General features: G+C 62.4%; 53 protein-coding genes (2 of these 53 running past the window's edge). 13 read left to right on the top strand and 40 right to left on the bottom strand.

The features are described 5' to 3' along the window. Together ATY77_RS31170 and ATY77_RS31175 are read left to right on the top strand one after the other, a co-directional pair. Positions 1–920, top strand: the 3' portion of a protein-coding gene (locus tag ATY77_RS31170; RefSeq protein WP_190237721.1) for an efflux RND transporter periplasmic adaptor subunit. It extends 181 nt beyond the left edge of the window; the window shows 920 of its 1,101 coding nt (coding positions 182–1,101); the start codon falls outside the window, past its left edge; the stop codon is at positions 918–920. Next, positions 920–4,072 (top strand): efflux RND transporter permease subunit, encoded by a 3,153-nt coding sequence (locus ATY77_RS31175; RefSeq protein WP_088690281.1) that lies wholly within the window; start codon positions 920–922, stop codon positions 4,070–4,072. The genes ATY77_RS31170 and ATY77_RS31175 overlap by 1 nt, the downstream gene beginning before the upstream one ends. Before the next feature lie 239 nt (positions 4,073–4,311). On the opposite strand, the gene ATY77_RS31180 is transcribed toward ATY77_RS31175, so the two are convergent. The 10 genes from ATY77_RS31180 to ATY77_RS31225 all read right to left on the bottom strand — a co-directional run bounded on the left by ATY77_RS31180 (position 4,312) and on the right by ATY77_RS31225 (position 16,594). Beyond that, the gene (locus tag ATY77_RS31180; protein ID WP_088690282.1) at positions 4,312–5,733 is read right to left on the bottom strand and encodes a mandelate racemase; all 1,422 of its coding nucleotides are present in this window, start codon (positions 5,731–5,733) and stop codon (positions 4,312–4,314) included. Beyond that, on the bottom strand, positions 5,730–6,746 hold the full coding sequence (locus tag ATY77_RS31185; RefSeq protein WP_088690283.1) for a hydroxyacid dehydrogenase: 1,017 nt from the start codon (positions 6,744–6,746) through the stop codon (positions 5,730–5,732). Before ATY77_RS31185 ends, ATY77_RS31180 begins: the two co-directional genes overlap by 4 nt. 4 nt (positions 6,747–6,750) lie before the next feature. Next, positions 6,751–7,569, bottom strand: a complete 819-nt coding sequence (locus ATY77_RS31190; RefSeq protein ID WP_088690473.1) for a TIM barrel protein — start codon at positions 7,567–7,569, stop codon at positions 6,751–6,753. A gap of 11 nt (positions 7,570–7,580) precedes the next feature. Next, entirely contained in the window at positions 7,581–9,455 is a 1,875-nt protein-coding gene (locus ATY77_RS31195; protein WP_088690284.1) for a glycosyl hydrolase, read from the bottom strand. 47 nt (positions 9,456–9,502) lie between these two features. Further along, the gene (locus tag ATY77_RS31200) at positions 9,503–10,336 is read right to left on the bottom strand and encodes a 5-deoxy-glucuronate isomerase (protein ID WP_088690285.1); all 834 of its coding nucleotides are present in this window, start codon (positions 10,334–10,336) and stop codon (positions 9,503–9,505) included. Beyond that, complete coding sequence (locus ATY77_RS31205) at positions 10,336–11,394, bottom strand: oligopeptide/dipeptide ABC transporter ATP-binding protein (protein WP_088690286.1); 1,059 nt, start codon at positions 11,392–11,394, stop codon at positions 10,336–10,338. The genes ATY77_RS31200 and ATY77_RS31205 overlap by 1 nt, the downstream gene beginning before the upstream one ends. After that, complete coding sequence (locus ATY77_RS31210; protein ID WP_088690287.1) at positions 11,394–12,443, bottom strand: ABC transporter ATP-binding protein; 1,050 nt, start codon at positions 12,441–12,443, stop codon at positions 11,394–11,396. The genes ATY77_RS31205 and ATY77_RS31210 overlap by 1 nt, the downstream gene beginning before the upstream one ends. Continuing rightward, entirely contained in the window at positions 12,433–13,566 is a 1,134-nt protein-coding gene (locus ATY77_RS31215; RefSeq protein WP_088690288.1) for an ABC transporter permease, read from the bottom strand. The genes ATY77_RS31210 and ATY77_RS31215 overlap by 11 nt, the downstream gene beginning before the upstream one ends. A gap of 12 nt (positions 13,567–13,578) precedes the next feature. Continuing rightward, entirely contained in the window at positions 13,579–14,565 is a 987-nt protein-coding gene (locus tag ATY77_RS31220; protein ID WP_088673819.1) for an ABC transporter permease, read from the bottom strand. A gap of 103 nt (positions 14,566–14,668) precedes the next feature. Further along, positions 14,669–16,594: an ABC transporter substrate-binding protein gene (locus tag ATY77_RS31225; protein ID WP_088690289.1), complete on the bottom strand. Its 1,926-nt coding sequence runs from the start codon at positions 16,592–16,594 to the stop codon at positions 14,669–14,671. 183 nt (positions 16,595–16,777) lie between these two features. On the opposite strand from ATY77_RS31225, the gene ATY77_RS31230 reads away from it, so the two are divergent. Continuing rightward, on the top strand, positions 16,778–17,785 hold the full coding sequence (locus ATY77_RS31230) for a LacI family DNA-binding transcriptional regulator (protein ID WP_088690290.1): 1,008 nt from the start codon (positions 16,778–16,780) through the stop codon (positions 17,783–17,785). A 25-nt stretch (positions 17,786–17,810) separates the two neighbouring features. Further along, positions 17,811–19,148 carry an alpha-L-fucosidase gene (locus tag ATY77_RS31235; protein ID WP_088690291.1) on the top strand — a complete coding sequence of 446 codons (1,338 nt, stop codon included), beginning with the start codon at positions 17,811–17,813 and terminating at the stop codon, positions 19,146–19,148. Between the two features lie 140 nt (positions 19,149–19,288). Here the strand turns inward: ATY77_RS31235 and ATY77_RS31240 are convergent, their stop codons facing one another. After that, a complete protein-coding gene (locus tag ATY77_RS31240; protein ID WP_141103979.1) occupies positions 19,289–20,221 on the bottom strand; it encodes a hypothetical protein in 933 nt (310 codons plus the stop codon). 568 nt (positions 20,222–20,789) lie between these two features. After that, the gene (locus ATY77_RS31245) at positions 20,790–21,494 is read right to left on the bottom strand and encodes a GntR family transcriptional regulator (RefSeq protein ID WP_088690293.1); all 705 of its coding nucleotides are present in this window, start codon (positions 21,492–21,494) and stop codon (positions 20,790–20,792) included. Between the two features lie 127 nt (positions 21,495–21,621). On the opposite strand from ATY77_RS31245, the gene ATY77_RS31250 reads away from it, so the two are divergent. Then, complete coding sequence (locus ATY77_RS31250) at positions 21,622–22,533, top strand: dihydrodipicolinate synthase family protein (protein ID WP_088690294.1); 912 nt, start codon at positions 21,622–21,624, stop codon at positions 22,531–22,533. A 50-nt stretch (positions 22,534–22,583) separates the two neighbouring features. Here ATY77_RS31250 and ATY77_RS31255 read toward each other — a convergent pair whose 3' ends face one another. Then, the gene (locus ATY77_RS31255; RefSeq protein ID WP_088690295.1) at positions 22,584–23,642 is read right to left on the bottom strand and encodes a LacI family DNA-binding transcriptional regulator; all 1,059 of its coding nucleotides are present in this window, start codon (positions 23,640–23,642) and stop codon (positions 22,584–22,586) included. Positions 23,643–23,784: 142 nt separating this feature from the next. Between ATY77_RS31255 and ATY77_RS31260 the strand changes: the two genes are divergently transcribed. The 5 genes from ATY77_RS31260 (at position 23,785) to ugpC (ending at position 30,178) form a co-directional block, all read left to right on the top strand. Continuing rightward, positions 23,785–26,106, top strand: a complete 2,322-nt coding sequence (locus ATY77_RS31260) for an alpha-L-rhamnosidase (protein ID WP_088690296.1) — start codon at positions 23,785–23,787, stop codon at positions 26,104–26,106. Positions 26,107–26,143: 37 nt separating this feature from the next. Next, on the top strand, positions 26,144–27,427 hold the full coding sequence (locus ATY77_RS31265; RefSeq protein ID WP_088690297.1) for an extracellular solute-binding protein: 1,284 nt from the start codon (positions 26,144–26,146) through the stop codon (positions 27,425–27,427). A gap of 66 nt (positions 27,428–27,493) precedes the next feature. Next, the gene (locus ATY77_RS31270) at positions 27,494–28,372 is read left to right on the top strand and encodes a sugar ABC transporter permease (RefSeq protein ID WP_088690298.1); all 879 of its coding nucleotides are present in this window, start codon (positions 27,494–27,496) and stop codon (positions 28,370–28,372) included. Then, on the top strand, positions 28,369–29,196 hold the full coding sequence (locus ATY77_RS31275) for a carbohydrate ABC transporter permease (protein WP_088690299.1): 828 nt from the start codon (positions 28,369–28,371) through the stop codon (positions 29,194–29,196). Before ATY77_RS31270 ends, ATY77_RS31275 begins: the two co-directional genes overlap by 4 nt. Before the next feature lie 4 nt (positions 29,197–29,200). Then, complete coding sequence (ugpC, locus tag ATY77_RS31280) at positions 29,201–30,178, top strand: sn-glycerol-3-phosphate ABC transporter ATP-binding protein UgpC (RefSeq protein ID WP_088690300.1); 978 nt, start codon at positions 29,201–29,203, stop codon at positions 30,176–30,178. 260 nt (positions 30,179–30,438) lie between these two features. Here ugpC and ATY77_RS31285 read toward each other — a convergent pair whose 3' ends face one another. The 13 genes from ATY77_RS31285 to ATY77_RS31345 form a co-directional block, all read right to left on the bottom strand. Next, positions 30,439–31,893 (bottom strand): NAD-dependent succinate-semialdehyde dehydrogenase, encoded by a 1,455-nt coding sequence (locus ATY77_RS31285; protein ID WP_088690301.1) that lies wholly within the window; start codon positions 31,891–31,893, stop codon positions 30,439–30,441. A 10-nt stretch (positions 31,894–31,903) separates the two neighbouring features. Continuing rightward, the gene (locus ATY77_RS31290) at positions 31,904–32,983 is read right to left on the bottom strand and encodes an ABC transporter ATP-binding protein (protein ID WP_088690302.1); all 1,080 of its coding nucleotides are present in this window, start codon (positions 32,981–32,983) and stop codon (positions 31,904–31,906) included. Continuing rightward, a complete protein-coding gene (locus tag ATY77_RS31295) occupies positions 32,980–33,780 on the bottom strand; it encodes an ABC transporter permease (RefSeq protein WP_088690303.1) in 801 nt (266 codons plus the stop codon). The genes ATY77_RS31290 and ATY77_RS31295 overlap by 4 nt, the downstream gene beginning before the upstream one ends. A 1-nt stretch (position 33,781) precedes the next feature. Then, positions 33,782–34,654, bottom strand: a complete 873-nt coding sequence (locus ATY77_RS31300) for an ABC transporter permease (RefSeq protein WP_088690304.1) — start codon at positions 34,652–34,654, stop codon at positions 33,782–33,784. A gap of 111 nt (positions 34,655–34,765) precedes the next feature. Then, positions 34,766–35,776 (bottom strand): ABC transporter substrate-binding protein, encoded by a 1,011-nt coding sequence (locus ATY77_RS31305; RefSeq protein ID WP_088690305.1) that lies wholly within the window; start codon positions 35,774–35,776, stop codon positions 34,766–34,768. A gap of 48 nt (positions 35,777–35,824) precedes the next feature. Further along, the gene (locus tag ATY77_RS31310; RefSeq protein ID WP_088690306.1) at positions 35,825–36,148 is read right to left on the bottom strand and encodes an NIPSNAP family protein; all 324 of its coding nucleotides are present in this window, start codon (positions 36,146–36,148) and stop codon (positions 35,825–35,827) included. A 5-nt stretch (positions 36,149–36,153) separates the two neighbouring features. Further along, complete coding sequence (locus ATY77_RS31315) at positions 36,154–37,617, bottom strand: aldehyde dehydrogenase (protein WP_088690307.1); 1,464 nt, start codon at positions 37,615–37,617, stop codon at positions 36,154–36,156. A gap of 4 nt (positions 37,618–37,621) precedes the next feature. After that, positions 37,622–38,662, bottom strand: a complete 1,041-nt coding sequence (locus ATY77_RS31320; RefSeq protein WP_088690308.1) for an LLM class flavin-dependent oxidoreductase — start codon at positions 38,660–38,662, stop codon at positions 37,622–37,624. Then, the gene (locus ATY77_RS31325; protein ID WP_088690309.1) at positions 38,659–39,594 is read right to left on the bottom strand and encodes a flavin reductase family protein; all 936 of its coding nucleotides are present in this window, start codon (positions 39,592–39,594) and stop codon (positions 38,659–38,661) included. Before ATY77_RS31325 ends, ATY77_RS31320 begins: the two co-directional genes overlap by 4 nt. After that, a complete protein-coding gene (locus ATY77_RS31330) occupies positions 39,591–40,436 on the bottom strand; it encodes an alpha/beta hydrolase (protein ID WP_088690310.1) in 846 nt (281 codons plus the stop codon). Before ATY77_RS31330 ends, ATY77_RS31325 begins: the two co-directional genes overlap by 4 nt. Positions 40,437–40,449: 13 nt before the next feature. After that, positions 40,450–41,052, bottom strand: coding sequence for an amino acid synthesis family protein (locus tag ATY77_RS31335; RefSeq protein ID WP_088690311.1), 603 nt, complete (start codon positions 41,050–41,052; stop codon positions 40,450–40,452). 291 nt (positions 41,053–41,343) lie between these two features. Beyond that, complete coding sequence (locus tag ATY77_RS31340; protein ID WP_088673795.1) at positions 41,344–42,039, bottom strand: GntR family transcriptional regulator; 696 nt, start codon at positions 42,037–42,039, stop codon at positions 41,344–41,346. A 142-nt stretch (positions 42,040–42,181) separates the two neighbouring features. Beyond that, positions 42,182–43,552: an FAD/NAD(P)-binding protein gene (locus ATY77_RS31345; RefSeq protein WP_088690312.1), complete on the bottom strand. Its 1,371-nt coding sequence runs from the start codon at positions 43,550–43,552 to the stop codon at positions 42,182–42,184. A 202-nt stretch (positions 43,553–43,754) separates the two neighbouring features. Here ATY77_RS31345 and tauA point away from each other — a divergent pair, with 202 nt between their 5' ends. Genes tauA through ATY77_RS31360 form a run of 3 tightly spaced genes read left to right on the top strand, consistent with a single transcriptional unit; the run spans position 43,755 to position 46,463 of the window. After that, entirely contained in the window at positions 43,755–44,768 is a 1,014-nt protein-coding gene (gene tauA, locus ATY77_RS31350; RefSeq protein ID WP_088690313.1) for a taurine ABC transporter substrate-binding protein, read from the top strand. A gap of 55 nt (positions 44,769–44,823) precedes the next feature. After that, the gene (locus ATY77_RS31355) at positions 44,824–45,612 is read left to right on the top strand and encodes an ABC transporter ATP-binding protein (protein WP_088690314.1); all 789 of its coding nucleotides are present in this window, start codon (positions 44,824–44,826) and stop codon (positions 45,610–45,612) included. Beyond that, complete coding sequence (locus ATY77_RS31360; RefSeq protein ID WP_088690315.1) at positions 45,609–46,463, top strand: ABC transporter permease subunit; 855 nt, start codon at positions 45,609–45,611, stop codon at positions 46,461–46,463. The genes ATY77_RS31355 and ATY77_RS31360 overlap by 4 nt, the downstream gene beginning before the upstream one ends. A 117-nt stretch (positions 46,464–46,580) precedes the next feature. Here the strand turns inward: ATY77_RS31360 and ATY77_RS31365 are convergent, their stop codons facing one another. The 14 genes from ATY77_RS31365 to ATY77_RS31420 form a co-directional block, all read right to left on the bottom strand. After that, positions 46,581–46,889: a hypothetical protein gene (locus tag ATY77_RS31365; RefSeq protein ID WP_088690316.1), complete on the bottom strand. Its 309-nt coding sequence runs from the start codon at positions 46,887–46,889 to the stop codon at positions 46,581–46,583. An 11-nt stretch (positions 46,890–46,900) separates the two neighbouring features. Further along, the gene (locus ATY77_RS31370) at positions 46,901–47,482 is read right to left on the bottom strand and encodes an alpha/beta hydrolase (RefSeq protein ID WP_088690317.1); all 582 of its coding nucleotides are present in this window, start codon (positions 47,480–47,482) and stop codon (positions 46,901–46,903) included. Then, entirely contained in the window at positions 47,479–47,631 is a 153-nt protein-coding gene (locus ATY77_RS33035) for a hypothetical protein (protein ID WP_190237723.1), read from the bottom strand. The genes ATY77_RS31370 and ATY77_RS33035 overlap by 4 nt, the downstream gene beginning before the upstream one ends. A gap of 12 nt (positions 47,632–47,643) precedes the next feature. Continuing rightward, complete coding sequence (locus ATY77_RS33040) at positions 47,644–47,820, bottom strand: hypothetical protein (RefSeq protein WP_190237724.1); 177 nt, start codon at positions 47,818–47,820, stop codon at positions 47,644–47,646. A 34-nt stretch (positions 47,821–47,854) separates the two neighbouring features. Continuing rightward, positions 47,855–48,052, bottom strand: a complete 198-nt coding sequence (locus ATY77_RS33045) for a hypothetical protein (RefSeq protein ID WP_190237725.1) — start codon at positions 48,050–48,052, stop codon at positions 47,855–47,857. 3 nt (positions 48,053–48,055) lie between these two features. Further along, entirely contained in the window at positions 48,056–48,616 is a 561-nt protein-coding gene (gene msuE, locus ATY77_RS31380; protein ID WP_088690319.1) for an FMN reductase, read from the bottom strand. A 122-nt stretch (positions 48,617–48,738) separates the two neighbouring features. Continuing rightward, complete coding sequence (locus ATY77_RS31385) at positions 48,739–49,335, bottom strand: DsbA family protein (RefSeq protein WP_088690320.1); 597 nt, start codon at positions 49,333–49,335, stop codon at positions 48,739–48,741. 63 nt (positions 49,336–49,398) lie between these two features. Beyond that, positions 49,399–50,430, bottom strand: coding sequence for an LLM class flavin-dependent oxidoreductase (locus ATY77_RS31390; RefSeq protein ID WP_088690321.1), 1,032 nt, complete (start codon positions 50,428–50,430; stop codon positions 49,399–49,401). 17 nt (positions 50,431–50,447) lie between these two features. Beyond that, complete coding sequence (locus ATY77_RS31395; protein ID WP_088690322.1) at positions 50,448–51,386, bottom strand: ABC transporter substrate-binding protein; 939 nt, start codon at positions 51,384–51,386, stop codon at positions 50,448–50,450. Between the two features lie 71 nt (positions 51,387–51,457). After that, a complete protein-coding gene (locus tag ATY77_RS31400; protein ID WP_088690323.1) occupies positions 51,458–52,402 on the bottom strand; it encodes an ABC transporter substrate-binding protein in 945 nt (314 codons plus the stop codon). Between the two features lie 91 nt (positions 52,403–52,493). After that, positions 52,494–54,269 (bottom strand): amino acid ABC transporter permease/ATP-binding protein, encoded by a 1,776-nt coding sequence (locus ATY77_RS33420; protein ID WP_088690324.1) that lies wholly within the window; start codon positions 54,267–54,269, stop codon positions 52,494–52,496. A gap of 35 nt (positions 54,270–54,304) precedes the next feature. Next, positions 54,305–54,868 (bottom strand): GNAT family N-acetyltransferase, encoded by a 564-nt coding sequence (locus ATY77_RS31410; protein ID WP_088673989.1) that lies wholly within the window; start codon positions 54,866–54,868, stop codon positions 54,305–54,307. Further along, the gene (locus ATY77_RS31415) at positions 54,865–56,064 is read right to left on the bottom strand and encodes a M20 aminoacylase family protein (RefSeq protein ID WP_088690325.1); all 1,200 of its coding nucleotides are present in this window, start codon (positions 56,062–56,064) and stop codon (positions 54,865–54,867) included. Before ATY77_RS31415 ends, ATY77_RS31410 begins: the two co-directional genes overlap by 4 nt. 18 nt (positions 56,065–56,082) lie before the next feature. After that, positions 56,083–57,426 carry the 3' portion of an LLM class flavin-dependent oxidoreductase gene (locus ATY77_RS31420; RefSeq protein WP_088673987.1) on the bottom strand. 6 nt of this gene lie beyond the right edge of the window, so the window shows 1,344 of its 1,350 coding nt (coding positions 7–1,350); the start codon falls outside the window, past its right edge; it ends in the stop codon at positions 56,083–56,085.

Genomic DNA, 57,426 nt, shown 5'->3' on the forward strand with positions numbered 1-57,426 from the left:
CGAGCGGGTGGCTAAAACCGTGGCAGGAAGCGATCATCGCCTCGGAGACGAGCGGCCTGCGCATCACCGATGTGCTGGTCGATGTCGGCTCCGTGGTCACGAAGGGACAGACGCTCGTCCGGCTTTCGCAGGAGAGCGTGATGGCCGATCTGCGCAAACAGGAGGCGGCCGTCGAGAATGCCAAGGCAAGCCTTACGAAGGCCAAGGCCAATGCCGACCGGGCACGGCAGCTCCAACCCTCCGGCGCGCTCTCTGACGAGAAAATCGTCGAATATCTGGCCGACGAGCAGACGGCGACGGCAAGCCTTGCATCGGAAGAGGCCGCACTCGATAGCGAAAAGATCAAGCTCGCCCAGACGACCATCACAGCGGCCGATGACGGCGTCATCACCTCGCGTTCCGCCAATCTCGGCGCTGTCGTCTCTACGGGCACCGAGCTGTTCCGTATGGTGCGCCAGCAGCGGATCGAATGGCAGGCTGAGGTTTCCGCCCGCTATCTCCCGCGCATTTCGGAAGGTTTGAGCGTCAGGATCAACGGGCCGGACGGCCAGGCCATCGAAGGCAAGGTGAGGCTTGTCGGACCGTCGGTCAGCACCGATACCAGCCGGGCGATCGTCTATGTCACGCTTCCAGCCGACACGCGCCCGCGCACCGGGCTTTACGTGACCGGCAACATCGAACTGCAGACTTCCCCGGCGCTGACCGTTCCTGAAACGGCGATCGTGTTCCGTGACGGCATTAGCTACGTCTTCACTTCAGGCGAGGATCAGCGGGTGCAAAGGATCCGGGTGGAAACCGGCCGCCGCAACGATGGGGAGGTGGAAATCGTCTCCGGACTGGACCGCTCGTCGAAAGTAGTGAGCTCGGGCGGCGCGTTCCTGTCGGACAACGACCTCGTAAAGATTGTGGAGACGAACTGATGAACTTCTCAGCATGGTCGATCCGCAACCCCGTACCGGCAATATTGCTGTTCGTGATGCTTGCCGTCGGCGGGCTCCTGGCCTTCAAGCAGCTGCCGATCCAGAACTTCCCCGATATGGACCTTCCGACGATCAGCGTCACCGCAACGCTCGACGGCGCAGCACCGACGCAGCTCGAAACCGAGGTCGCCCGCACCATCGAGGACAGTCTCGCCGCACTCAGCTATCTCGACCATATCACCACGACCATCACCGATGGCACCGTCTCGATCAAGGTTTCCTTCGAGCTTGAGAAAGACAGCGAAACAGCCCTGAATGAAGTCCGTAATGCCGTCGACAGCGTCAAAGGCGATCTGCCGGCGCAGATGGAAAGCCCAAGCGTCACCAAGGTCACGGTACAGAGCTCCGCGCTCGTCACCTATGCCATACGCTCGACCGCGTTGAACGAGACCGAACTTTCCTGGTTCGTCGACAACGACCTGACCAAGGCGCTGCTGTCCGTGCCCGGCGTCGGGCAGGTCAACCGCATCGGCGGGATCGACCGCGAGGTTCATGTGGATCTCGACCCTGCGACCATGGCTTCGCTTGGGGTCACTGCGGCGACCGTGTCATCGCAGCTAAAGGCCGTGCAGGCGGATACGTCAGGCGGGCTTGGCGAAATCGGCGGTACCCGCCAGACCGTGCGCACGCTCGGCGCCCTGCCCTCGGTCGAAGCGCTGAAGGCGCTCAGAATTCCGCTGGCGAACGGCCAGCAGGTTCGCCTCGACGATGTCGCATCCGTCACCGACAGCTTCGCCGAGCGGTCCTCGATGGCCTATCTCGATGGCAAACCGGTGATCGCGGTCGAGATCAAGCGCTCGAACGGGTTTTCGGACAGCGGTGTCGCTGACGACGTTGACACGGCGATCAAGCAGTTCGCCTCCAAGCATTCCAACGTGCAGATCGAAGACGCCTACAGCACGATCGGACCGATCATCGAGAATTACAATGGTTCGATGCACATGCTGTACGAGGGTGCGATTCTCGCGATCGTCGTCGTCTGGCTCTTCCTGCGGGACTGGCGGGCAACGATCCTGTCGGCCGTGGCACTGCCCTTGTCTGTCATCCCGACCTTCCTCGTCATGTACCTCTGCGGCTTCAGCCTGAATATCATCACGCTGCTTGCACTGTCGCTCGTGGTCGGCATCCTCGTCGACGACGCCATCGTCGAAATCGAGAACATCGCCCGCCATCTGCAGATGGGAAAGCGGCCGATCGACGCCGCCCTCGAAGCCGCCAACGAGATCGGGCTTGCCGTCATCGCAACCACCTTCACGCTGGTCGCAGTCTTCCTGCCGACCGCCTTCATGAGCGGCATCCCGGGGCTTCTGTTCCGCCAATTCGGCATCACCACCGCCGTCGCCGTCCTCGCCTCGCTGGTCGTCGCACGCCTGCTGACGCCGATGATGGCCGCCTATTTCATGAAGGCCCATCCGACGGAGGAAAAGGACGGCCGCATCATGCGCGCCTATATGGCAGTCGTGAAAACCGCCATGAACCGCCGGAAAACGACGGTCGCCGTGACCGCCGTCTTCGTCGCGCTCTCGCTTTCCACCATTCCCTTGCTGAAATCAGGCTTCCTGCCCGCTTCCGACGACGCGCGAACCCAGATCACGCTTACCATGCAGCCGGGCGCCACGATCGAGCAGACCGACGACGCGGCCAGAAAGGCAGCCGATATCGTCGGAAAGCTCAACGATGTCACGCGTGTCTTTTCCTCCGTCGGATCCGCATCCTCGGGCGGCGGCCCCGACAGCAGCACGACGAGCGATGTCGGCTCCGCCACGATCGTCGCCGTCTTGTCGCCCATCGGCGATCGCAATCGCAAGCAGTCAGAAATCGAAAACGACATGCGCCAGGCACTCTCCATCCTCCCCGGCGTACGCGTGGAGGTCGGCAGCGGCGGCAACGGCACGAAGCTCGATATCACGCTGGCGAGCGACGATGCGAATGTCCTCGACAGCGCCAGCACGGCGCTCGAGGAACAGCTCCGCACGCTGCAGGGTATCGGCGCGGTGACGTCGACCGCGGCGAGGCAGGCGCCCGAAATCCAGATCACGCCCGATTTTGCCCGCGCAGCAGCGCTCGGCGTGACATCGAGTTCCGTCGCCGAGGCCGTACGCGTGGCGACGAATGGAGAATATTCGGCCGACCTGCCGAAGCTCAACCTGCCGCAGCGCCAGATTCCGATCGTCGTCCGCTTCAGCCCCGAGACACGCACCAATCTGGACGACATCAAGAACATGCGGGTGACGGGAACCAACGGCAATGTCGACCTCGGATCGATCGCCGATGTGAAGATCGGCGGCAGCCCTTCCGAAATCGACCGCATCGACCGGATGCGCAATGTCACCCTTTCCGTCGAACTCAACGGCCGCATCCTCGGCGACGTCAATCGCGAGGCGCAGGCCCTGCCGGCGCTCCAACACCTGCCGTCGGGCGTCACCCTCGTCGAACAGGGCGAGCTTCAGCGCAGTTCGGAGCTGTTCCAGAGCTTCGCCCTTGCCATGGCGATCGGCGTATTCTGCATCTATGCGGTTCTCGTGCTGCTCTTCCACGACTTCCTGCAGCCGCTCACCCTGCTGATGGCTCTGCCGCTCTCGCTCGGCGGCGCACTGCTGCCGCTCGTTTTGACCGGAACCAGCTTCTCGATGGCGGCCGTCATCGGCTTGCTTATGCTGATGGGCGTGGTGACCAAAAACTCCATCCTGCTCATCGAATATGCGATCATGTCGCGCCGTCAGGGCATGTCCCGGTTCGATGCCCTGGTGGACGCCTGCCACAAGCGCGCCCGGCCGATCGTCATGACCACCATTGCCATGGCGGCCGGCATGCTTCCGGTCGCGCTCAGCCTCACGGGCGGCGATTCGAGCTTCCGGCAGCCGATGGCAATCGTCGTGATCGGCGGCGTGATGATGTCGACCTTCCTCAGCCTCATCGTCATCCCGGTCATCTTCACCTTCGTCGACGACCTGGAACAGATCCTCAAGCGGTTGCTGCGCCGGATCGGGCTGGCTGCGGAAACCGCTGGAGATAAGCCGCATGCGTCCAACGATCACGCGGCGATCGCCTTCCACCCCGAGCAATCACGGCGAGGGCACGGTCAGAGATGATCTCCACTGCCCTTCCGTCAGCAGCCGGTGACGACAACCTCTTCGGTCGCGTTCCCTCCCCCACGGGAACAGACCGCGGGACGTGTTCCCCCGCAGGCGGCCTCAAGCCGCCTGCGCGTCCTGCATCCCAATCAGGAGGTATGGCTCTGTCGGAAGACATTTCAATTGGTGGAACGGGGTGATCCGGTCTCACAGTTCAACAGAACAGCACTGCTTTCTATGCTGAGTGTCGCCATGTCTCACGACAATGGCTTCATCGATCCGAAATCGGGCAGGGCGTCGCTCGCATAGCCGACGGCCCCAAGCGAAGCGATGGCGATCCGGCCGTCGCGGATCGACAGCAGCGGCCCGTCCCGCCCCTGCTCGTAGAGATCGGGATGGGCAGCGGCAAAACGCGCCTGCTCCGCCTGCGACGCGCCCTGCATGCCGGCGACATAGTGATGGCCATTACGCTCGACATGGGAGAGGCCGAGCAGCGAAACCAGCGCCAGATCCTGCTGCACGGCAAGCCCGGCCTGGCAGGTCAGATCTTCGCCAGAGAGAAACAACCCCGGCACGCCGTCCGTTCTGATGCGGATCGCCTTCATGAGCGAGCGGTAAATGCCTTTGCAGGTTTTCGAGGAGACGCCGGTATAGCCGAGCCGCCGGGCGCGGGCGAAGGCGCCGTCGCCATCATCGCTCTCATCGATCAGGAAAGGCAGCTGCGATGCCAGCGCTCCGAGCGGGGTTTCCATGGTGATCCCGCGCGAGAACGGCTGTTCGACAAAGGCGATGGCCGCACGCAGCCGCGCCAGCCGTGGCATGGCCGCGATCCGCGCCAAGAGGGCGGCAAGCGCGTCGGCGGTGGCGAACTGTTCGTTGCCGTCAACCGTCACCCGGTAGTCCGGCAGACGGTCCAGCAGGGCGGCGATCCGCGACAGCCGGTCGATATCGGCATCGGCCGCGCCCGAAAGCTTGATCTTGAACCAGCGGTTGCCATAGCGGGCAATCACTGCCTCGAGACTTTCCGGCAGGCCATCGCCGACCGGATCGACGATCTCGTCCTCGGTAATGGGGTCAAGCAGCCCGATCGTATGCCGGGCTGCAATCGAGTCAGCGGGGCGAAGGCCAGCGAGCACCGCTGACGCGGCATCCGGGTCGACATCGCCTGGCAGCATCGGGCCGCCAACGCCGACGAGATTGCTCCGCACCGCGTCGAAAAAGGAAATACCGGCAAGGCGGCAATAGGCATCGAGTGCTGCGCGGGCGATCAGCGAAGGACCGAAACCGGCGGCCAGCGGGTTTCCAGGTAGGCGGCGGGCGGTTTCCATCTCGTTCAGGCGGGCAGCGGCAAACAATGTCGCCGGCGCCGACGCTTCGAGCGATGCGTCGGCAGCGGTGCGGATCGAGCCGCGCAATTGATCGACATTCTGCGCCGGCGTCAGCGCCGGATTCTTGTCGAACCATTTCGGCACCATCAATTCGGCGGCCGCACCGACGGCGGTTTTCCCCTCCTCGTCCTCGACACGCACCCTGAGAAAGGCCTGCGGCGCTTTTTCCAGCGTCGCCGCGCCGAAGCGGAACGGCAGGCGCAGGCTGATCTCGCGCTCGAAGGCATCGATCTCGACAATTCTGATGCGTGGCGCCGTCACGGAACCTCCAATGCTTCTGTCCAAGCTCATGCCATCCGCTCCAGCATGGCGCGCGACACTTCGTGTTGGAGCGGCTCCCGGCGCAGCAGCCGACCGATCTCATCGACCATGGCCCGCCCCTGGGCGAAATGCGCCTCTTCGGTGTGGCCGGCAGCATGCGGTGAGATAGTAACATTGGCAAGCATGGGGTCGCGGAAGGGACTGTCCTGAGGCAGCGGCTCGTTGTCGAAGACATCGAGAGCCGCATCGATACGGCCGGAGCGGATCTCCGCGAGCAACGCCGCCTCATCGACCAGCTCGGCCCGCGCGGTATTGATGAACAATGCGCCGGGCCGCAGCAGCGCCAGTTCGCGGGTGCCGATCATGCGGCGCGTTTCCGGCAGAACGGGCGCATGCAGGGAAATCACGTCGCTTTGCGCTAGCGCCTCGTCCAATCCTGTTCTGGCAACGCTGAGCGCGGCGGCCTCGCTGTCGTCGAGATAGGGATCGACGACCAGGACGCGGCAGCCGAATGGAACGAGCAGGCGGATGACCGCCCGGCCGACATATCCGGCGCCGACGATGGCGACCGTTCTGGCGCCGAGCAATCTTTGCGGCACGGCGGCGCGGACGTCGAGCCATTCACCGCCGCTACGCAATCGATGATGCAGAAGGTGGATGCCGCGCATCGCGAGCAGCGCTTCGGCGACGACGAACTCGGCAACCGAGGCGGCAATTTTGGAGGCGGCATGGCTGACGCGAAGGCCGTCGTCGAACAGACGGGCGGGAACGAGCGTGCGGACGCTGCCGGCCGAATGCGCGACAAGGGCAAGCTGCGGATGGCGCTGGCGCGCGGCGGCATCGAAGGGCGGCGTGCCCCATCCGGTCAGGCAGGCCGTGGCGCCCTGCAGCAACCGGTCGGCATCGGCGGCATCGATCGTGACGCCGGCCGGCCAGCGGACGTCGCCGAGGGCGTTCAACTCAGCGGTCGCCGCATCGTCGAGCATCATGCGGCGGGTCTTTTCGGTCAAAAGGACGGCGATGACGGAAGCTTGTTCACGCATGCTTCTACTCTTTCGCTGCGGCGACGAGGCGCCTGAGATGGGCGAGATCGGCGCGGGCCTTGTCGAGCGCCTGTTCCCGGGGAAGCCGGTATTGGGAGTGCACCGAGAGCACCCCTGCAAAGCCATTCATCACCAGATGCGGGATGATTTCGTTCCAGGGAACCATGCCCTCATCGAGCCCATACCAATCCGAATGCCAGGCACGGTGGCCCTGTGCCCCATAGACGCCGGGAAACCAGCCGCAATTCTTGACGCCCATGCAGCAGAACCAGGGATCGAGAAGGTCGAGGGTCAGACGCCAGTCCTCGCTGCCCTCGCGGATGATCTGGTTGGCCGGATCGGGATAGGCACCGATCCTTGAGGGATCGCGGCCGGCCAGCAATTGCGCCGCCAGCGCGCCGGAGCTGTGCAGGGTTCCGCCGTGAAGCTGGACGGTCAGCTTGATACCGAAGCGTTCGGCGAGGCGCTCGAAACCGTCAAGGTCACGCCGAGCCTCATCGGCCTGCGCCTTCCAGCGCCGGGACGGATCATAGCGCCAGAAGCCGAGCCGAACCTGGCCGATGCCGGCCTCGCCGCAGCAACCGAGAAGCCGCGACGTGGCATCGTCGGGCCGGGTAGCGTCGATGGTCGCCATGGGTGTGCGCAGGCCGACCGCGGCAAAGCGCTTTGCGGCCTTGACGATCTCTTCCGGCCTGTCGGGGCAAACGGCGTGGCCGTCGCGGATGAGAAGATCGGCGCAGTCGAAGCCCAAACCGACCGCGATCTCCGCCGCCTTCTCCAGCGGCAGGCCTTCCAGGGTCTTGGTGAAATAGGCGATATCCATGGTGCCTTCGCTCATCGACCAGAAATACAAAGCTCGCTCCCGCGGCCGAAGGCATCGCGGGCGCGCACCGCATATTGCACCCCCTCAGCCGGCGACATGTGCAGGAATGCCGTCGAGATCAGCGGCACCGGACTGACCTTTTCGAAGCTATTGCCGTCGGTGCTGGCGAGGACATCATAGAAGATGGCGGGGCTCGCATCGCCGGCTGCCCAGAACAGCATGCGCTCCTCGCGGCCGCCGAGACCGAGGTACCGTTCGACGGCAAGACCGGTCGGTGTGGCCGGGGCCGCGCCGGTATCGGGAACGACGAGCACCTGCGTCAGCGACGGCAGTGGCACGTCGAGATCGACACTGATTCGGCCCTCGTCGCATTCGATGACGCTGATCGGGTGCAGCAGGGCGGGCTCCTGGGCGCGGCGCAGTTCGGCAAGCTGCGCTTCACCAGGTTCGGGCGGCGCGCCGACCGGCTCGAAGGGTCCGCGCGGATTGCTTTCGTCGCGCTGGGCCTCCCAGACCTCCATCGGATTGGTGAATTCCTCGTCGATGCGCAGCTGGCACAGGGCGTGGCGGCCGGGAGCGAGCCCGCCGATCTCAAGGCGGACGGCGGTCCGGCCCGAACGGTTGATGGCATCGACGCTGTGGATGAGGCTGATCGAAACACCGCCGCCCGAAAGCCGTGTCGGCAGGATCGCCAGGCCATCCTGATCGGGCGCGAGCGGCGGCTCGGCCGTCACCTTGCAGACGGTGTCGCCGAGCGTCGCCAGCAGCTCCATCGCTGTGAGGCCAGGCTTCTTGATGATGTCGAAGGGCGGCGCGCTGTCGATGTCGGTGACCAATTTATCCAGATCGGTCTTGTGCTCCCACTGCGCCTTGGTGAAATTGCGCGGGCCGAAGTAGGCGAAGATCGTGCGCTGGCTCCAGCCGCCGATAAAAGCGTGGTCATTGCTAAGGAAGGTAAAATCAGCTGCTTTCGGGGCCATGATGCGCCGGTCGTGCTGCTCGATGATGCGGGCGATGATGCCGGCATAATAGGCCTTGCCGTGCCAGCTGTGATGATCGCTCCAGCCGAGCTGAGGATCGCATTCGTCGTTGACGATCGGCAGGCCGGCAAGCCTGGGATGGTGCTCCTTGAGATAGTCGACGACGAGAAGCGTGCGGTCGACGATGGCATTGGTTTTCGGCGTCAGGTCGTCTTTGCTGCCGTTGACGCCTTTTTCGTGGATCGAGATGTAGTTGAGGCGCGGCGGGCCGTCGCCGCTCAGGCAGCTCGTGCCGCTGTCGCAATGAGCCATCAGGGCGCGGAAGATCGGCGAGAGCGTGCGGGCGGTGCCGGGTCCGCCCATCGGCAGGCCGGGATCGACGGTGTCTAGGCCTGCGACGCAGGCGTCGTAATAATTGGTGTAGCCCTTGATCCCGTAGGTCCACCAGCCGGAGTCGGCCTCATTCGTCGTTTCGAAATACCACGTCCGCAACTCGTCCATGCCGTAGCGCGCGCCGTAGCGGTCTGCCGTCGCCGTCACGAGATCCCGCCAGCGCCTGACCTGGTCCATGTCCTCGTAATCGGTGAAGAGATCAGACGGGTTGCCCATCAGCTCGAAGAAGGGCTTCAGACGGTGCTCGATCATCACGTCGAGCGCCCGGTCGAGCAGCGACCAGTCGTAGACGAATCTGCCCTCGCCGCCGGTCGCGCGCAGCAGATTGTAGAGATAATGGACGCGCAGATAGCGGATACCCTCGTTCGGCAGGCCGCCCATATAGGCGAGCATCTGGCGCATCTCGGGTTCGAGCAGCAGCTCGGCCGGCGAAAAGCCGGTGCCGCGCCAGAACCGGTTGAATGGACGCACTGCTTCACCGGCATCGACGCTTATTCGCGTACGTTCACGCATGGATCATTCTCCTTCGAAGGAAAGGCTGGCAGCGCAAAAAGGCCGGATTATTTGAACTTGTCGCGCATCGCATCGATGCCGGGGATGGTCTTGGTCAGGTGCTGATGGGCGGGATCGAAGCGCTGGATCAGCCCGCGCCGGTGCTTGCCGACGAGGATGGTGAAGATATAGCCGTGATGCCCGGGTGAGGTGACGGTCGGGTGGTAGCCGCGATCGACCAGGACTGTATCGCCGTTGCGGGTCATGAGGATCTTGACCGGACCATTGTCGTCATAGGTGATCTGGCTGCCGAAGCCGGTCTCGGGCTGGAAGCGGTAGTGATAGAGTTCCTCGTGCAGGGTCTCGGCGTCGCCGTCTTCCGTATCGTGCTTGTGGGGAGGATAGCCCGACCAGCAGCCTTCGCCGGCATAGAGCTCGCTCACCAGAAGGTTGCCGCAGCGGCCATTCTGCCGCTGGCCGAGCAGGTGGACGATCCGCCGCTGGCTGTGGGTGTCGGGCGAGCCGACATTGACCGCGTCCACCTCGTCCGGCGTGACCCGGAACGGGGCGTAGCGCGTGTCGCAGAGGCCGCCGGCGATGGCGACTTCCGCCGGGCCGCCACGGGCCGATATCCGGACATTGGCGTCGACGGGCGCGTAAACCGAATCCGCATCGCCTCCCCAGATATCGGCTCGCCGGCCCACAGCTTCGAAGCTGATGTCATCCACTTCGATATCCACCTGCCCCGACAGCACGACGTAGAGGCTTTCGTGCAAGGGCAACCGCCGCGTCTCCCGGCCGCCGGCCGGAAGCGTGACGAGGTCGAAGTAGATGAGATCGAGCGTCCTGGAGGAGGTATCCACAATGGGACGCTGCTCGGAGCGTGGAATGAATTCGGGCATCAATTGAACTCCGGAACGGTACGGTCGGCGAAAGGATTGAGCGTCAGCGATTCGGCGTGATGGCAGGCCACGGCATGTCCATCGGTAGTGACGGTGCGCAGCGCCGGCAGTTCCTGCCTGCAAAGCTCGGTGGCGTAGCGGCAGCGCGGATGAAAGGCGCAGCCGGGAGGCGGATGCGCGGGATCGGCCACCTCGCCCGCCAGGCGGATGCGTTTGCCGTGACGGCGCAACCTCGGATCGGCGATCGGCACCGCCGAAAGCAGCGCTTCGGTATAGGGATGGAGCGGGCGCGAGAAGATCTGCTCCGTCGGCGCCTTCTCGACGACCCGGCCGACATACATGACGGCGATATTGTCGGAGATGTGCCGGACGACCGAGAGATCGTGGGCGACGAAGAGATAAGTCAGGCCGAACCGTTCCTGCAGGTCCTGCAGGAGATTGATGGTTTGCGCCTGCACGCTGACATCGAGCGCCGAAACGGCTTCGTCCGCAATCACCAGCCGCGGATTGGACGCCAGCGCCCGGGCAATTCCGATGCGCTGGCGTTCGCCGCCGGAAAAAGCATGCGGGTAGCGTCGCATATATTCGGGCCGCAGGCCGACACTCTGCATAAGCTCGGCGACGCGATGCTCGAGCTCCCGGCCTTTGGCGATGCCGTTGACACCAAGCACCTCGCCGATGATGTCGATGACGGGAAGGCGCGGGTTGAGTGAGGATTGCGGATCCTGGAACACGATGCGGAGGTCGCGGTGGATTTCCTTGAGGGCGGGGCCTGAGAGGGCCGCGAGGTCGACCGTGCCGCCGCTCCGGTCGCGGTAGCGGATCTCGCCGCTCGTCGGCTGGTAGATGCGCAGCACGGTGCGGGCGAGCGTCGACTTGCCGCAGCCGGATTCGCCGACGATACCGAGCGTCTCGCCGTCCTCGACGCGAAGCGAGACGCCGTCGACCGCCTTGACATGTCCGACCACCTGCCGGAACGCGCCCTTGCGAATGGGAAAATGCATCCTGAGATCGTTGAGCTCCAGCAGCGGGCTGCGCGGCGCTTGGGAACCGGCCATCATTGTCTCCCCTCGTAAAGCAGGCAGCTGGCGACGTGCCCGTCACCGACGACGACGGATCCGGGGTCCTTCCGATCGCAGAGGCCCGCCCTCGCCTCTTTGCATCGGGGATGAAAGCTGCAGCCCTCCGGCCGGTCGAAACGCGAGGGCACCATGCCCTCGATGGTCGCCAGCCGTTCGCTCGGCTGCCCGTGCATGCGCGGCACCGATTGCAGCAGCGCCTTGGTGTAGGGATGAACCGGCGCGTGGAAGATCGTGTCGACGTCGCCCGCCTCCACCACCCGGCCGACATACATGACGACGACCTCGTCGGCGATCTCGGCGACCACGCCGAGATCGTGGGTGACGAACAGCACCGAGAGACCGAATTCGGCCTGCAGCGAGGCGAGAAGATCGAGGATATTGGCCTGGGTGGTCACATCGAGTGCCGTGGTCGGTTCGTCGGCAATCAGCAGTTTCGGGCGACAGGCGAGCGCCAGCGCGATGCAGACGCGCTGGCGCATGCCGCCGGAAAACTGGAAGGCATAGCTTTCCATCCGCTCAGCCGGCCTGGGAATGCCGACGAGCGCGAGCGTCTCGATGGCGTGTTCGCGCGCTTCCTTCTTTCCCATCTTGAGATGCAAGCGGATCACCTCCACCATCTGGTTGCCGATCGTATGGACGGGCGACAGGGCCGCCATCGGCTCCTGGCTGATCAGCCCGATCTGGGCGCCGCGGATCGCCCGCATGTCGCGGCCGCGCGGATCGAGCGCGGCGAGATCGATGGCGGGTGCTGCCGGATCGGGCCGGTAGCGGATCGCGCCTGAGACGATGCGCCCGCCGCGCGGAACCTGGTTGAGGATCGAGCGGCCGGTGATGCTCTTGCCCGAGCCGGATTCACCGACGACGCAAACCGTCTTGCCGCGCGGGATGGAAAAGGAAACGCCGTCGACCGCCCGCACCGTGCCCGCGCCGCCGAAGAAATGCGTCCTCAAGTCGTCGACTTCGATCAGCGGGTCGCGTTCGATGCTCCGGCCGCCGGCGGCGGCGAGATGGGAGTCAGTATTCATAGGGATCTGCAGCATCGCGTAATCCATCACCAAGGAAATTGAGGGCGAGCACCGTGACGATCACCGCGATGCCCGGGAGAAACAGCCAGGGCGCGCTCGAGACCGCGAGAATGTTCTGCGCCTCCTGCAGCAGCACGCCCCAACTCACCACAGGCGGACGCAGACCGATGCCCAAGAAGGAGAGCGCGGTTTCGGCGAGGATCATCGTCGGAATGGCGAGCGTCACCGAGGCGATGATGTGGCTCATGAAGGACGGCACCATATGCCGCCAGATGATCCGCATCCGGGAACAGCCGTCGAGACCGGCGGCGATGACGAAGTCCTCCGTCTTCAGCGACAGGAATCGGCCGCGCACGACACGCGCGAGATCGGTCCAGCCGATCAGCGACAGGATGACCGTGATCCAGAGATAGACGAGGATCGGATCGGCGCTGATCGGAACGGCGGCCGCAAGGCCCATCCAGAGCGGAATGGTCGGGATCGAGTTGATGAGTTCGATGCAGCGCTGGATGACATCGTCCACCCAGCCGCCGTAAAGGCCGGAGATGCCGCCGAGGATGATGCCGAGGATCAGGCTGATCGCCACACCGATCAGGCCGACAGACATCGAAACGCGGGTACCGTGCACCGTCCGGCTGAAGACATCGCGGCCCAGCCGGTCGGCGCCGAACAGGTAGAAGGGCTTGCCCGCCTCGACCGGGCCGATCAGGTGACGGTCGAGATCGAACAGCCCCCAGAGCCGATAGGGTTCGCCCTTGACGAAGAAGCCGACGGGAATGACGACGGCCGGATCGGGCACATAGGTGCGGCTGAGCGCGATCGGGTCGACCTTCATCGAATATCCGTTGACATAGAGCGGGTGAAATCCACCCGACGCGTCATAGCCGGCAAATCGCAGCTGCTGGGGCGGCGCATAGGTGTAGCGGGAATCGTAGGTCTGCGACGACACCGGGGCGAGGATCTCGGCGAAGAGGGCGACCATGTAGATGAGGAAGATGACGACGCCTGCCGCCAATGCGAGCCGGTGACGGCAGAAGCGCCACCAGATGAGCTTCCACTGTCCTGCCGAAGCGGCGGTATTTCTGATCGGTTCAGGTGATAGCGCTATGGCTTGATCGGTCATATCTATCGTCCTTCAGCCGTTGCGGATGCGGGGGTCGAGCCAGGCGAGCAGCAGGTCCGAGATCAGCGTGCCGATCAGCGTCAACATGCTCATCAGTAGGATGAAGGTGCCGGCGAGATACATGTCCTGGGCAAACAGGGCGTTGAGCAGGAGCGGACCCGTGATCGGCAGGCTGAGCACGATGGAGACCACCACCGAACCGGAGACGAGGTGCGGCAGCACCCAGCCGACCGTCGAGACGAAGGGGTTGAGCGCGACGCGCACCGGATATTTGAGCAGCAGCCGGATTTCGCTGAGGCCCCGGGCGCGCGCCATGTCGACATAGGGCTTGTTGAGTTCGTCGAGTAGATTGGCGCGCATGATGCGGATCAGCGCCGCCGTGGCGCCGGTGCCGAGCACGACGACCGGGATCCACATATGCGAAATGAGGTCGCCGAGCTTGGCCCAGCTCCAGGCGGCGTTGATATAGAGGGGCGAAAACAGCCCGCCGACGCTCTGGCCGAAATACTGTGCCGAGACGAACATCAGCACCAGCGCCAGCAGGAAGTTGGGAATGGCAAGCCCGAGGAAGCCGAAGAAGGTGGCGACGTAATCGCCCACCGAATATTGCCGCACCGCCGAATATATGCCGATCGGAAAGGCCACCGCCCAGACGAAGAGCAGCGTGGTGACCGAGACCACCATCGTCAGGCCCATGCGCGCCCAGATCAATTCGCTGACCGGCTTGTTCCAATCGAGGGACTGGCCGAAATCGCCGCGCAGCAGGATGCCGCTGATCCATTTCCAATACTGAACCGCCCAGGGCTGGTCGAGGCCGTAGCGCTCGCGCAAACCCGCAATGACACTGGGATCGACGGTCTCGTTCTGCGAGGCGAGACGCGCGGTCATCGCCGTCAGGAAGTCGCCTGGCGGCAGCTGGATGATGATGAAGGTCACGACCGAGATCGCGAACATCATCGGGATCATGTAAAGCAGACGTCTGATGATGAAGCCGGCCATGTTCTAGCTCCTTCAACCGGCGACCGCCGATCGGGCTGGGTGATTGGGCGGGGCTGGTTCCGGAACGGCGCCCGAAGACGCCATTCCGGCCCATCATTTGGCTTTACTGCTGGTAGTAGAAGGTCTCGGGCTTGGCCGGTCCCGGCGTCATGTAGAAGGACGTACTGGGGATGACCTTCGGCACGTTGTGCATATTGGTCTTGACGATGCCGACGCGGTCCGGCTCCAGGTTGGTGCCGATGACGTAGAACTCGTCACGCGTGATCGCCAGCAGCTCCTTCATGGCTCCGAGCTGTTTTTGGAGCGTCGACGCTTCCTGAACCTGCCGGTAGAGATCCATCTGCTTCTTGGCCGCCGGGCTTGGTTCCTCAGCGTTCGGATCCTTGGGATTCTGGTAGTAGAGGCCCCAGGCCGTCGCGAAGCTCGATTCATATTCGTGCGGGAAATACCATTTGGGATCGAGCAGGCCGAGGAAGTCGTAGCCACCGCCGCCGACCCAGGCCAGGCCGTCATTCTCATTGTTCTGCAGGCGGGAGAAGATCAGCGAACGTTCGGCCGGGCGGGGCTGCATGTCGATGCCCACGGCTCGCCAATAACGCTGGATCATTTCCAGCGCGTCGACCTGGATGGGGCTGCCGGTCAGCGCATCGATCGCAAAGGTGATCCGCTTGCCGTCCTGGCCGAGACGAAAACCTTCGGCGTCTTTCTTGGCCAGGCCGGCCTTGTCGAGATACTGGTTGGCGAGATCGACGTTATATTCCAGATACTGCGTCGCCATCTTCTCGTCGTAGAGCGCCGTGCCCTCGCGGGGTGCGGCCTGATAGGGCTTGGCCTGCCCGGCATAAATCAGCTGGTTGAGCTCCTCGCGGTTGATGGCGTGGCTGAGGCCGATGCGGAAATCCTTGTTGGAGAAGACGGCGCGCAGGGCCGGGTTCTTGTGGGTCTGGTTGAGCGTGATCAGCAGCGCATTCGACCAGGCCGGCCGGGCGATGAACAGGCCGTAGCCGCCCTTCTGCTGGTTCTGCACGATCACGGTGCGGGCATCCGTCGTCTCGATAAAGCGGTTCTGCATGTCGATTTCGCCGCTGATCGCTTTCAGGATGATCGCCTGCGTGTCCTGCATCACGTCGATGGTGATGCGGTCGAAGTAAGGCAGCTGGTTTCCTGCCGTATCCACCTTGGCATAATAGGGATTGCGTTCGGCGACGACCTGCGTCGTGCCGTTATAGGGCGCGGTCAGCACCCAGGCGTCGAGCGTCGGGCGGCCGAGATCGCGCCAGCGGCCGGGAAAGCCGATCTTGTTGTTGAAGAGCTGGACCCAGTCAGTTGCGCCGGCCGCCTTCGCCAGAGCATCGACGCCGTCGGGATTGAAATCCTTGTGAAACTGCTTGAGGTAATGCGCCGGTGCCGCCGCCAGAATATCGGAGCCGCGCACGGTCGCCATATTCATCAGGAAGAGCCCGTTCGGCGCAGCGAATTTGAAGACCACCTTGTCGTCGCCGATCTTCTCGACCTTGACGGTCTCGCCGCCGGCAGTCAGCCATCCCGGCGCGGCAGGGGTGATCTTGGTGTTACGCAGCACATTCTCGTTCCACCACACCAGATCGTCCGCGGTGAAAGGCTCGCCGTCCGACCAGCGCGTGCCTTCGCGCAGGGTGAAGGTATATTCGGTGGCGTTGGCATTGACCTCGAAACTCTTGGCGATGTCGGGGATCACCTCCGTCCATTCCGGGTTCCAGCGGACCAGCCTGGTATAGCCGATCGAACGCTCAATCTCGCTATCGCCGCCGCCGAAGGTGGCCGTGCGCCAGGTGCCGCCATAAGTGCCGACCGATTCAAGGGGAGTGAGCACGAGCGGCTCCTTGGGCACCCGCTTTTCCACAGGCGGCAACTTGCCGGCGTCGACGAGCGCCTTGAGTTCCGGCGCCTCCTGAAAGCCGAGGGCAGCGCCGGCCCAGCTGGAGCCGATGAGGATCGCACCGGCAACGATCGAAACGACCTGCCGTCGTAGCATTCTGACGTGTTGCATTGTTTCCTCCCAATGATCTCGCCTAGGTTATCGTTAACGTATTTTCCTCCAGCTATAACGTTAACGTTACCGTTGTTTCTTGTCAAAGAGATTCTCGGAGTCGTGTTCAAGGCCTGATCAGCCTTGGCTTTATCTAGAATTATGTTAGTTATCGTTATCCAAAATTTATCCAGAGATACCCAGTTGAGCCACCCCAAAGAGCCAGAGTCCAAAATCACCATCGCCGATGTCGCCCGCGCCGCCGGCGTGTCGCCGATGACGGTATCGCGCGTGCTCAATGATCAGGGTGGCGCCAGTGCAGAGACCACGCAGCGCATTCTTCTGGCGGCGAACGAACTCAACTATCGGCCCAATCCCTTTGCGCGCGGATTGCGATCCGACCGGTCGAAGACCATCGGCCTTCTCGTTCCCGACATCACCAACCCGTTCTTCCCCGAGGTCATCAGGGGAGCCGAGGATGCGGCGAGTGCGGCCGGCTACAACCTGCTTCTGTCCAACGTCGTCGAGAACAGCAAGCGGGAGGAAGAACTGATCGAAGCGCTGCTGCGGCACCGCGTCGACGGCATAATCGTCTGCAGCGCGCGCCTGCCCGACGCCGCCCTGCACAAGGCGCTCGCGCACCACCGCGCCGTCGTGCTCATCAACCGCGAGGCTCCCCCTGAAGTCGCCGGAACGATCGTTACCGACTACGAGACCGGCGCGTCGCGAGCCATCGACCATCTGGTCGAGCGTGGGCGCCGCAAAATCGCCATCGTCGCGGGACCGCGCAGTTCCTTCGGCGGCAAGAGCCGCCTCGTCGGCTTCCGCAAGACGCTGGCGGCCCATGGGCTGAAGGCGCATGGCATCGTCTACTGTGATCCCACGGCTGCGGGCGGGCAGACGGCGGCCGCGCGATTGCTGGCGGAAACGCCTGGGATCGACGCCCTCGTCTGCTACAACGACCTCAATGCGATCGGCGCCATGAAGGCCTGCCGGGCCGCCGGCATTTCCATCCCCGAACAGATCGCCCTCATCGGTTTCGACGACATCCCGACCGCCGAACTTCTTTCACCGGCGCTCACCACCTTGCGGGTGCAGAAACGGGAAATGGGTGAGGAAGCCGTACGCCTGCTGCTCAGCCGCATCGCCACCAAGAACCGTCAGCACGGCATCGTCATCGTGCCCGAGCTCATCATCCGCGAAACGACCTGATCGACCATCAACAGGAGGATATCCCATGGATGCCGACAATCTGCAGTCACTGGCCCTGCCCGAGGAGAAGAAAGCCTGGTTCGTCCATGACCGTTTCGGCATGTTCGTGCACTGGGGGCTCTATGCCCTGCCGGCGCGTCATGAATGGGTCAAAAGCCGCGAAGAATTGAACGACGCCGACTATCAAAAATATTTCGATCGTTTCGATCCCGATCTCTACGACCCGCGCGAATGGGCGAGACGCGCCAAGGCCGCGGGCATGAAATATGTCGTGCTGACCACCAAGCACCATGAGGGCTTCTGCCTGTGGGATACCAAGGCCACCGACTTTAAGGTGACCAACACGCCCTATGGAAAGGATCTGCTGCGCCCCTTCGTCGACGCCTTCCGCGCCGAGGGGCTCAGGATCGGCTTCTATTATTCGCTGATCGACTGGCATCACCCCGACTTCACCGTCGATCCGCGCCATCCGCAGCGCAATCATCCCGATGCAGGGAAAATCAACGAAGGCCGGGATATGCAGCGTTATGCCGCCTTCATGCGCGAGCAAGTGCGCGAGCTGCTGACCGAGTTCGGCCGGATCGACATCCTGTGGTTCGATTTCAGCTATCCGCAGTGGAAACTCGGCGAACTTGTGGGAAAGGGCCATCGCGACTGGGAAAGCGAGAAACTGGTGCGCCTGGTGCGCGAGCTTGCTCCCGATATCATCATCAACAACCGGCTCGACCTTGCCGGCCTGCAGCCCGACATCGTCACGCCGGAGCAATATATGCCGCGCGCCTGGCCGAAGCGCGACGGCAGGCGCGTCGTCTGGGAAGCCTGCCAGACGCTCAGCGGCTCCTGGGGCTATCACCGCGACGAGGACACCTGGAAAAGCACCGAGCAGCTGGTGCAGATGCTGGTCGGCACCGTTGCGATCGGCGGCAATCTGCTGATGAATGTCGGACCGACGGCACGCGGCACACTCGACCACCGTGCAATATCGGCCCTTGCCGCCTATGAGGAGTGGATGGCGCTGCACGAGCGCAGCATCGTCGGCTGCACCCAGTCCGACTTCACCGCCCCGCCCGACTGCCGCCTGACCCAGAACGGCGATCGGCTTTACATCCACCTCTTCAACTGGCCCTACAAGCATCTGCATTTCGATGCCCTGGCCGGCAAGATCGAATATGCGCAATTCCTGCATGATGCCAGCGAAGTCACCTGGCTGCGTCCGTCCGCCAATACGCTGTGGGCGAACACCCAGTTTCCCGTCGCCGAGGACGAACTGACATTCGTCCTGCCGGTGCGCCGCCCCAAGGCCGTCGTCCCGGTCATCGAGGTGAAACTCAAGGCCGAGAGCGCGGCTGGCATTCAGGATTAAGACAAAGCGGCCCGAAGGGGTGGGACCGCCTGCCCACTGAGGAGAATGGCTGGGTCGGCACCTGCTCTTCACCATCGTCCGCTTTGAACTCACGGGCGGTTTCGGAACGTGTCGACCTCTCTGCTTCCTTCCACCGACAGTCAGTCCTCTTCGAGGACAAGCTTCTGCGCTTCCAGCAAGCGAATAAGTTTCCCGATCTCTTTCGGTCCCATGTCACCTTTTACCAGAAGCCGGACATTTGTGTCACTACCCAGGCGGTTGCGCATCCATTCTATCTCACCCTGTACAGGAGACAGCGCTTGATCCTCCTGAGAGAAGGGAAACATGGGTGGCACGTGTTGGGCTGAAGCTTTAGATTCAACAATAACTTCACTCATTGGAATACCTGTTTGGCTTCCCTCTACAGCCACCCAGTTTCCATCGTCGGAAACAAAACGGACGCGCAGAGGCCGTGGCAATTGGAGCACACCTTGCGACTCCCATTGAATGAGATCGCCTATGGCTGCTCCGCCGAAAGGCTTTCCATTGGCTCCACCCTTCGACCCAAGGGATTCTACGTCTTCCGATGACCGGGAGCCATGACTTTCGTTTCCTCTTAGTTCCTCAACGAACGACATCGTGTCGAGAAAAGCGCGCGCAGCAGGGCGGACAGCGGTTGGGTTGAAGCCCTGCCGATTCAAATACGTCAACACTCCCTCCAATGGTGGCACCGGGATACCGTCGAAGCGCTCCCGCAGTTCTCGAAACAGGTCTGGCTCGGAGGCGGCCTCCAAGAGATTGTCTATTCGCTCTTGGTCATCAATTGCATGCAAAATTGCTCGAGCGCGCGAGGTAACACGCGTCTCACCTTTTCCCGCCCGCTCTAGAAGACCATATGAAGCCAAGGCAGCAAGTGCTTTATTGGCTGGACCACTTAGGCTGGAATAACCGACAAGCTTTGCCGCCAAGGTCCGGTCCACCGGGGAAGATCGATACTGCCGTTCAATCTTTCCTACAGCATCCACTGCGTCCTTTAGAGACATATTTGGATAAGAGGGGCTGCGAATTGGTTTATTCGTGGCTGCATCCGACATCTTTGACCTCGCAAATTTCTCAGTCAGCATATACACAGCAAGCCATAAAATAGCAATCACCATTACTAGATGACTTGAACGCACACCAAAGACAAGTCATCATGGCGGATGCGAATCGCCGCCAACAAAGATCGAAACGATGATTATCAGGCTTGTGTAGCCCCTCACGCTCTGGGCATTGGCGTCAGAGGGGAGACTAATAAAAAGCCACCCGACCCGTTGCAGCGGGAAGGGCGGCTCAGATGACCAAGAAATCGAAAGGTGCGTTAGGCGCCCCGCGATCCTTTGACCACTCCAATTCAAAGATTCGCACGTCTACCGCTCTCTTTCAAGGCCCACTGCCTTACGAAAGGAGAACGGTATGGTTTGGATTAATCCTTATAACCGTATTCGCTTCGGTAAGCTCGAATTTGTCCGCGGGCATTTTCGTAGTCGCTAATCAGGCAACAGCGGAGTAGCCGCTTTGCCTGTATGTCCAATCAATTTGGCCGGGATCATTACAGGCTCCCGGCTTTTTTCGGCCGGCATGCTTGGAAAGTACGACGTCTCTCTCCAACTGAGCCAATGCTCAGGACAGGCTGATCGCCATTGGCCGGTCGAGGTCGCGGGCGAGATAGTCCTGGATCTGGCGGACGATCTGGCTGGCGTGGGCGATCGCCAGCCGGTCGGCCCGCTCGGCATCGCCCGCTTCGATCGCGGCGATGATTTCCTCGTGTTCGTCGACATATTGACGCGGCAGGCGGTCGTCGAAGGTGGAGTAATAGAGGCGTAGGATGCGCCGGCCTTCGTCGAGCAGCTTGGCGAAGAAGGTCGTGTAATAGGAATTGCCGGCGAGCTCGGCGATCGCCACGTGAAATTCGCGGTTCGCCTCGATCATCGCATAGGCGTCGCGCGCGGCGACGGCATCGGCAAAATGCTTTTGGTGCAGCCGGATGCTCTTCATGATTTCACCGTTCCGCCGCTCGGCCGCCCCGCGCGTCGTGACCCGGTACATCAGCGTCAGCGCTTCGAAATATGTGGGCAGGCTGGCGAAATCGATCGGCGCGACGATCGTGTTCCGGTTCGGCAGGGTTGTGACCAAGCCGTCGGCGGCAAGCCGCAGCAGCGCCTCGCGAATGGGCGTCCTCGACATGCCGAAACGCTCCGACAGCCGGACCTCATCGAGCGGGCTGCCGGGCTCCAGCGCCATGGACAGGATTTCCCGGCGCAGCGTCACATAGACGCTCTGCGTGCCGGAGCCGCGCACCCGTACATTTTCCGTGTCAGTCTGCATCTGTCCTGCCCCTGTCCTGAAGCCTTGTATTGCGTTTCGGCCGGTTTCTGCAACGGTCCTGATAGAGCCGGTTGAGTCTTGTCGACAGTTTGTATATAACGCTCTTGACTTTAACGGGGTGCAAGCGATGACGACAGGATGGAAGGGCGTATTTCCCGCCGTAACGACACAATTCAACGAAGATCTTTCCGTGGATCTGCCCTCGACCCAACGCGTTCAGGACGCGCTCGTCAACGACGGCGTCAACGGCCTGATCGTCATGGGCACATGCGGCGAGAACAATTCGCTCGATCCCGATGAAAAGCGCACGATCCTCAAAGCCGCCGTCGAGGTCGTCAACGGCCGTGTTCCGGTCGTGACAGGCGTCTCCGAATTCGACACGCGGCGCGCCGTCGCCTATGCCCGCGACGCCGAAAAGCTCGGCGCCGACGGCCTGATGCTGCTGCCGGCCATGGTCTATGTGCCGAAGCCGGAAGAGCTGATCGCGCATTTCCGCACCGTCGCCGAAGCGACCTCGCTGCCGATCATGCTCTACAACAACCCGCCGGCCTATCGCGTCAACATCGGCGCCGACGTGCTGAAGGTGCTGGCCGATGTGCCGAATATCAAGGCCGTCAAGGAAAGCGCGCCGGATCCGCGCCGCTTCACCGACCTCATCAATGAATTCGGCGATCGTTTCGATATTTTCGCCGGCCTTGATGACGTCGCGCTCGAAGGGCTGATGCTCGGCGCCAAGGGCTGGGTCTCGGGCCTCACCAGCGCCTTCCCGGAGGAATCCGTGCAACTCGTCGCCGCCGCCGAACGCGGCGATTGGGAGACAGCCCGCGAGATCTACCGCTGGTTCATGCCGCTTCTGCATCTCGATGCCGAGCATGACCTCGTGCAGTCGATCAAGCTCGCCGAGCAGATCATGGGCCGCGGCTCCGAACGCGTCCGCATGCCGCGCCTGCCGCTGTCGGGCGCGCGCCGCGCCGAAGTCACCGCCATGGTCGAAAAGGCAGCCGCCACGCGTCCGTCGAAAATCGGCAAGGCCGCCTGAGGCAATGAGGCCGGCAGCGTGCGCAGCAGCTGCCGGTCCTTCCCCACCCGCTAAGCGCCTTTGGCGCTGCCGGAACGGATGAGGCTGCCACGGCTGACCAGCGACGGTATCTGGAAAATATGCTCCGCGCTGGTGCGGCCCTCTATTCTGGAAATCAATGTCCGGGTGGCGACCTGGCCGAGCTCCCTGCCCGACTGATCGATGCTTGCGAGATTGACGAGGCCGAGCGCTGCGGTCGAGGAATTGTCGTAGCCGATGACGGCGAGGTCTTCGGGTACGCGCACGCCCATCTCCATCGCCAGGCTCAAAAGCGTGATCGCGTCGAGATCGCTCCAGCAGAACACGGCGCGCGGCCTGTTTTCTCGCGACAGGAACTTTCGCATGGTTTCCTCCCGCTTTGGCGGGGCGATCGGAATTTTGCTGATCGAGGCAGACGAGCCGAGCCCGGCGCGCTGCATTGCCCGGCGGAAGCCGATCTCCCGCTGGCGAACGACGGAGACCTGGTGCCCCTCGCGCTCTCCGAGACTGAGCATTTCGATATCGCGGTAGCCGCAGGCAAGCAGCGCCTCGACTGCGATCTCCGCCCCGCGCTGGTCGTCGGCATTGACGGTATCGAAGGCGGTGGCGCCGGCATCGTGGTAGCCGACCGCGACGATCGGTATCTCTGACGCGAGTTTGGCGATGATCTCGGAGGGCAAGCGCGGGGCAACGAGGATCAGGCCGTCCATCTTGTAGTCGATCATCGACTCGATCAACGAGGTCTCCAGCTGCACGCGCGCATCGCTGACGCCGATCATCGCCTGATAATGCGACAGCGCCAGTACGCCGTTCACGCCGGCAATCACCTCCGGCAGGAAGGGATTGCGGATGTCGATCAGCAGCACGCCGATGGTGAAGCTGCGGCCGCGCAGGCCCCGTGCGGCCCGTGAAGGGCGATAGCCGAGCTCTTCGATGGCGCCGGTCACCTTTGCGCGCAGCCCTTCGCTGACGCCATAGGCATTTCGCATCACCTTGGAAACCGCGGCGACCGAGACGCCTGCGTGCGTTGCCACTGTCCGGATCGTCACGCGATCATTTCGTTGCAGTCTTTGTTTGTCTTCGATCGGCATGAAATCTCTGGGCTGCTCTGCGGGCCGTCCACAATCGCCCGCGAAAACACCATGGCAGAGTGGCGGCGAAATTTCTATTGCACTCCCGAAAAAAATGTAGAACGTTATATGGAGAACGTTCTACATTCTGTGGGAGGACTTGATGAACTTTCAGCCGGCAGCCATCAACGGCGATCTCGTTTCGCGCGCCTGGTCGGGGGACATGATCGCGCCACTGTCGGACGGCGGCCAGGGAACGCAGGCAAGCTTTGTCTCCAGAACCTTCGAGCACGATGGCGCGGGCGGTCCGGCCGAACTCTTCATCTCCGCGCTCGGCCTCTACCGCTGCTTCATCAATGGCGAGCGCGTCGGCACCGATCTTTTGACGCCCGGCTGGACGAATTATGACGATCGCATCGCCTATCAGCGATACGACGTGTCGAGCCTGCTCAAGTCAGGCGTCAACCGGATCGAGATCTGGCTCGCCGACGGATGGTACCGGTCGCCCATCATGTGGGGCGCCAAAGCGATCCCGAACTGCTGGGGCGACAGGATCGGCGCCATTGCGGATCTGGTCACGCCGGGCGGCACCATTCTGTCCACCGATACGAGCTGGCGGAGCGGCCTTCTGCCCATTCTGAAGTCGGGGATCTATTTCGGCGAGATCTATGACGCCCTCCGGGAAACCCTCGCAGAAACCCATGGGACAGAGAGACTGCCTTTCGACAAGGGGCTGCTCGTCGCCCATGAGACCGCGGCGGTGCGGGAGTTGCAGCCGCTCGCCCCGGTCGACAGCTGGACCGATGAGGAAGGCAGGACGATCTATGATTTCGGCCAGAATGTCGGCGGCTATGTCAGATACACGGTCCGCGGCACGGGCGGCGCCGAAGTGCGGGTGGAGCATTCGGAAGTCCTCGGTCCCGATCGCCATTTCGACAATCGCAACTATCGTGCGGCCGCAGCGCACACGCTTTATACGTTGCACGGAGACGGCGACGAGACCTATGCGCCGCATTTCACCTTCCACGGCTTCCGCTATGCCAGAGTGACGATCACTGGGAACGCCGAGATTCTCGAAATCGCATCGATCCCAATCTCGTCGGTGCCGGAACCCGCCGGCGGCTTCACCTCGGGCAACCCTCTCGTCAACCGTCTCGTGCAGAACACCATCTGGTCGCAGCGCGCCAATTTCGTCGAAGTGCCCACAGATTGCCCGCAGCGCGACGAACGCCTGGGGTGGACGGGCGACGCCCAGGTCTTTGCCGCAACCGCGTGCTGGCTGAGCGACAGCCGGTCCTTCCTCAGGAAGTATCTGCGCGACGTGATGGCCGACCAGCGCGAGGACGGGGCCGTCTCGCATTTCTCGCCGGACCCCACTCGCCTGCATCCCGCCAACTTCCCGGGCTATGCCGGCTCGACCGGCTGGGGCGATGCGATCGTCGTCATCCCCTGGGTGCTCTACACCCATTACGGCGATCGGGCCGCTCTGTCGGAGTGCCTGGATTCCATGGTGCGCTGGGTCGATTTCGTCTGGTCCATCTCGGATGGCCCGATCGTGCGTCCGCCGTCGCATTGGGGCGCCCGCGGCTTCACCTTCGGCGACTGGCTGCAGCCGGTCGGCGACAACAGGAAGCCGCGCCCGACGATCGCCGACGATTGCGCCGCCACCCTTTATCACTTCATCTCGACAGACCTTCTCGCAAAGATCGCCGCCGTTCTCGGCGAAGACACGCTAGGAGAGCAGATGAAGCGGCGCGCCGGAGAAATCCGGCAGGCTTTCGCCAACGAGTTCATCACGCCGGCGGGACGGCTCGCTCATAACGACCAGACCTCCTATGCGCTGGCGTTCCTCCACGACCTGATACCGGCCGAGCATGATCAGGCGGCCCGGCAGCATTTCCGGCAGGTGATCATCGATGCCGACTACAAGATCGGCACCGGCTTCATCGGCACCCCTGCCCTCCTGCCGGCGTTGACAAAGCTCGGCATGGACGACCTTGCCGAAAAGGTCTTCCTGCAGGAGGACGTGCCGGGCTGGCTCTATCAGGTCTCGAAGGGAGCGACGACGATCTGGGAACGCTGGGATTCGATGGCGCCTGACGGCACCATCTACGAGCCTGACATGAACAGCTACAATCATTATGCCTATGGCGCGGTCTGCCAATGGCTGTTCGAATGCGTCGCCGGCATTTCACCGAGCCCGGATGCGCCGGGGTTTGCCGAAGTCATCGTCGATCCCGCACCGATCCCATCGCTTTCGCATGTTTCAGCCTATCACGATGTCAGCCAGGGACGCATCGAGGCGGGCTGGCGCTGCACCGGCAACGAGGTCACCTATGTGCTGACGCTTCCGGAGGGCTGCGTCGGCCGCTTCCGGCCCGGACGGCGGCACCAGAACCCGTCGCTTGACGGCAAGCCTGTCACCGGAGAGGCCGTTCTTTCGCCCGGGACGCACCAGCTGGTTTTTTCTCTACCCGATCATTGAGGAGCATAAAGGTCACACCGTTCAGAGGAGGAACGTCATGACACATCGGATAAAGCGCATTCTTTGGGGTGCGTCGGCGCTTCTGGCCTTGGCCGCGGCCAGCCCGTCGCAGGCGGAAACCACGCTGTCTTTCCTGATCGACAATAACCCCGACACGGTCGCGGCGGCCGAGGCCCTGGTCGCCGCCTACCAGGCCAAGGCACCCGACGTAACGATCGAGATCGAGCAGCGGCCGGGCGGCGGCGAGGGCGACAACATCGTCAAGACACGCCTGGCGACCGGCGAAATGTCCGACGTGTTCCTCTATAATTCCGGCTCGCTCCTGCAGGCGCTGAAGCCCACGCAGACGCTTGTCGATCTGAGCGGCCTGCCGTCGCAGGCGAAGGTCGACGAAAGCTTCAAGGCCGTCGTCAGCGCCGACGGCAAGCTCTACGGCGTTCCCTTCGGCACGGCGATGGCGGGCGGGATCCTCTATAACAGGAAGATCTACCAGGAGCTTGGCCTGTCCGTTCCGAAAACATGGGCTGATTTCATGGCCAACAACGCCAAGGTCAAGGCATCGGGCAAGGTCGCCGTGGCGCAGACCTATCGCGATACCTGGACTTCGCAGCTCTTCGTTCTCGCCGATTACTACAATCTGCATGCCGCCGTGCCGAACTTCGCCGCCGACTATACCGCCAACAAGGCGAAATATGCCGAAACACCGGCAGCCATGAAGGGCTTCGAACGGCTGAAGGACGTTCACGACGCAGGCCTGATGAATGAGGACTTCGGCGCGGCAAGCTATGACGACGGCCTCAGAATGGTGGCGACCGGCGAGGCGGCGCATTATCCGATGCTGAGTTTCGCCGTCGGCGCGCTCAAACAGAATTATCCCGACAATCTGGGCGATGTCGGCTTCTTCGCCCAGCCGAGCGACGATGCGGAGACGAACGGGCTGACGGTCTGGATGCCGCCGGGCCTTTATATCCCGGCCAGCAGCCAGCACGCCGACGAAGCAAAGAAATTCGTCGATTTCGCCGGAAGCGTCGAGGGCTGCAAGGTGATGGTGGACACCAACGCCGTCCAAGGGCCTTCCCTGGTCGACGGCTGCGACCTGCCGGCGGACGTGCCGCCTGCAATCAAGGACATGCTTCCCTATTTCGAAACCAAGGACAAGACGACGCCGGCGCTGGAATTCGTCTCTCCGGTCAAGGGACCGGCGCTCGAACAGATCACCGTGGAGGTCGGCTCCGGCATCCGCCAACCCGCCGACGCGGCGAAGCTCTATGACGAGGATGTGCGCAAGCAGGCCAAGCAGCTCGGGCTGCCCAACTGGTAGAGCGGTCTTTCGGGCCAGTCAGCCTCGCCCGCAAAGGCGAGGCTCCACCCGATCGAAGAGGGAGTCATGATCGAGACACGCCGCCCCGCGCGCAAATCGCCCTATCCGCTGTGGTTTTTCATTCCCGCCGCCGTCATTTACGGCGTGCTGTTTCTCGTTCCCACGATATCGTCCCTCTGGTTCAGCCTGACACGCTGGGATCTGTCGACGGCCGAATTCATCGGGTTCGAAAATTTCCGGCAGTTCTTTTCCGAACCCTTCCTGATCCAGGGGCTCTTCAATACGCTGATCTATGCCGTGACGACCTCGGGCCTGAAGACGGTCTGCGGGCTGCTGCTCGCCGTGCTCCTCACCGGCAATATCTTCGCCCGCGGCTTCCTGCGCACGCTGGTCTTCTTTCCCGTCCTCGTCTCGACGATCGGCATCGGCATCACCTTCACCGTGATGATGCATCCGACCAAGGGTATCATCAACGTTACGCTCGAGGCGCTCGGCATTCCTGGGCCGGGATGGCTCACTGACCCGGCGCTCGCCCTTTTTTCGGTGGCCCTGGTCGATCTGTGGAAGGGGGTCGGCCTCGCCACCCTTATCTTCATCGCCGGTCTCGCCGCCATCAGCCCCGAATATTACGAGGCTGCGAGAATCGACGGAGCGACGCGCCTTCAGCAATTTTTCCGCGTCACCCTGCCGCTCGTGCGCCCAGCCACCGTCACGGTGGTGACATTGTCGCTGATCGGTGGCCTTCGCTCCTTCGACCTGATTTGGGCAATGACCCGCGGCGGACCCGGCTTCTCCTCGGACGTGATCGCCTCGGTCATCTACAAGCAATATCAGGCAGGCTTCTACGGTCTGTCGACGGCCGGCAACGTCATCCTGTTCGCGCTGATTGCCGCAATCATCCTGCCGCTTACCCTGTGGTTCAACCGGCGCGAGGTCGAAGAATGAGAAGCATCCGCCCCTATGTGACCGGCGCCATATCGCTTGCCGTCGCGGCGGTCATCTTCGTCATGCCTTTCATCTTCGTCGCTCTCCAGGCGGTCAAATCGAAATCGGAAGCCTCCCGCCTCGATTTCGAATTGCCCGGCCAATGGCTGTTCTGGGACAATCTCGTGGCCGTCTTCAAGGCGCGCGATTACCAGCTTGTGCTCGCCTATTTCAATTCGACGCTGATCACCGTCGCCTCCGTCACGATCCTCATCCTGCTGTCGGCGATGGTCGGCTATGTGATGCAGCGCCGCAGGACGGCCTGGAACAAGGTCGCATCCGTTGCGCTCTTCATGGGGCTGATGATGCCGCCCGCCGTGGTTCCGACGATCGGCCTGATGCAGGAGATCGGCCTCTTCAAGACCATGACCGGGATGATCCTGATCCAGGTCGCCTATAATCTCTCCTTCTCGACATTGCTCTACCGGTCCTTCATCTCGACCATCCCGCGCGATCTCGACGAGGCGGCGCTGATCGACGGCGCAAAGCCCCGGCAGATCTTTTTCCGGGTAATCCTGCCGCTTCTGAAGCCGGTGACCGTCACCAACATCGTCGTGCAGTCGATCGCTATCTTCAACGATTTCACCAACCCGCTCTATTACCTTCCCGGCAAGGAGAATGTGACGGTGCAGCTGACGCTCTATAATTTCCAGAGCATGTATACGAGCCAGTACAACCTCCTCTTCATGAACATCCTCCTCGTGACGATCCCGCCGCTGATCGTCTTCATCTTCTTCAACCGGCAGATCGTCGCCGGCATGACATCAGGCGCCGTCAAAGGATAGCAGAATGGCTGAGCTCACTCTCAAACAGGTCCGCAAGAGCTTCGGCGCCCTCGAGGTCATCAAGGGGATCGATCTGGAGGTGGCCTCCGGTGAATTCGTGGTGTTCGTCGGCCCCTCGGGATGCGGAAAATCGACTCTGCTGCGCATCATCGCCGGCCTGGAGGAGACGACGTCAGGCATGCTGACCATCGGCGGCAAGGACGTGACCCATGCCGAACCCTCCGAGCGGGGCATCGCCATGGTGTTCCAGAGCTACGCGCTCTATCCGCATATGACGGTGGCGGAAAATATCGGCTTCGGCCTTTCCCTCGCCCGCCGGCCCAAGGCGGAAATCACAGCCAAGGTGGCGGCGGCAGCCGAAACGCTGCAGCTCACCCACCTCTTGCAACGAAAGCCGAAAGCACTCTCCGGCGGCCAGAGGCAGCGCGTCGCCATCGGCCGGGCGATCGTTCGCGATCCCAAGGTCTTCCTGTTCGACGAGCCGCTCTCCAATCTGGACGCCTCGCTCCGGGCCCAGATGCGCCTGGAGATTTCCGATCTCCACGCCCGTCTGAAATCGACGATGATTTATGTCACCCACGACCAAGTCGAGGCGATGACGATGGCGGACAAGATCGTCGTCTTGAACGGCGGAGCGGTCGAGCAGATCGGCAGCCCGATGGAACTCTACCGCAATCCCGCCACCCCCTTCGTCGCCGGCTTCATCGGCAGCCCGAAAATGAACCTCTATGGCGGCGAGACGGCGCGGCGATTGGGCTGCATGACCTACGGCATAAGACCGGAGCATATCCGCCTTTCGACAGACGCCGGACAGTGGTATGGCACGATCCGGCACGTGGAACGCCTCGGCGCCGACGCGATCCTCTATCTCGACGTCGCCGATCTCGGTGAAATGGTCGTGCGCACCGAAGGCGAGACGCTGTTTGCGCCCGGGATGACGGTCTGGGCAAATCCGGTCGAGGGTGCGGAGCATCGGTTTTGAACAGGGCACCGCCGGCGGCCTCTCGTGGCGGCGGGGCTTCATTCTATCGCAGCCAATTTCACAGAAGCGCGCCACAGATCTAATCTAAATGATCCCGATGAACACCTTGTAAGCAACTCGCGACCTGGAGCGCCAAATGCCGAAAATCCGCAATGGTTCGTGTACGAACGCAACCCGGATCGGCAACTTGTCACTGCAGATCATGGAAGACCAAGTATCGAGTGAAAGCGCAGGCGCGCAAAGCGCAAGCATCTACAAGGTCAGGCGATGCCGCCGAGGCATATATATTTGATTTCGGTATATTCGTCCAAGCCGTGCCTGGAGCCTTCGCGGCCGAGACCCGACATCTTCACGCCACCGAATGGCGCCTCGGCGGTGGAGACGAGGCCGGTATTGACGCCGACCATCCCATATTCGAGCGCTTCGGCCACGCGGAATACCCGCGAGAGATCACGCGCGTAGAAATAGGAGGCAAGACCGAACTCGGTATCGTTAGCCTGTTCGATGACATCCTGCTCGTCGCGGAAACGAAAGAGCGGCGCGAGAGGCCCGAAGGTTTCCTCGCGGGCGACCTGCATGCCGGCGCTGACGTCGCGCAGAACGGTCGGCTCGAAGAAAAGACCGCCGAGCGCATGGCGTTTGCCCCCTGACATGATCCCCGCGCCCTTTGCGACTGCATCGCTGACATGGGCCTCGATCTTGGCGACGGCGTTTTCATCGATGAGCGGGCCGAGCACGACATCGCGCTCCAAACCATTGCCGACCTTCAGCGCCGAAACGGCCTCGGCGAGCTTGGCGGCGAACGCCTCATAGACGCCGTCCTGGACATAAAGCCGGTTGGCGCAGACGCAGGTTTGGCCATTGTTGCGGAACTTGGCGATGATCGCGCCTTCGACCGCGGCATCGAGATCGGCGTCGTCGAACACGATGAAAGGCGCGTTGCCGCCGAGCTCGAGGCCGAGCTTCTTGATCGTCGGCGCGCATTGCCGGTAAAGCAGTTCGCCGGTTCGCGTAGAGCCGGTAAAGGTCAGGACCCGGATGTCGCGGCTTGCGGTCAGGACCCCGCCGATTGCGGCCGCATCACCGGTGACGATGCTGAGGAGGCCGGTCGGCAGGCCGGCTCGTTCAGCGAGAACCGCAAGCGCGATGGCGGAGAACGGCGTCTGCGGCGCCGGCTTGAGAACGACGGCGCAGCCCGCCGCAAGTGCCGGGCCGACCTTGCGCGTGATCATCGCGTTCGGAAAGTTCCAGGGCGTGATCGCCGCCACCACACCTGCGGGCTGGCGCAGCACGAGGATGCGCTTGTCCGGCTGATGCCCCGGTATGATGTCGCCGTTGATGCGTCTTGCCTCTTCGGCGAACCATTCGATGAAGCTCGCCCCGTAGGTGATCTCCCCCTTGGCTTCGTCAAGCGGTTTTCCCTGCTCCAGCGTCAGGATCATCGCCAGATCATCGCGGTTTTCGATCATCAGGCGGTGCCACGCCTTGAGAATGGCGGCGCGTTCTCCGGCGGTCTTCTTCGCCCAAAGCTTCTGGGCGGCGACGGCTGCCCGGATGGCATCCTCCGTTTCCGCGGCACCGAGGTCAGGTACTGACCCCAGCACCTCGCCCGTCGCCGGGTTGCGGATCGCCGCCGCCTGGCGGCCTCCCGCTTCGATCCAGCGATCGGCGACCGGGCATGCCTGACGGAACAGCGAGGGGTCATTGAGCTTCATATGGCAACTTTCAGCAGAAGACGTGAGCGGCACCGGGATCGAACTCGAGATGCACCTTATCGCCGCGGCTGAGCCCGGTGATCGCCTCGTGACCGAACGGCAGGCGAACCGCCAGCGCCTCGCCATTCGCCGTTTCGGTCGAGACGTGGATGTTGTTGCCGAGGAAGGTGATGTCGCTGACCGTCGCGGCAAGACCGGCTCCCGCCGCCTGGGCCCGCGATAGGCGAATACGTTCCGGCCGCAGCATCAGAGCTGCCCTCTTGCCCGATATTCCTTTTCCATGGACCGGAATATGGTTGAAGACAGTGCCGCCACCAAGCGAAATCGTGGCCTGCCCGTCGTCAGACGACAACAGATCACAGGAAATGAAGTCGCTGTCGCCGATGAATTCGGCGACGAAGCGGGTCTTGGGATTGGCGTAAAGTTCAGGACCAGTTCCGATCTGGTCGATGACGCCCTTGGAGAAGACGGCGATGCGGTCGGAGAGCCGCAGCGCTTCTTCCTGATCATGCGTGACGTAGAGGATCGTCACTTCGGTCTGCTGGTGGATGCGGCGGATCTCGTGCTGGATTTCCTCGCGCAGCTTCTTGTCGAGCGCCGAGAGCGGCTCATCCATCAGTAGCACCGGCGGGTCGTAGGCGAGGGCTCTGGCGAGCGCGACGCGCTGCTGCTGGCCGCCGGACATTTGCGCCGGCTTGCGGTCTTCGAAGCCTTCGAGCCGGACGAGGCGCAGCATCTCCTTCACCTTGCTGTCGATCTCGGCCTTGGGCTTGCGCCGGACCTTCAGCGGAAAGGCGATGTTTTCGCCCACCGTCAGATGCGGAAACAGCGTGTAGCGCTGGAACACCATGCCGATGTTGCGCTTGTGCGACGGCGTGGCGAGCAGGGTCTTTCCCTCCAGCGTAATGTCGCCCTTCGTCGGGTTTTCAAAACCGGCCAGGATGTAGAGCGTCGTGCTCTTGCCGGATCCGGAGGGGCCGAGGAAGGTCAGGAATTCGCCGTGGCGAACGTCGAGATTGACGTCGTGGACGGCGACCACAGGGCCGTATTCCTTGCGTATTCCGCGGATCTGAAGGAATGCATCGTTCATTGTTTCAGTACCTTACGCACGACGGCAACCAGCGCCATCAAGATGATCGTCAAAAGGATGAGGAGGGTCGACGCGGCTGCAACGACAGGCGTCAGGTCTTGCCGGAGTGTCGCCCATACCTTTACGGGCAGCGTCTGCAGGGTCGGGCTCGACATGAAGATCGCCACCACCACCTCGTCCCAGGATGTCAGGAACGAGAAGACGGCGGCCGAAAACAGCCCATGGCTGATCGCCGGAAGCGTGACCCTGATCTTCGCTTCCAAAGGCGAGGCGCCGCAAAGTACCGCCGCATCCTCGATCGACTTGTCGAAACCTTCCAGCGCACTCGAGATGGACAGGATCGAGAAGGGCAGCGCCAGGACAAGGTGCGAAATGACGAAGCCCGTCAGAGTGCCGCCAAGGCCGATGCGGAGGAAGAAGGCGTAGAGGGCAACGGCCAGAACGACAACCGGCAGGATCATCGGCGTCAAGAACAGCGCTTTCAGCGCATCGCGAAACATGAACGAACCGCGCACCAGACCGAAGGACGTCACCAGCCCGAGCAGCACCGACAGGACAGTGACGATGACAGCGATTTTGAAGCTCGTCAGAGCCGATTCCAGCCAGCGCGGGTCGGCGAAGAGTTCATTATACCACTGGAAGGTCCAGCCGGGCGGCGGAAAGATCAGCCATTGCGACGAGCCGAAAGACAGAGCTGCGATGAAGACGATCGGCAGCAGCAGGAAGGCTGCCGTCAGAAGCGTTATGCCGAGAAGGATGTATTTCCACCAGCCGAGACGATCGAAATTGAGCAACATATCAACGTCCTCCCGGGTTCTGGTTGCCGAAGAAGCGCAGTTGCACGGCATAGAGCGAGAGCGTCACGACCAGGAGAACCAGTGCCGCGGCGCCGCCCATTCCCCAATTGACCAGCGACTGCACGAACTGCGCGATCAGTTCGGCGAGCATCATGTTGGCGGTACCGCCGAGAAGCGACGGCGTGACGAAGTAGCCGAGCGACATGACGAAGACCATGAGTGCGCCGGCCGCCATGCCGGGCATGGCGAGCGGCAGCAGAACACGCGTCAGACACTGCCAGCGGTTGGCGCCGCAAAGGGCAGCCGCCTGCAGGGTCGACGGGTCGATCTTCTTGATCACGCCATAGAGCGGCAGGATGATGAAGGGCAGCATGATATAGGTCATGCCGATCGTCACGCCGGTCAGATTGTTGACGAGCGCTAACGGCTGGTCGATCAGACCCATTCCCATCAGCATCTTGTTGATGAGCCCCGTCCGCTGCAGCAGCACCATCCAGGCATAGGTGCGGGCGAGCAGGTTGGTCCACATCGACAGAAGCAGGATCGCAAAGATCACCGAGGTCAGCCGTCCAGGCATGATTGCGAGCGCCCAGGCGACGGGAAATCCGATCGCAAGCGAAATCACCGTGACGAGACCCGAGACGATGAACGTGTTGGCGAAGATCTTCAGATAGGTCGCGGAGCCGATCAGCTGCGCATAGTTTCCGAGCCCCGGCACGGGTTCGAGCACGCTGCGCAGCAGGAGTATCGCCACTGGCACGACGAAAAAAATGCCGACAAAGGCAAGAGCCGGAACGACCCCGCCAAAACCTGTTGCCCTCTGCGCCTTTGGCAAGGGCGCAACTATGCCGGAGGCATCGCTATACGTCGACATGACAGTCCTTCCCACCCGTCAATACCGCGGGGCGCCGAGGTGCAACCAATGGCACTGGCGCTGCGGTGGGGCACGGCGACCTTCGCCGTGCCCGCTCATCTCAAATTTGGCTTATTTCGCCTGCCAGGCGTACCACTTCTCGCCGATCGCATCGCGATTGTCGGCCCAATAGTTCATATCGGCATTGACCTGGCTTGCGGTCTGCTGGTCCGGCAGCGTCTTGGCCGTTTCCGGATCCATCAGCTTGGCCGAGTCGAGATTGATCGGCGCATAGCCAGTGGCTTTTGCCAGGGCGGCCTGCGGTTCGGCCGAGGTTGCCAATGCAATGAACTTCATCGCGGCTTCGACATTCGGCGAGCCCTTCGGCACGACGAGCGCATCGGCAGCGGTGATGTTCTGCTCCCAGGAAGTTTCAACCTTGATGCCGGTCGCGGCAAGCGCCGTCATACGGCCGTTCCAGACACTGCCGAAGGGGGCTTCGGCGGATGCCAGGAGCTGCTGCGACTGTGCGCCGCCAGACCACCAGATAATATCGGACTTGATCGTATCGAGCTTCTTGAAGGCGCGGTCGAGATCGAGCGGATAAAGCTTGTCGGCCGGCACGCCGTCGGCAAGAAGCGCCGCTTCGATCACGCCGGGAGCCGACCACTTGTAGAAGGTGCGCTTGCCGGGGAACTTGGCCGTGTCGAACAGGTCGGCCCATGTCTTCGGGCAGGCTTTGACGGCATCGGCATTGCAGCCGATGACGAAGGAATAATAGAAGCTGCCGACCGAATAATCGGTGACGAAGCGCGGATCGAGCTTGGACTTGTCGATGACGGAGAAGTCGAGCTTCTCAAGCTGGCCGTTCTTGCCGGCCTGGGCGGCATAATCGCCTTCAACGTCGACGACGTCCCAGGTGACCTCGCCGGCCTCGACCATGGCCTTGAGCTTGCCGTAGTCGGTCGGGCCGTCCTGCACGACGGTGATGCCGGTCTTTTCGGTGAACGGGCTTGCCCATGCCGCCTTCTGCGCATCCTGGGTCGTTCCGCCCCAGCTCGAGAAGACCATGTTTTCGGCCTTGGCCGGCGCGGAGACCGCGACGAATGCGGCAACCGCCGCGAAAGCAAATGTCGTTTTCATGTTCCCTTATCCCTGTTCTGGTTTGTCCTACGGGTATGCCTTATGCCGTCAGTGCGCCTCACCCCTGGGAGAAAAGCTTGCTGGCTTCATAATCTTGTTTTCCGCCACCTCTATGAGATCGCGAATCTTGGGCAGGAAGGCCTGCCACCGGGGATCGGCCAAAAGCCGCTGGCGTCTCGCCTCCCGGTCATCCAGGCTTGTGAAGGCCCAGATGTGAACGATTTCGTTGATCATCCCGATCTCCGAGAAGAAGTAGCCGACCAGCGCGCCGAGATGGCCCTTCTGGATCTCGATCCCCTCTTCCTCGACAACCTTGAGATATTGCGGGATCGTGCCGTTCTTCAGCCGATAGGTCCGGATTTCGTAAAACATCGGCGTCACCTCATCACGAAGGGATCGGGGATCGGATCGTCCGAGGTCCTGAGCCAGATCGTCTTGGTGCGGGTGTAGTCGAGCGCCGCGGCCATGCCGCCTTCCCGGCCATGACCAGACAAGCCAAAGCCCCCGAAGGGCGCGATCGGCGACACGGCGCGGTAGGTATTGACCCAGACGATGCCGGCGCGGATGCCCTTCATCAGCCGGTGCGCCCGGGTGAGATTCTGGGTAAAGAGCCCGGAGGCGAGGCCGTAGCGGGTATCGTTGGCAAGCCGCAGCGCCTCGGCCTCGGTTTCGAACGAGACGACCGACAGGACCGGCCCGAAGAACTCCTCGATCAGCGAGGGCGAAGCGACATCGTCGCAATCGAGGATCGTCGGCGGGAAATAATAGCCTTCGCCATCGATCTTGCGTCCGCCGGTGACGAGACGCGCGCCGCTTGCGATCGATCTGTCGACGAGGGCGCCGATATTGTCCTGCTGGCGCTTGGTGGCAAGCGGGCCGACTTCGGTCGCCATGTCGAGCGGCGCGCCGATCCGGATCGCTTCCGCCTTCTCACGCAGCAGCGCGACGAACCTGTCCTTGATGCTACGCTCGACGATCAGGCGCGAGCCGGCGACACAGCTCTGCCCCGTCGCGGCGAAGATGCCCGCGACCTGGGCGTTGGCGGCACTTTCGAGGTCGGCGTCGGCAAAGACGATGAAGGGAGACTTGCCGCCGAGTTCGAGCGAGGTGGATGCGAGGTTTTCGGCCGAATTGCGCACGACGTGCCGCGCGGTTTCCGGGCCGCCGGTGAAGGCGACATGCGCGACCTTCGGGTGGCGGCCGAGGGCAGCGCCGCAGGAGGCGCCGAACCCGGTAATGATGTTGACGACGCCGGCGGGAAAGCCTGCCTCGTGCACGAGACGGGCGAATTCGAGCAGCGGCGCCGGCCCGTCTTCCGAGGCCTTGACCACCATGGTGCAGCCGGCCGCAAGCGCCGGGCCGATCTTGACCGCCGACAGAAAGAGCTGGCTGTTCCACGGCACGACCATGGCGACGACGCCGATCGGCTCGCGGCGAAGCCAGACATCCATGTCGGGCTTGTCGATCGGCAGGTAGGAGCCTTCGATCTTGTCAGCGATACCGGCATAGTAACGGTAATATTCGGCGACATAGGCGATCTGCGCGGATGTTTCGCGGATGATCTTGCCCGTATCGCGCGTCTCGAGTTCAGCGAGGATCTGCGCATTGGCGGCAACGAGGTCGGCCAGCCTGTAGAGCAGCTTGCCGCGCTGCGTCGCCGTCATCCCCGCCCAAGGGCCGTCGTAGAGCGCCCTTTCGGCAGCGTTCACAGCCCGATCGACATCACCTTCGCGCGCTTCGGGCATTTCTGCCCAGACCGCGCCGGACGCCGGATCGATGCTTGGATAGGAAGCTTCGCCATCCGAGAATTCGCCGTCGATGTAATGCTGGAAACGCCGCATGGCCTTACTCCTGAAATGCCGGCATGACCTCGGCGATGAAGCGTTCGAGCGACGCCTTCTTGCGCTCGAAACTCATGCCGGTGTCGATCCAGAAGGAATATTCGTCATAGCCGAGCGCTTCATAGGCTTTGAGCCGGCCGATGACGGTCTCGGCGTCTCCAACGACATTGTTGGTGCGCATGACCTGATCCGACAGCATCGCGTTTGCCCGGATCTGCTCGTCGGGAATGCGCTCGATCAGGCCTTGGGCAATCGGCTTCTCGTTCTTGAACCAGGCGAAGAAGTAGTTGTAGTAGACGCTGAGTTCATGGGCCGCCTGGGCGACGTCCTCTTCCGAGGAGCCGACATAGGTGTGGCGCAGCAGCATGATCTTCGGCCGCTCGATATCAGGGTTCTTGGCGCAGGCATCGTTGAAACGGTCCATCAGCGACTGGACCTCGTCATCGCCCTGCCAGAGCGGTGTGACCTGAACGTTGCAACCGTTGGCGACGGCAAATTCATGCGAGTTCGGATCGCGCGCGGCGACCCAGATCGGCGGGTTCGGTTGCTGCAGCGGCTTCGGCGCCGAAGTGGTCGCGGGGAATTTGAAGAACTCGCCGTCATGAGCGTAGTCGCCGTTCCAGATGCCCTTAACCGCCGGGATGAGCTCGCGCATGCGCTGGCCAGCGCCCCAGGCGTCGAGGCCGGGCAGCAGGCGTTCGTATTCGAAGGAATAGGCTCCGCGGGCAATGCCGATATCGAGCCTTCCGTCGCAGATGATGTCGGTCATCGCAGCTTCGCCGGCAAGCTTGATCGGATGCCAGAAGGGCGCGATCACCGTTCCCGTCCCGAGCCTCGCCCGCGACGTGCGGCGCGCGAGATCGGCAATGGTCACGAACGGGTTGGGCGCGATGGTGAAATCCATGCCGTGATGCTCGCCCGTCCAGATCGCATGCATGCCGCCTTTGTCGGCGATCTCGCAGAGCGCGACGAATTCCTCATAGAGGCTCTTGTGGCTCTGGTTGGCGTCGAGCCGTTCCATATGGACGAAGAGGGAGAACTTCATGCTTTTGCGCCCTTGGCTGGAATGGGATGAATTTTGCCGCCGGTCTCGTCACCGAAATAGACGCCGAAATTGCCGATCGAGCTTTCCATCGCGAAACGGTTGACGATATCGGCGGTCGAACTGGTCTTGAATTTTGCCGCAGCCAAGGCGTCGGGCTTGACGAACCTGCCGCCGGCAGGCTCGCCGTCCCCGGCAACGGCGTGGTAGACGATGTGCTGCTTGCCATCGCTCTTGCCCTCGTAAACCGAATAGAGAAAGCCGATGCTGACCGTCAGCCCGGTGAGCGTCTCCAGATATTTTTGCAGCGCTTCGGTCGGGTTGCCGTCGTGGGCATCGATGCTCGGCAGGGAGAACACATCCTCGCCCAGCAGCAGGACTTCTCCGCGGCGTTCGACGACGGCCGCAAGCTCGATATTGCCTTCGGCGGCGGCGGAAACCGCCTTGCTTGCAAGCGTCGGCGTGAAATAGCCGCCGCGCGCATAGCCGAGACCATTGCGGCCGCTATTGTCGAAGGATTCGATGCGCCCCATCAGGATGACATGGTCGCCGGCCTCGATGACCACTTCCATGGCGCATTCGAACCAGGCCGCGACATTCGAGAAGATCGGGCAGCCGGCCGACCCCTTGGTCCACTCGACCGCCGCAAAGCGGTCTTCGACAGGACGCGCGAAGGTATTCGACACGTCCTTCTGCGTTTCCGACAGCACGTTGATCGCGAAATGCTGCGCGCCGGTCATGGTGGCGAAATTGCGCGAGGTCTTGGCGAGGCAGACGAGGAGCAGCGGCGGGTTGAGCGAAACCGAGGTGAAGGAATTGGCGGTGAAGCCGATCGGATGCCCCTCCCCGTCGCAGGCGGTGACGACGGTCACGCCGGTCGGGAAAGCCCCGAATGCATCGCGCAATGCTCTTGGATCGACAGTCTGGATTGTCATCGTTCATCCTCCCCGAACGACAGCCACTCTGCGAGCAGCGAATTGACGATATCAGGCGCGGTCAGGTTCACCATATGGCGATGGCCCTCCACGATGCGGACCCAGCCTTTGGGTGCGAGCGCTGCCATTTGCTCCGCCATCAAGGGCGTCGAATTCGGGTCGTCGGAGCCCGTCAGAAACAGCGCCGGGCCAGCCACGTCCTTCCAGCCGTCGGCATAGGTCTCGTCTCCTCCGGCAAAGGCCGCGTATGCGACAGCATATCCCTGGGGATCGACGACGCTCAGCCATTCCCGAGTCAGTTCGCGCGCCACCGCGCTGTCCCTGTCATCGCCGAACCAGCGTGCCAGAGGACCTTCCTTGTCCACACCCGTCACCGGAATGGCAGCGGCCCGCGCGAGCACGGCAGCCTTCGCCTCCGGATCGCGCCTGTAGACCCCGTTGAGGTAGGCGACGCGCTTGATGCGTGCGCCGAAGGTCGCGGCCGCCCCGCCCGACACCAGCGCACCCATGGAGTGCCCGGCGACATTTGCCGTTTCGATTTCCATCTCGTCGAGAAAATGTCCGAACCAGGCGACGAACTCTTCCAGACGGCTGCCCACCGGCAGCTTTGCGCTCTCGCCATGTCCCGGCATGTCGACGGCGATGACGCGATGCTCCCCGGAGAGAGATGTGATCTGCGGAGCCCAGGCTTCGAGGCGCATGCCGACGCCATGGATCAGCACCAGCGGGTCGCCGCTGCCGGCCTCGTGATAGGCCGTTCCGCCTGCCGTCTTCTTCCGGGGCAAGGCACCGCCGGCGCTCTTTGCTGCAGCGGCACCTGTGGTCGATCCAGCTGTCAGCATGTCGGAGCCCCTCTCAAACGCCCGCAGGATTGGCGACATCCTGCCCCAGGTCCTTCAGATCCTGGTAGCGGTCGCCGATGCGGTGATGGGGACGCCCGCCCACGGAGGCGCCGAGAGCGACGACGATTTCGTCGGCAGCCGGTGCGTCGGGGATGGAGGTCTGGATGGTCAGGTAGTGCGAGCGGCGGCCTTCGTCGTTCTTGTCCATCAACGGGATCATGATCGGCGCATTGGCGGGGCCGCGCGTATTGCAGAAGGCGAGATAGGACTTGGCGCCGACAGCATGGCGATAAAAATTGCCGAAGCGCAACGTGTGGATAAGCGCGGAGGCATGTTCGATTTCGCCGTCCAGGCCGACGACGGCGGCCTTGCCGTAACCTTCGACGGCATCGCCCGATCCGACCGCATCGATGATCATCTTGGTCAGCAGCTCACCGAGTACGGGAGCGCCCGCATGAATTTCCGGCTTGAGGTCTTCGACGAAGCCGCGGCCTGCCCAAGGGTTTTTCACGACCGCAAAGGCCGAAAACAGCTTCAGCGGCCCCGCTGCAGCCTTGCCGCCCTCGATCAGCGTCGTTTCGATTTGCAGTCCCGTCTTGCGAATTTGAATGGCCATGCGAACACCTCATTTCTATATTATGTATTATGGTATACCATGATATCACGCTGTCAAGTTCGTTTCTGCAGAGACAAGGGCTGCGTTGATCGCTTTATGATACCGCCTTAGATATTATTGAATATGGCATACCATCACATTGAGCAAAGTTGGGTGTCAAGTCTCGAGTGCGGCTGCTTCCGGATTCCAGGGTGTCGTGATTGCGGCTGTCGAACAGCAATAGCGGGCCGCCGGTGGGCAGCCTTTACGGTTGCATCTCAACAGAGGCAGAAGCGCTGTCTATGCGCTGATTTATTCGGCTGGCTTCTGGGCGGACAGCACCGCTTCGGCAATGGCGCTCGCCGCCGCGACATGATCCATCGCCGCCCGCTGGGCTCCCTCGCCGTCACCGCGGCGGATGGCGTCGACGATCTTCGCCATCTGCGCCGGCCCCTCGATGCCGCGCCGTTCGGTCTTGATCGTCATTGAGCGCAAGTGGTTTATGCGCACGGTGAGAAGATTGACGACGCCCCAAGCAACGTGCCGATCGACCATGGTGAACAGTGTCTGGTAGAAGGAAGAGGTATTCGCCAGCACGCCGGCCATATCGTTATCGCGGTAGCTGTTGCGTATTCCGGTCAGGGAATCTTCCAGGGCCGCGACGATTTCAGGGCTGCCGCGCTCGGCGCATAGCCGCGCCGCCATGCCTTCGAGCGCGCCGCGGATTTCATAGATCTGTTTGGCTTCCTCGATATCGAGCTGGGCGACGATCGGTCCCTTGTTCGGCAAGTTGGCGACCAGCCCTTCCGATTCCAGGTGCCTCAAAACTTCGCGCACAACAGTCCGGCTGACGCCGAGCTGGGCGCAGAGATCCCGTTCGACAAGCCGATCGCCGGGGCGGAAATAGCCGTTCACGATCGCTTCGCGGACCTTGTCCAGCGCCAGTTCCCGCAATGTCTTTGTCGGACGCTCGACTCGAATTGCTGCGTCCTTCAGAGCACCGCTCATTCTACACCTCAGAGTTGGACCGGCTTTGCACGATCAAGTTCCGCCGCCGCAGCCGAATTCGAAAATCGTATTATGGCGTACCAGATACTGTAGCTGTCGGCGGCCGGCAATTCAACAAGCACCGTCACTTGGGATTGCCGATCTATGCCTCGGGCGCCGCCAGCTTCGAGACGATCTCTTCGACGACGGCTTTTGCCTGCACCCGAATGTCGGGGACGGCCGTAATTTCCCAGAATTGCCCGGCCGTCAAGGCGCCGACCGCAAACAGCCGGGCGGGCGATATGCGGGATGGCGCCACCACTTCGGAAACGGCATCCACCTCTATCCCGAGGCCAAGAGGATCGGGGGCGATCAGCCGAACGCGGCTCATTTCCTTCAAAAGCGGCGAATGGCTGATCCCGGCGCGCTCCATTCCCGTGCAGTTGACCAGCCAATCCGCCTTGATGCCGACGTTCTCCTGCGTCGCTCTGATCCTGTATCCGGCAAGAAGCCTATCCTCCTCGGCCGCAAGCAATTTCAGGAAGCCCGTATGGAAGCGGACGGTTCCTTCCGAGACAAGGCTTTCGAACCTGTCGAACACGTCAGGTGCGACCCTGTGACGGTGAATGTTCCACCAGGGAAGCGCATGGCGCAGGAAGCGGGCCCGTTCCTCGCTTGAAAGCCGCTGCCAGAGAGCCTGCGTCACCGGCCTCAGGCCGTCCATCACCGCTCTCCAATCGGCGACCTCCCTGCTCCTGGCCCGCAAGCTCTTCAATATGCCGCTGATTGTCCCGGGAAGCGTCTCGACATCGACTGGTAGAGGCGCCGGCGGCGTCTTCGCATGTCCGAGCGGTGCGAGCCCGCGACGCGAAAGCACGTCGATCCTGCCTCTATGGCCATGGGCGCGAAGCGCGAGAACCTGATCGATCATCGTCAGGCCGGAGCCGAGGATACAGACCGTATCGGATGGGGCGACGCGCCTCAGCCACGAGAGCCGCCACGGATTGTCGATGATCCGCGATCGCAGAAATGGCGGGACGCTGGCTGGATCGACCGGCAGGTTGGCATTGCCGACGCCGAGACAGAGCACGACATTCCCTCCGGCAATCTCGTCGCCATTATCGAGCTGGAAGGCGAGCGTGCTGGTATAGCGCTCCACACATCCCGCCGCCTTGGCCTTGATGAAATCGACCCGGCAACGGCCGTCGCGCTTGCGAAGCAGTTGCGCAAGCGTATCCCTGACATAGAGACCGTAGTCGCTGCGCGAGGCGAAGTCGCCTGCCTGCATCGGACGGCCATGGCTTTTCAGCCAGTCGACGAAATCGTCGGGACGATGCGGCAAAAGGCTCATGCGGCCTGCGGGAACATTGAGGCGATGGAGATAGAGTTCCGTCCGGTAGGCCGTCCCGCGGCCAAAACCCGGATCGTCGCCGATGACGGCAACCTTCGCCGAAGCGGGAAGCTGCTCGATGAGATTGCAGGTCACGGCTATTGCCGAAAAACCGGAACCGACCACGATCACATCGTACATCATTGCATTCTCCCTGAAGCTCTGGCTAGCCTCGCCTCTGTCGCTCGCTCGCCTGTAGGGTCGCCCGAGCGCCAGAATCACGAAAACAATTATCTCTATAGTCTATAAATATAGTTTGTTATTTCTCCCGCCAGTCCCTTCTCACCCGCTACGCTTTTAGGGGTGAGATCAAGGGCCGTCGGGGCCCTCAAACAAGGGGCTCAAGATGAATTTTAGAAATTTGGTCGCCGCAATCGCTGTCGGCATCGGCACTCTCGCAACGGCGATCGTCGCTCAGGCGGCAGACAAGAAGGTCGTCGTCGGCTATCAAACCGATGCGCTGCCCTCTTCGGTGGCGATCGCCAATGGCGAATTCGCCAAGACGACGGGATACGAGATCGACTTCCGCCGGTTCAATTCGGGTGCGGAGATCTTTGCCGCCATTGCCTCCGGCGACGTCCAGGTCGGCTATGTCGGCTCCAGCCCGTTCGCGGCCGCGGTTTCGCGCGGACTGGAGGTCAAGGCCTTCTACCTCGCCTCCATCTCGGGCATCGACGAGGCGCTCGTCGTTCGCAACGGCTCCGGCATTGAAAGCCTCAACGACCTGAAGGGCAAGAAGCTTGCCGCCGCGCCGGTGTCGACCGACCATTATCAGCTGCTGGCGCTGATCAGATCGCTTGGCCTGACCGAGAAGGACGTTCAGGTCTTCGCAATCCCCCAGCCCGAAATTGTCGCAAGCTATAATCGCGGCGATATCGACGGCGGCTTCGTCTGGGATCCAGCGCTGACCGAACTCAAGAAGAACGGCAAGGTCCTCGTGACCTCCAAGGATGTGGCCGACAAGGGGGCGCCGACCTTCTCGGCCTGGGTTGCGACCTCGAAATTTGCCGCCGACAATCCGGAATTCCTGAAGGGCTTCGCCTCGGTCGTCACCAAATACTATACGTCCTTCGCATCCGACAAATCCGCCTGGGGTCCGGACAGCGACAACGCCAAGTCGCTCGCCAAGCTTCTCGGCGGAACGCCGGAGCAGCAGGCCTCGGCCTTGAAGAACCTGACGCTGCTCGCGCCCGAAATCCAGGCATCGGACGCCTGGCTTGGCGGCGGCGAAAAGGCCGGCGCTGGCAAGATCCTCAAGGACACGGCCTCCTTCCTGAAGGAACAGGGCAAAGTATCCGGCGTGCTGGACAATTACGGCGCCTTCGTCACCGCCGACGCGCTTGCCGGCGTCAGCAACTGATCCTCCCTGACACCGGCGCGGCTGTCGCGCCGGTGTCGAACTTGTGAGTTCCAACATGCTGAAAGTCGATCACGCCAGCGTCTTCTTCGCAGCCCGCGATGGGCGGACCGTTCACGCGCTCGATCGCGTGTCTTTCGATATTCCTGAACGAGGCTTCGTCGTCGCGCTCGGAGCCTCGGGATGCGGCAAATCAACCCTGCTCAACGCCATCGCCGGTTTTCTCCCGCTTTCCGAAGGCCGGATCACGCTCGATGGCCGCGCCGTCGAACGCCCAGGCGCCGATCGTGGCGTCGTCTTTCAGAAAGACGCGCTGCTGCCTTGGAAGTCCGTGGTCGACAACGTCGCGCTCGGCCTGAAATTTGCCGGCGTCAATCGCAAGAAGCGGCAGGACCACGCCTTGGAACTGCTTCGGCTCGTCGGCCTCGACGAGTTCGCCGGCGCCTTTCCCTACGAGCTGTCGGGCGGCATGCGCCAGCGCGTCGGCATCGCCCGGGCACTCGCGACCAATCCTGACATCCTGCTCATGGACGAGCCCTTCGGCGCGCTCGACAGCCTGACCCGCGAGCAGATGCAGGAACTGCTGGTTTCCGTCTGGGATAAGACAGCAAAGAAAGTTTTCTTCATCACCCACTCGATCGAAGAGGCGCTGTTCCTGGGCACGCAGGTGCTCGTCATGTCGCCGCGGCCGGGGCGTGTCGTCGCGCGCTTCGATCTCGATTTCGTCAGGCGTTTCGCCGAAACCGGCGATGCCCGCGCGATCAAAGCCTCGCCGCAATTTGCCGAGCTGCGCGAAGAGATCCGCGCCCTTCTCCACAACAGCGAAGACTTGAGGAGCGCCGCATGAGCGACATAACACAGGCTCCGCCGATTGCGGCCCATGTCGAAGACCGTCAGGTCAAGCTGGTGAAAATGGCGGGCTTCGGCGCCGGCGAGAGATCGACTGTGGCCATCAGCATCGCCGCCGCGCTCGCCATATTGCTGCTGTGGTGGCTCGTTTCAGCGCTTGGCGTCGTCCCGCATCTGTTCCTGCCGCGTCCCGATGAGGTGCTGACGCAGATCGGCGTCATCTATCGCGACGGCTATGCCGGCGCCTCACTTTTCGAGCACGTCTCTGCAAGCCTGTTCCGCATCGTCGTCGCAGCCCTGATTGCCATCTCCGCCGGCATTCCGCTCGGATTGCTGATGGGCCTCAATCGCTGGGCGAAAGGCGTGCTCGACGCGCCGATCGAATTCTACTGGCCGCTTCCGCCCCTCTCCTACCTGCCGCTGATGATCATCTGGCTCGGCATTGGCGAGACATCGAAGATCACGCTGCTCGTGCTTGCGATGTTCGCCCCGATCTGCCTGTCGGCCCAGGCCGGCGTTCGTTCACTGCCGATCGAACGCGTCAACGCCGCCCGCTCGCTGGGCGCAAACCGGCTGCAGCTTTTCCTCGACATCGTCCTGCCGTCGGCCCTGCCCGAGATCCTCACCGGCATCCGCATCGCACTCGGCGTCGGCTGGAGCACGCTGGTTGCGGCCGAATTGATCGCGTCGACGCGCGGGATCGGCTTCATGATCATGTCAGCGTCGCAGTTCCTGGCGACCGACGTCGTCTTCGTCGGCATTGCCATCATCGCGGTCTGCGCCTTCACCTTCTCGGCCGGCATCCGCTTTCTGGAAGCCTTCCTCGTGCCCTGGAAGGGCAAGCTTTAGAACAGGATGATTTTAGGCCCACTTGGCCTAAAATCTCTCAATCCTGCTCCAAATTAAAGAGTTAGAGCATGATGCCGAAAACCGCTCACACCTTTCGGCATCATGCTCTGAGCGGGGTCAATGCACCGTAAACCTGGCCGCATCGGCCCGTCGCCGCTCCAGGCTGCGGATCAGCATTGCCGCCTCCCTGACGATCGCCGAAAACGTCGCATCGTCGGCCTCGGCAATCCTTTCCGTCATGTCACGGATGATCGTCGTCAGATGAAGGATCGATTGGCGGCTTTGCGCATCTTCCGGTCCGAATTCACTATCGGCCATGGCAAGCAGCGCCTGCACCAGACGATCCATGGTCTGGCGGCGCCTGCTTCTCGCATCGGCATTCGGATCTTCACTCAGGCGCAGGAGATCGGCGACGATATCGGACATTGCGCTTCCACTCAGATCGCAAAAGCCGGCGGCATGGAAGCGATGCGCTTTCGCGCGCCCGTGCGTATCTTCAAGGCATCCAGCAGCCGGTAGCCGTTGCGCCAGCGTCCGAAGCCGCTGGCGATATTGATGTGCCCGGCAAGGCCGATATTCCTGGTCTCGGCGTTCCATAGCCGGCCGAACAGGGCCAGGCGGTCGACCGTCATGTAGGCATCGTTCATGCTGCCGACGACGACGCTCGGAAAAGGCAAAGACGCCACCGGCATTTCGCCGAAGGAGATTTGTCCCGGATGCAGGATCTCCGTGGCCGGCAGATCGCATGGCGCAACGAGCAGCGCGCCTTTCACCCGGCGTGCGGCGCTCCGGCCGGCGAGCCGAGCGGCAAGCAGGCATCCGAGACTATGGGCGACAAGATAGGCCTCGCCCGCCTCCTCAAGCGCGCTTTCCAACCGCGGCAGCCACCTGTCGAGGCGCGGATGATCCCAATCGTCCTGGGTGACGCAACGGCTGTCCGGCTGATCCTGCAGCCAGTGCTGTTGCCAGTGACCGTCTCCCGAACCGAACAACCCGGGAAGGATAAGGACATCGCTCATCGGACCAGCCCGATCACCAAGGCGAACAGAAATGTGAAGGAGCCTGCGATCGTGCAGATCCCGGCCGCATGCCGGATTCGCGGCATGAGACTGTCTGCTGCTCTTCTCGCGCCGTGCCGGCCGAGGCCGGTCTCAACGACAATTGCCATGACGCCACCTCCTCAATACCAAGTTCCGGGCATCGTGCCCCAATAATGGATTTCGTATTCGCAAGCGGACCGGTCCCGCTCATCGTCTCGAGTGCGCATCGCGTCTGCAGGCTCCCACTGAGCCACCGGCTTCGCCTTGAGGAGGCGGTCGACCGCGAGTTTCAGCCACACATGGAAATCGAGTTTCATGCGAACCTCCCTGTCGGGGACCAATATTCTCCAGCTAGGAAATCAGCGAATGACGCCGCGCATTGGCCAGAAGATCGCGAAGCGATGCCGTTGGCCCGTAGAGCATCAGCAGGCGGTTTTCCTCGCGCTTGGCGAGGCGGTATCGGCGTGCGAATTCAAAGACGTTCCACAATTGATCGCCCGCTCCCGGCCTGTCCGCGTCATCCATCCTTGCTTCCTGAGAGCGCACCATGACCTATTCGGCCGCCGCGATTGCCGGACTTGCATGCGGAAAGAAGGCCGCCAGCTCGCCGATCACTTCGCCGATACGGCTCGAAAGCTGATCCGAGGAGACCGTATAGTCCGCGAAATCGCGATCGGATGCGTAAACGGCGGTCGGCAGCGTATGAGCCATGAAAAAGCCGAACAGCGGCCGGAGCTGATGTTCGACCATGAGCGCATGCCGGTCACCGCCGCCCGTCGCCGTGAGGATGATCGGCTTGCCTCGAAGTTCCTGCGGATCGATCAGATCTATGAGGTGTTTGAAGAGGCCGGGATAGGATCCCTTGTAGGTCGGCGAACCAATGATCAGGGCATCGGCCCTTACGATCTCATCGATGACGCGGCTTGCCCGCTCGTCGAGATCCTTACGCCACAAGGCGCTGCCCAGCGACGGACCGACATCGTTGAGATCATAGGTCTTGGTCGTAAAGCCGTAGCGGATGCTGGCGCGCTCAGCAACGTGCCGGACGAGCGCCAGTGTCTTCGATGGACGGTTGAAGCTGCCAGCGATGCCGACGAGTTTGAAACCTGACATGGTTTTTCCTCTCTATGGTTGCCTCAACTATTGTCTATAAAATTACTGGATTAAAGAAATGCGTGTCTCTCCTTCTCCGCCCCGTTGAAAAAAACGTCCCTTTGCAATTGCTCGGTCCGAGCCTAGGGCCTGTCGCCGCAGAGATGGCGTTCGAGAAAGGGCAGGTTGTCCTGTCCCCAGTAGAGCTCGCCGTCATAGACATAACTGGGAAAACCGAAAACGCCGCTATCGCGCGCATGCACACGGTCTGCCGACCACTTGTTCTGGACGTCGTCATCGGCCTGCCGCCGGCGAAGCGCTGCGCCATCGAAACCGGCTGCTGTCACGATCGCTTCTCGCACATCGGGTCTGCCGATATCCCTCGCCTCGCTCCAGAAGGCATGCTGCAGGGCACGGGCCACGCCAACCCAATCCTGCCCGTCGAGATAGGCGGCAATCACGAAGAGAGATGCTGGCGTCGGATCGCCGAGCTCCGGGCGATGTTCGAGGCGCAACGCCTTGCCGCGCACGCGCGCCCAGCGTTTGAGATCCCGCGTCCAGTAAGCGCGGCGGATCTCGGGACGGTTGCGCGAGAAGATGCCGCCATTCTCTTCGACCACCGTCGTCAAATAAGGCGTGATGACGACGTCGTTCTTCGCGGCCAGCTCGGTAAAGGCGTCGAAGCCGATATAGGACCAGGGCGAGCCGATCGAAAAGAAATATTCCACCGATTTGGTCACTGACGAATGTTCCTCTTAAAATGGTTGTTTGGTGCCGAATGGGCGCCGTCCGCCGACAGCCCTTCAAGCGGCCCGAATTTCGGGCCGCGCTTTCCATCCGAGTTCCGGAGCGATCTTTGTTACGAAGTCGTGGAGGATCTGGCGATATTCCTGGTGCTCGAACTCGTAAGGGAGCTCCAGCCGCAACTCGCTGACCTCGGGCAGGACCGGATCGGCGAAAAGCCGTTCCAATATTTCCTCCGACGTGCCAACGATATCGCGTGCGAACAGAGTACGACGCTCGCCCTGCGGCGAAAGCGTCCGCTGATGGCGGCCGTCGGCATAATCGCGGTATCGCCGGCGGGTTGCCGCATCGGCGCTGTCGAAAGGCACGATGACGCGGCCGAGCGCGACGCGGCGCTGCGTTCCTGAGTCGCGATAGGTTGTAATCAGCCTGGATTGGGCAACGAAGAAATCGTCGGTCCCCTCCCCCGTTATCACATTGCCCGTCAACAGATTGAAGCCGTTGCGGCCCGCCCAGCCGGCCGAGCGCTGCGACCCGCCGCCATACCAGATCCGGTCGATCAGGCCCTTGGCGTAGGGCTGCAGGCGCGGACGCTGCGGGCCGAAGGGCGTCTTGATGAAGGTCGCGTCGTCGCCGAGATAGGCGCCGCGCAGATTGTCGGCAAAGCGCAGCACGCGATCATGCGAGAAATCGTAGCTCGTCCAGTCGCCGTCGAAGGCGAGCGGGCCGATCAGCTCGGCATGCAGCGGCCGGCCGGCGCTGACGCCGATATTCAACCGCCCGCGCGAGAGTACATCGACCGTCGCAAGGTCTTCGGCCAGTCGATACGGGCTTTCATAGCCGATCGGAATGACCGCCGTTCCGAGCTCGATCCGGCTGGTGCGCTGGGTGGCGGCCGCCAGAAAGGCACTGGCGGAGGAGATCCCCGGCTCCAGGTGCCGCTGGCGGACCCAGGCGCTGTCGAAGCCGAGTTCCTCGCCATAATGCAGTTGCTGGAGCGTCTGCTCCAATCCCGACAAGGGATCATCATCGGGATAGTTGCCGGGAGTGAGGAAGCCGATATGGCTGATGGATATATTGCGGCCGCTCATATCATGCCTTCCGATAATCAATATTTCGGCAGGCCGGGAGGATTGGTCTCCGATGCGGGCAATGCTTCCTCGGAAAGATGCCAATGATCGAGTATCCCCGCATAGGTGCCGTCTTTGATCAGACCGTTGGTGGCGATGGTCAGCGCATCGGCGAGCCCGCTTCCCTTGCGGGTGGTGATGGCGACGTCCGATCGATCCGGCCAGCCGGCGCTCAGCGTGCCCACCCGCTTGATGTTCTTGTCGCGCGCCGCGATGAAGACGAGCTGCGCGTGCGGCTGGACGATGACATCGGCCCGACCGGAACGCAGGGCGAGAAGGCTTGCCGCCTCGTCATCGTAATATTGCAGCTCGATCGGCTTCAGGCCCGCAGCAACATCCTCTTCGCTCCACTTGACCAGGATACGCTCCTGGTTGGTGCCGGCGCCGACGATGATCCTGAGGCCCGCCGCATCCTTCGGCTCCTTGATCGAGGTGATGGGACTATCGGATCTCACGAAGAAACCGTGCAGGCCCTGGCGATAGGTGGAGAAATCGAACTTCTCCTTGCGCTGCTCGGTCACGCCGACATTGGAGATGACGGCATCATATTTGCCCGATGTGAGGCCGAGCGGCCAGTCGATCCAGGCGACCGGCACGATCTCCAGCGTCAGGCCGAGGCTGTCGGCGATGGCATAGGCGTAATCGGGATCCGCGCCGACTACGGTCTTGGCATCGGTGGCGTAAGTGGCAAGCGGCGGGCCGCCGGGACTGACAGCGATGGTGAACTTACCTGGCGTCACGAACTTGAAATCCTTGGGGATCGCGGCGATCGCCGCATCGTTCCTGGCTGCATGAAGCCTGCCAGGCTGCTGAGGGCTCAGGTCGAAATCATCGGCCGCATGGGCTGCACTGAGGCCAGCCAAGGCTGCCGTCAGCGCCGCGAAGAAAAAGGTGCGGATATCAAGACAACTCGCCACGTTCGATATGTCTCCGTTTGCAGTGAAAGGCAGGGACGGGCCGGCTCGAACGGCCGCCCGTCCCATAAACATTACGAACCGCTCTTCGGCAGGCCGGGCGGGTTGGTCTGGGCCTTATCGATCGCCTCGGGACCGAGATTCCAGGCGTCGAGGATCTTCTTGTAGGCGCCACTGGCAATCAGGTCGTTGACGACATTGGTGACGGGCGCCGCCAGACCGCTGCCCTTGCGCGTGGTGACGGCGATCTCGGCCGTGATCGGCCAGCCGCCGCTGACGGTGCCGACGAGTTTGGTCTTGCCGTTGATTCCCGCCGCGTAGGCCTGCGTGGCGTTGACGCTGAAGACCGCATCGGCCCTGCGGGACTGGACGGCCAAGTCCTTGACCGCGTCGTCGTCGTAATACTGCACCTCGATCGGCTTGAGACCGGCCGCGACATTCTGCCGGTCCCACTCCAGCAGGATCTTCTCCTGGTTGGTGCCGGCATCGGTGATGACCTTCAGGCCGGCAATATCCTTCGGATCCTTGATCGAGGTGATCGGGTTGTCGGCCCTGACGTAGAAACCGAGCTCATCCTTACGGTAGGTCGAGAAATCGAACTTTTGCTTGCGCTCTTCCGTCACCGTGACGTTGGAGATCACTGCATCGAACTTGCCCGAGGTGAGCCCCAGCGGCCAATCGGCCCAGGCGACGGAAACGAGGTTGAGCTTCAGGCCCAGGCTGTCGGCGATCGCCTGCGCCAGATCGACGTCATACCCGATGACCGTCTTGGAGTCGGAGGCATAGTCGTGCAGCGGAAGATTGCCGCTCGAGCTGATGCCGACGGTGAAGACGCCGTTTTCGACGAACTTGAAGTCCTTGATTTCAGCGATGCGCTTCTCGTTCTTTTCCACCCGCAGCCGGTTTGGCTGTTCGGGGCTGAGATCGAACTTCTGCTGCGCCTGAGCGGAACCGAAACCGATCGCGCCAATGGCGACCGCTCCTGCTATCAGAAGCCTTACCCTATCTGTAAATGCCATGCCCCTTCTCCATTTCGTCTTAAGGTTGTGATTGTTGTCATTCGGCCGGAGCAGCCCGTCGCGACCCGGCATTTCACCAGCGATGTCTGCGCTAGAGAACCTTGGCGAGGAATTCGCGCGTTCGGGGGTGCTCCGCTTGCGTGAAGATCCGGGCCGGCGGACCGGCCTCCAGAATGCGGCCGCTTTCCATGAAGACGACGGTGTCGGCGACTTCGCGGGCAAAACCGATTTCATGGGTGACGATGACGAGGGTCGTGCCAGTGCGGGCGAGCTCCTTGATGACGTCGAGCACCTCGCCGACGAGTTCCGGATCGAGTGCGGAAGTCGGCTCGTCGAAGAGCAGCACCTTGGGGCGGAGCGCCAGCGCGCGGGCGATCGCGACGCGCTGCTGCTGGCCGCCGGAAAGCTGGCGCGGATAGGCATTGATCTTGTCGCTGAGACCGACGCGTGCCAGCAGTTCCTGCGCCAACTGCGCGGCCTCCTCGCGGCCGAGACCACGGACCTCGATCGGCGCCTCGATGAGGTTTTCGAGCACGGTCAGATGCGGGAAGAGATTGAAGCTCTGGAAGACCATGCCGATATCGGCGCGGCGCTTGAGGATATCCTTCTCTTTGAGCTCATAAAGCGTATCGCCCTTCCTGCTGTAGCCGACGAAATCGCCATCAATGGAGATGAAGCCGTCGTCGACACGCTCCAGATGATTGATCGACCGCAGCAGCGTCGACTTACCGGAACCGGAGGGGCCGAGAATGGCGGTCACGCTGCCGGCCGGCAGGTTGAGCTCGACATCGTCGAGCACCTTCAGCGAGCCGAAGCTCTTCGAGATGCCGTGGATGCGCACCGCACCGCCTGCCCGCAGAGCCCCCGCATCATGGAAACCAAGATTGCGCACTTTATCGGTCGCGCTATCGAGAACCGGCAGCGGACGGCGGAAGCCTTCGAAAAAGGCCTGGAAAGGCAGCGGTGCCGGATTGCGCACGGCGCCCCTGGAGAAGTAGCGCTCGATATAGTGCTGGGCGACCGACAGCACGGTCATGATGATCAGATACCAGACCGTCGCGACCATCAGCAGCGGAATGACCTCGAGATTGCGGCGGTAAATCACCTGGACGGTGTAGAAGAGCTCCGGCAGCGCCAGCACATAGACGACGGACGTGCTTTTCGCCAATCCGATGAGCTCGTTGAAACCGGTCGGCAGGATGGAGCGCATGGCCTGCGGCAGCACGATGCGAAACGCCTGGCGGCGGCGCGGCAGACCGAGTGCGGCAGCGGCCTCCAGCTGCCCATGATCCACTGACAGAATGCCGCCACGGACGATCTCGGCGAAGAAAGCCGATTGGTTGAGCGTGAGGCCGAGATAGGCAGCGGCGAAGGGCGTCAGCAACTGCACGGTGGGATAATCGAACAAGACCGTGTCGGTGAACGGGACGCCGATCCTGATCGTTTCATAGAGATAGCCGAGATTGTTCAATATCAGGAGCAGCACGATCATCGGGATCGAGCGCAGCAGCCAGATATAGCCCCAGGAAAGGCCCGATAGCAGCGGCGACTTGGAGACGCGGGCGAGCGCCAGGGCTGTTCCGAGGATGGAACCCGATATGGCGGCAAGCGCGGTCAGCAGCAGTGTCCGGCCGAGGCCGACGAGCACCGGCTCGGCGAAGAACCATTCGGCGAAGACGTTCCAACCCCAGCGCGGATTGGTGAAGGTGGAATAGAGCACGGCGACGATGACGACGGCCGCGAATATCGTGCCCGCCAACCGCTCGGGATGACGCGCCGGCACGATGCGGTAACGGGAATAGTCCTGCTTCGGTTCTGCCGTCCTGCTGCCGGGCTCGATGCCCGCGAAATCCGTCGTCAGTGCCATTCTTGCTTCCCTTTATGATTATCGTCGTGTCGCTTTCAGAGATTTGCGCCGGCCACGCGCAGGCGCGGTTCGGCCGCCTCGGTTCCGAAGACCGGCGGAACGAGATGGGTGATGTCCTTCTCGAAGGGCAGGCTCTTGTAGATCTCGGGATCGGCTGACGTGTCGAAGAGAGCGCTGTAGCCGTAGTTCAGATAGAGGCCGACGGCCTCGGGCTGGCGGAAACCGGTCGTCAGATAGATCCTCGTATAACCTTGACGGGCCGCCTGAGCTTCCAGCTCCACCAGCAGCTTGCGGGCAAGGCCCTGGCGGCGCAGATCCACGCGTGTCCAGATGCGTTTGAACTCGGCCGTGCGATCGTCGTAATGCTTGAAGGCGCCGCCGCCGATGGTTTCGCCATTGCGGATCAGCAGGAGGAAATTGCCGTGAGGCGGCGCGAAAGCTTCGGGCGGATAGCGGTTCAATTCGGCCGCGGCGCCTTCGGCATTGAAATAGGTGCCGTAGCGGCTGTCATATTCGTGGATCAGCTCATCGATCAACGGCTTGGCGCGGGGATCGAGAGGGGTCGTATAGAGAAACGTGTCGCTCATATCGTTCGTCACCCATTGTCTTCAGTGAGGAATGTTTCCGCGAGCCGGACCCAGTAGCGGGCGGCCGGCGCGATGATCGCATCGTTGAAATCGTAATGGGCGCTGTGGAGAGGCGCGCTGTCGCCGTTGCCCACGAAGAGGTAGCTGCCGGGATTGGCCTGCAGCATGAAGGCGAAATCCTCGCTTGCGGTTCTCGGACGGAAATCCTTCTCGATCGCGGCGAGACCAAGCGCGTCATAGGCGACGTCACGGGCAAACGCCGTTTCCTTGGCGTGGTTGACCAGCGCCGGAAAACCGAGCCGGTAGTTCACGTCCGCCTCGGCGCCGAAGCTTTCGGCCTGGGCGCGGGCGAGCGCTGGAATGCGCTCCTGCAGCAGCCGGCGAACTTCTTCGCTGAATGCCCGCATGGTGAGTTTCATCTCCACGCTCTCAGGGATGACATTCGAGGCGGAGCCGGCATGGATCGAGCCGACGGTGGCGACCGCCATATCCTGCGGATCGACATTGCGGGAGACGACGCTCTGCAATGCGGTGATGAAGGAAGCCGAAGCCAGCACCGGATCGACGGCGCGGTGCGGCTCGGCGCCGTGGCCGCCCTTGCCGATGATCTTGACGATCGCCTGATCGACCGAGGCCATGGCCGGACCGATGACGAAGCCGAACTGGCCCGCCAGCACCCCCGGCCAGTTGTGCAGTCCGAAGACCGCATCGACTGGGAAACGTTCGAACAGTCCTTCCGAGATCATCTTGCGCGCGCCGGCGCCGATTTCCTCGGCGGGCTGGAAGATCAGCCTGAGCGTGCCGCTGAAATTGCCGCTTTCGGCGAGATAGCGGGCGGCGGCAAGCAGGATCGCGGTATGCCCGTCATGGCCGCAGGCATGCATGACGCCGGGATTGCTGCTGGCATAGGCAAGGTCGGTCGCCTCCTCGATCGGCAGCGCGTCCATGTCCGCCCGGATGCCGATCCTCTTCCCGCCCTCGCCGCGTCTGAGGGTGGCGACGATGCCGGTGCCGGCAATGCCCGTCGCCACCTCATAGCCCCAGGAGGAAAGGCGGGACGCCACCAGCTTGCTCGTCCTGAGCTCCTGGAAGGCCAGCTCGGGATATTGGTGCAGGTCGTGGCGAAGCGCGATGATCTCATCAAGATAGGCGGCGATACCCTTCTCGACCGGATCGTTGCTGCGCGTGTTCAGAGCGATGGTGTCCATAGCGGTTCGCTCGGCGCCTCAGGCGCCGACAGCCCTTCCCTGCTCAACCTGATCGGCGCCGGCCGCATACCGGCTTTCCCGGAAGGGCAGGCCCAGATGATCGCGCAGCGTCTCGCCCCTTAGGACCGGATCGAAATAGCCGCGCGCGGTCAGGATCGGCAGGACGTGCTCGGCGAAGTCGTCGAAGCCTTCGGCGATGACGGGGAAGCCGAGAATGAAGCCGTCGGCGGCGCCATGATCCACCCAGCGGATGATCTCGTCGGCGATATGCTCTGCCGTGCCGATGAAGGCAGTGCGCGGCGTCGCGGAATCGAGTGCGACCTGGCGCAGCGTCAGCCCCTTCTCACGCGCCGTCCTCTTGATGCGGTCGGTGGTGGCGCGGAAATTGTTCCTGCCGATATCGCCAATGTCGGGGAAAGCCTCATCGAGCGGGTAGACGCTGAAATCATGGTGATCGAAGAAGCGGCCGAGATAGAGGAGCGCCTCCTCGATCGTGACGAGATTGCGGATCGCCTGATACTTGGCTTCCGCCTCCTCCGACGTCTTTCCGACGATCGGGCCGATGCCGGGATAGATGCCGACCTCCGCCGCGGCGCGTCCCTGAGCGATGACACTGTCCTTGAGCTGCCGATAGAAGCCTTGAGCCTCTTCGAACGGTCCGCCATTGGTGAAGACGGCATCGGCATGCTTGCCGGCAAGCCTGATGCCGGAATCGGAAGCCCCCGCCTGGAAGACGACGGGCTGACCTTGCTTCGATCGGCCGATGTTGAGCGGTCCTTCGATGCGGAAGAACCGGCCCTTATGGTTGAGACGATGCATCTTCGCCTTGTCGACAAAGACGCCGGTCTCGCGATTGCGCACGAAAGCGTCGTCGTCCCAGGAATCCCAGAGACCCTTGATCGCGTCGATATAATCCTCGGCGATCTCGTAGCGCAGCTCGTGCTCAGGATGTTCACGGCTGTAATTTCGCCCCGAACCCTCGAGCGGCGAGGTCACTGCATTCCACCCTGCCCTGCCGCCGCTGATGAGATCGATCGTGGCAAACTGGCGGGCAACGGTGAAGGGGTCGCTATAGGAAGTCGAGACCGTGCCGACGAGGCCGATCTTCGAGGTGGAAGCCGCCAGCGCCGAGAGAATGGCGATCGGCTCGAACCGGTTGAGGAAATGCGGGATCGACTGCTCGTTGATATAAAGCCCGTCGGCGACGAAGGCGAAAGCGATGCCCGCCTCCTCCGCTTTGCGTGCCGTATTGACGAAGAAGTCGAAATTGACGCTGGCATCGGCTGGGCCGCTCGGATGTTTCCAGGCATTCATATGGCCGCCAGGACCTTGCAGCATGATGCCGAATGTGACGTGTTTCTG

This window comes from Rhizobium sp. R634, assembly GCF_002211305.1.
Lineage (GTDB): Bacteria > Pseudomonadota > Alphaproteobacteria > Rhizobiales > Rhizobiaceae > Rhizobium.

Coding starts and splice junctions, on each gene's coding strand:
- ATY77_RS31175 (WP_088690281.1), top strand. CDS start 920: ATGAACTTCTCAGCATGGTCGATCCGCAACCCCGTACCGGCAATATTG.
- ATY77_RS31180 (WP_088690282.1), bottom strand. CDS start 5,733: ATGAGCTTGGACAGAAGCATTGGAGGTTCCGTGACGGCGCCACGCATC.
- ATY77_RS31185 (WP_088690283.1), bottom strand. CDS start 6,746: ATGCGTGAACAAGCTTCCGTCATCGCCGTCCTTTTGACCGAAAAGACC.
- ATY77_RS31190 (WP_088690473.1), bottom strand. CDS start 7,569: ATGGATATCGCCTATTTCACCAAGACCCTGGAAGGCCTGCCGCTGGAG.
- ATY77_RS31195 (WP_088690284.1), bottom strand. CDS start 9,455: ATGCGTGAACGTACGCGAATAAGCGTCGATGCCGGTGAAGCAGTGCGT.
- ATY77_RS31200 (WP_088690285.1), bottom strand. CDS start 10,336: ATGCCCGAATTCATTCCACGCTCCGAGCAGCGTCCCATTGTGGATACC.
- ATY77_RS31205 (WP_088690286.1), bottom strand. CDS start 11,394: ATGGCCGGTTCCCAAGCGCCGCGCAGCCCGCTGCTGGAGCTCAACGAT.
- ATY77_RS31210 (WP_088690287.1), bottom strand. CDS start 12,443: ATGAATACTGACTCCCATCTCGCCGCCGCCGGCGGCCGGAGCATCGAA.
- ATY77_RS31215 (WP_088690288.1), bottom strand. CDS start 13,566: ATGACCGATCAAGCCATAGCGCTATCACCTGAACCGATCAGAAATACC.
- ATY77_RS31220 (WP_088673819.1), bottom strand. CDS start 14,565: ATGGCCGGCTTCATCATCAGACGTCTGCTTTACATGATCCCGATGATG.
- ATY77_RS31225 (WP_088690289.1), bottom strand. CDS start 16,594: ATGCAACACGTCAGAATGCTACGACGGCAGGTCGTTTCGATCGTTGCC.
- ATY77_RS31235 (WP_088690291.1), top strand. CDS start 17,811: ATGGATGCCGACAATCTGCAGTCACTGGCCCTGCCCGAGGAGAAGAAA.
- ATY77_RS31240 (WP_141103979.1), bottom strand. CDS start 20,221: ATGTCGGATGCAGCCACGAATAAACCAATTCGCAGCCCCTCTTATCCA.
- ATY77_RS31245 (WP_088690293.1), bottom strand. CDS start 21,494: ATGCAGACTGACACGGAAAATGTACGGGTGCGCGGCTCCGGCACGCAG.
- ATY77_RS31250 (WP_088690294.1), top strand. CDS start 21,622: ATGACGACAGGATGGAAGGGCGTATTTCCCGCCGTAACGACACAATTC.
- ATY77_RS31255 (WP_088690295.1), bottom strand. CDS start 23,642: ATGCCGATCGAAGACAAACAAAGACTGCAACGAAATGATCGCGTGACG.
- ATY77_RS31260 (WP_088690296.1), top strand. CDS start 23,785: ATGAACTTTCAGCCGGCAGCCATCAACGGCGATCTCGTTTCGCGCGCC.
- ATY77_RS31265 (WP_088690297.1), top strand. CDS start 26,144: ATGACACATCGGATAAAGCGCATTCTTTGGGGTGCGTCGGCGCTTCTG.
- ATY77_RS31270 (WP_088690298.1), top strand. CDS start 27,494: ATGATCGAGACACGCCGCCCCGCGCGCAAATCGCCCTATCCGCTGTGG.
- ATY77_RS31275 (WP_088690299.1), top strand. CDS start 28,369: ATGAGAAGCATCCGCCCCTATGTGACCGGCGCCATATCGCTTGCCGTC.
- ugpC (WP_088690300.1), top strand. CDS start 29,201: ATGGCTGAGCTCACTCTCAAACAGGTCCGCAAGAGCTTCGGCGCCCTC.
- ATY77_RS31285 (WP_088690301.1), bottom strand. CDS start 31,893: ATGAAGCTCAATGACCCCTCGCTGTTCCGTCAGGCATGCCCGGTCGCC.
- ATY77_RS31290 (WP_088690302.1), bottom strand. CDS start 32,983: ATGAACGATGCATTCCTTCAGATCCGCGGAATACGCAAGGAATACGGC.
- ATY77_RS31295 (WP_088690303.1), bottom strand. CDS start 33,780: ATGTTGCTCAATTTCGATCGTCTCGGCTGGTGGAAATACATCCTTCTC.
- ATY77_RS31300 (WP_088690304.1), bottom strand. CDS start 34,654: ATGTCGACGTATAGCGATGCCTCCGGCATAGTTGCGCCCTTGCCAAAG.
- ATY77_RS31305 (WP_088690305.1), bottom strand. CDS start 35,776: ATGAAAACGACATTTGCTTTCGCGGCGGTTGCCGCATTCGTCGCGGTC.
- ATY77_RS31310 (WP_088690306.1), bottom strand. CDS start 36,148: ATGTTTTACGAAATCCGGACCTATCGGCTGAAGAACGGCACGATCCCG.
- ATY77_RS31315 (WP_088690307.1), bottom strand. CDS start 37,617: ATGCGGCGTTTCCAGCATTACATCGACGGCGAATTCTCGGATGGCGAA.
- ATY77_RS31320 (WP_088690308.1), bottom strand. CDS start 38,662: ATGAAGTTCTCCCTCTTCGTCCATATGGAACGGCTCGACGCCAACCAG.
- ATY77_RS31325 (WP_088690309.1), bottom strand. CDS start 39,594: ATGACAATCCAGACTGTCGATCCAAGAGCATTGCGCGATGCATTCGGG.
- ATY77_RS31330 (WP_088690310.1), bottom strand. CDS start 40,436: ATGCTGACAGCTGGATCGACCACAGGTGCCGCTGCAGCAAAGAGCGCC.
- ATY77_RS31335 (WP_088690311.1), bottom strand. CDS start 41,052: ATGGCCATTCAAATTCGCAAGACGGGACTGCAAATCGAAACGACGCTG.
- ATY77_RS31340 (WP_088673795.1), bottom strand. CDS start 42,039: ATGAGCGGTGCTCTGAAGGACGCAGCAATTCGAGTCGAGCGTCCGACA.
- ATY77_RS31345 (WP_088690312.1), bottom strand. CDS start 43,552: ATGATGTACGATGTGATCGTGGTCGGTTCCGGTTTTTCGGCAATAGCC.
- tauA (WP_088690313.1), top strand. CDS start 43,755: ATGAATTTTAGAAATTTGGTCGCCGCAATCGCTGTCGGCATCGGCACT.
- ATY77_RS31355 (WP_088690314.1), top strand. CDS start 44,824: ATGCTGAAAGTCGATCACGCCAGCGTCTTCTTCGCAGCCCGCGATGGG.
- ATY77_RS31360 (WP_088690315.1), top strand. CDS start 45,609: ATGAGCGACATAACACAGGCTCCGCCGATTGCGGCCCATGTCGAAGAC.
- ATY77_RS31365 (WP_088690316.1), bottom strand. CDS start 46,889: ATGTCCGATATCGTCGCCGATCTCCTGCGCCTGAGTGAAGATCCGAAT.
- ATY77_RS31370 (WP_088690317.1), bottom strand. CDS start 47,482: ATGAGCGATGTCCTTATCCTTCCCGGGTTGTTCGGTTCGGGAGACGGT.
- ATY77_RS33035 (WP_190237723.1), bottom strand. CDS start 47,631: ATGGCAATTGTCGTTGAGACCGGCCTCGGCCGGCACGGCGCGAGAAGA.
- ATY77_RS33040 (WP_190237724.1), bottom strand. CDS start 47,820: ATGAAACTCGATTTCCATGTGTGGCTGAAACTCGCGGTCGACCGCCTC.
- ATY77_RS33045 (WP_190237725.1), bottom strand. CDS start 48,052: ATGGTGCGCTCTCAGGAAGCAAGGATGGATGACGCGGACAGGCCGGGA.
- msuE (WP_088690319.1), bottom strand. CDS start 48,616: ATGTCAGGTTTCAAACTCGTCGGCATCGCTGGCAGCTTCAACCGTCCA.
- ATY77_RS31390 (WP_088690321.1), bottom strand. CDS start 50,430: ATGAGCGGCCGCAATATATCCATCAGCCATATCGGCTTCCTCACTCCC.
- ATY77_RS31400 (WP_088690323.1), bottom strand. CDS start 52,402: ATGGCATTTACAGATAGGGTAAGGCTTCTGATAGCAGGAGCGGTCGCC.
- ATY77_RS33420 (WP_088690324.1), bottom strand. CDS start 54,269: ATGGCACTGACGACGGATTTCGCGGGCATCGAGCCCGGCAGCAGGACG.
- ATY77_RS31415 (WP_088690325.1), bottom strand. CDS start 56,064: ATGGACACCATCGCTCTGAACACGCGCAGCAACGATCCGGTCGAGAAG.